Here is a 41627-nt window from a genome sequence, read left to right as displayed (position 1 = left end):
TGCTTAATACAAAAAAGCCAGATACTCAGGGTATCTGGCTTAGCAAAAACTATCAATCTATTTTAGGACGAGACAAACATAATACTTAAATAAGTATGAGTTATTTATTAATCATCCCATTCTGGCGAATAATCTGGATGCTTAATTTTACGCCCGTCGCTACGCGCTAAGCTGCCGATTTTCTCAAGTTCATCCGCACTCAACTCTACTTTGATGGCATCTAAGTTGCCTTGTAAGTGCTCAGGATTAGACGTTTTTGGAATCGCAATATGGTGCTTATCGGATAGAATCCAAGCCAGCGACACTTGTGCGGCGGTGATACCGTGTTTATCAGCGATGTCTTTAATGATTTTATTATCAAAAACATCTCCGCGGGCAAGCGGCGAATACGCTTCCAATAAAATATGGTGATTGTTTAAAAAGGTCTGCAACGTTTTTTGCTTAATAAAGGGGTGAAATTCAACCTGATTGACCGCAATCGGCACGTCAGCATATCTCTTGGCTTCAATGATGTTAGCAATATTAAAATTAGATACACCGATATTGCGAGTCAGCCCTTGTTTTTGTAGCTCACAAAGCGCGGGGATGGTCTCAGATAAGGGCACACGATCATCAGGCCAATGTAGCAGCAGTAAATCAACGTAATCGGTATCTAGATTTTCCAATGAGCGCTTAGCAGCGGCAACGAGTTTTTCTGGCTCAAACTTCATGTCATCAGGGAATATTTTGGTCGTTAAAAAGAACTTATCGCGAGCGACACCTGATTGCTTAATACCTTTACCAACCTCGACTTCATTGCCATATGCTTGGGCCGTATCAATGTGTTCATAGCCCATTTTTAGACCTTGGCTGACGACATCGATACAGTCTTGACCGGTTGATTGCCAAGTACCCAGTCCGAGTACCGGAATGTTTGCTTGTCCAGCGGTGCGAATATTATAAGTTTTAGCACGCATATTATTGTCCTTATCTTTTTTGTGATCTACTAATAGCTTTTATAGTTATTAATAAAGTATTTGATCAGAAATATAATGTTCTCAATCTCTAATAAGCTTAACCACTATAGAAAGAAATTGCGGTAAGTGAAAGGGCAGGTGACGCTTTCCTACAAACGACAAACAGGCTGTAACGTCATTTAAATTATTTTTTGTTTATCATTACTAAAATACAGATCAAAAAAAGCCCATTATTTATCAATAATGGGCTTTTTGTTATTACTTAAAACGGAATCATTTGAATAGATGAGTCGTATTAAATCTATTAACTATTCATGACTGTTTTCACTATTTAGCAGCTTCTACAGGTGCGGTACTTGTAGTGTCAGCACCCCAAATCTTTGGATATTTATAGCCAGGGAAGCTGTCGTGAGCATATTTTTTAAAGGCATCTGAGTTATAAGCGTTAGTAACGTCTTTTACCCATTTCTTGTCTTTATCCGCAGTTTTGATAGCAGACCAGTTTACATAAGCAAAGCTTGGCTCTTGGAATAGCGCCTCAGTCAGCTTGATACCTGAATCGGTCGCGTAGTTACCGTTAATAATGGCAAAGTCTACTTCGTCACGCGCACGAGGCAACTGCGCCGCTTCTAGCTCAACGATTTTTATGTCGTATTTGCTATTATCAGCGATATCAGTTTTTGAGGCAGTCAATGGATCGATATTGTCTTTTAGCGTAATCCAGCCAAGCTCATTCATCATGACTAATGCGCGAGCAAAGTTACTCGGGTCATTAGGCGCAGAAACGCTCATACCTTTATAAACGTCTTCGATTTTGGTTTTTTTACCAGCGTAAATACCTAATGGGGCAGTAGGAACTTGGAATACTTCTGCCAAATCAAGGTTATTTTCTTTTTTGAAGGTATCTAGATAAGGCTTATGTTGAAAGATGTTGATGTCTAAATCGCCATCTGCTAACGCAACGTTTGGACGGACATAATCAGTAAAGGTTACCAGTTCAACTTCATAGCCTTGTGCTTCTAATGAACCTTTTACTTGGTTACGAACCATATCTGCAAAGTCACCTTCGGTCGTACCGATGACGATTTTGCTATGTTCAGGATCAATATCACTGGTAGCAGTGGTTTCTGTATTGGTAGTTTCGGTTGCGCCTTCAGTAACTGGCTCTTTGGTGGCTTCTGGTGCTGATGAATTATTGCAACCGACCAACACTAGGCCTGATACGCCAACAGCAGCAAATGCAGTCGCTACTTGACGGCTGATATCTGTTAATTTCATGGAACTTCCTTAATAAGGGTAGGAGTCAAAGGATAAAATACTGAGATTAAAAATAGAATTAAAAAACCACATTAAAAAAGCAACATTATGAATAGTAATGCTGCTAAGTTAACGAGTGTTAAGATAGTATCAAAATTAAAGGGAATCAGTTACAAAGTCAAGCATTTGCTTAGGATGAATCAGCATTAGACCCTGTAAACTATTCATATCAAGTATCACTCAGTCATTAATATCTAATTTTAATGAGCCAAGTGATTACAGGTTTTTAACGTTTATCTAATCGAGTCGCAACCCAATTTCCTAAGGCTTGAATACCGATGACCATGATTGACAGCATAATGACGATGAATACCATCACCTCAGTCTGATAACGGTAGTAACCATATCGAATTGCCAAATCACCCAAACCGCCGCCGCCAATCATACCAGCCGCTGCTGAAAAAGAGAGCAAGCTAATACAAAGGATGGTCACAGACAAGACCAAGCCAGAGCGTGCTTCATTAAGCAGTACTTTGATGATGGTAAAGGGACGGGCGCCCATCGATTCAGTTGCTTCAATAATACCGCGCGGCACTTCACGTAAGTTTTGCTCAACCAAGCGCGCAAAGTAAAATGAGCCAGCAATCGCAAGCACCAATGATGCGGCGATAGGACCAATACCAGTGCCGACGATAGCTTTGGTAAAGGGACTCATGGCAATCATCAAAATGACGAATGGAAAAGCACGCATAAAGTTTGTGATGCCACCAAGTACAGCATAGAGCGTTTTATTTTGTAAAAACTGCCGATCACTAGATAAAAATAAGAAGACGCCAAACAGACCACCGATAAGAATGGCAACTGTCGTTGAGATACCAAGCATAATAAAAGTATCTAAAAATGCCTGCCAAATCTCTTTACGCAGGGCGAGTAGCTTGTCTATCGAGGCGGATAATTCTGCACCGGTTATCATGTTTATTTCTCCTGCCTCATTAGTCTTCGTGGACTAAGCCTTTGCCAATTGGGGTGGTGGCCTGAATGAGACCATCGCGGATGTCTGCTACTTCGAGCAATTGTCCTTGATGTAACAAGGCTGCACGGTCACATAGTCTACGAATGACGCTCATCTCATGAGTTACAATGACGATAGTGACGCCAAGCTGCTCATTGATATCACGCAAGCAAGTCAACAAACTGCGCGTAGTGGCAGGGTCGAGCGCACTGGTTGGCTCATCAGCAAGGAGTACTTTTGGGCTTGGCGCAATCGCACGGGCGATACCAACACGCTGTTTTTGTCCGCCTGACAACTGCGCAGGATAGTGACTAGCGCGGTCGGTTAAATCAACAATTTCTAGACAATCCATGACACGCTTATGAATATCAGCGCGAGGGTAGCCTGCAACCGTTAAGTTAAAAGCAACATTGTCAAAGACGGTGCGATTAGACATCAGATTAAATTGCTGAAAAATCATACCGATATTGTGACGGGCGATACGCAAGTCACTGGCAGATAAAGAAGTCAGGTCTGTACCATCGATAATCACTTGACCAGAATCAGGACGTTCAAGCAAATTAATCAGGCGTAAAAGTGTTGATTTACCCGCACCTGAATAGCCCATCAAGCCAAAAATCTCACCTTGCTGGACGGTTAGTGACGTCGGCTCGACAGCAGTAAACCAATGCGGCTTGCCGTTTTTATCTTTTATAGACCGGTCACTCAAAAAACTCTTGGTCACATCGTTTAAGACAATCATGTCACTCATGGAAGGCTCAAAATTCAATAAATGTTTTAGTGGTTATGAAGTGGTCGTCGTCTCTCTGACTGCTGAGCAGTTGAGTTAAAACCACATTCGATAACCCCATAATAAGGGGCGCTAATATAGCATATTATGCAAGGTTTTTGATACAGGCATCGATGATTGACTTTGAACTTAGCTTAGTCAATATCAAGATATATAGAATGAAATAGGTAGGATGTCATTATGGTATGTTTTTCTGACTTATTGATCGCTATGCACGCTAAAGGCTTGCATTTCTTCTTCTATAGCACTTCTGAGAGTTTGTTTATGATATGAATGAATAAAATCAGTCACGATTGTCATGATGATGGTAATGCGGATCGAGTTTAACAGGCAATACCACCAAAAATCGCGTGTGACCATTGATAGTGTCAGTAGTGATTCTTCCTTGATGGGCGGTGACAATTTGTGATACTAAGGACAACCCAAGACCTGAGCCTTTATTTTTTTGCTGCAAACGCACAAAGGGGCTAAAAACTTCTTCACGTTTATTTTCAGGGATGCCATCACCCTCATCAATCACTGCCAATACCACATACTTCGGAAGCGGACGTGTTGGCTCTGGTTTAGATTTTTTGAGATGTTTGCTAAATAGGCTTTCTTTACGGGTGGTATTTGACGTTTCAGGACTTTCTTTATCAATTGCTTTATCACTTTCTTTTATAGCCACATCACTATTTTTATTCACTTTATTGGTATCTTCTTTATTGCTATTGATAGCATTTTTACCAGAGATGTCATCAATAGCATGGTCAGGATCTTCAGAAGACCGTTGCTTCTCAGGCACGGCACGCCACATCACTTTCTTTAGCTTATCGGTCAAATCTGATGTAAAACTATGATAATTATCAAACAATGAAGAATTACCAACCTTTTCAAGTGTCTCGCTCGTATTAGTAGGCTCTACTTGCTCTAAATTGGCGCTATCACTCTCTTGATTCACAATATTATCAGATTCATTGTCAGTACTAATATGAGCATCATTCACCAAATTTTCACCATTCTGATAAATAGGCGGTGCTGGTAATATAACTACAGACTCACTATTTGCTACTTTTGGCTTTGGAAGCGCTGCGCTACTAGAATTATTCAGCTCTGATACGGTATCTTGTTGATGAGCAAGCGGATTTGTACTATGAGATGACTCATCAGAATAAAAGTCTGAGCTGTTATAGTCTATAAAGCTACTGCACAATACTGTCTGCAATAAAAAATCAGGGATATTTTCAGCTTCTTCAAGGGTTTGCACCCCATACAGCAGCACAGTGACTGGTGGTTTTCCATGCAGCATGGCATTGGTTAATAGATTGCGAATTAAATGGGTGAGCATTGATGATTGACCGTCAATTACAATGTGCTCACCAATTAACGTGGCTTCAGGATAGTGTTGGCGTTCTTGATTCACCAAATCATATAAATCTAAATTTTCAACTTGCTGTAAGGCATGACCAGCATCCAAACGGCTCACTAATAGAATACTTTCAACCAAATCATTGAGACCTGAGAGGTCGCGATTAATGGCTTGAGCGCGCTTATCAAACTTGGCTTTGTTGTCACTTGGCAATGGACCTGTCAGCATGTCCATCATCTCAATCTGTAGGCGAATACGTGTTATGGGCGTACGCAGCTCATGAGAGGCATGTGCAAGTAATAAATTATTGGCATCAATAAGGTGTTCAATCTTTTGTGCTGCTTGATTAAATCCACGTGCCAGTGAGGCGATTTCATCATTGCCGCGTGCATTTACCCGTACCGTAAAGTCACCATCGCCAAGCTGAGCCATCTGTAGACTCATCTGATTAATACGCCAAGTAATGGTCCGGGCAATCCACCAAAGGACGCCTGCCATAATGAGTAGCAATAAGAGCGTGCCAGTAAATAAGTTAAGCGCTGCAGAGAGAACCGGCTTTTTGGGTGGCAAGCGTGACTCATATAATAGCGTATAGCCAGTACTACTATAAACTTGAGCTTGCTTGGTTGGTGACGTTTCTGCAAAAGAGGGGAAAACACGTGAGAATAAAGACGGCGTAGCAGGAAGCTCTAGCGGCAAATCGCTATTATCTGTTTGCATCAGCAGATGACCTTCGCTGTCATATAAACCCATTTTTGCCTGCAATGACTCATCAAAGATATCGAAGCTTTTTTTGACTACGGCTAGCATAAAACGCGATTGTAGGCGATTTTCCTTACTAACTGCGATATTTAGCTCATGCAAAAAAGGATCGATCTGTCCTAAAATTTGCGTGGCCAATACCTCTGAGCGAATGCCCGCATCTTTATCATGTACCAGCTGTGTCAATAATACCATCGCAACAGCAAACAAGATAAGCGCCAGCATGACACTGGCAAATAGCTTGGCAAACACGGAACGAAAACCCAATTGCTGCATTAAATAATCTCTATTATCAAAAACTTATGCCACTTTGTATGGTCAAACATAAAAGGGGTTATCATGCATATGATACCCCTTTTAATGAACTATTTTAAAGCTGTTTGACTGTTTATTTACCAACAGTTTACTACTGACTACACTTGGTCAGTGGCAAACTGATAACCGACGCCGCGCACTGTAATAATACGCTTTGGTTGACGTGGATTGTCTTCAATCAACGCACGAAGACGCGAGATATGTACGTCAATGGCGCGATCAATATTGTCTGAGCTGTCATCATTTGGCATAGCTTGCCACAATTGCTCTCGGTTTAGTACTTTGCCTGAATGAGTGGCAAAATAATGCAGCAATTGAAACTGATGCGTTGTCAAGCGTACAGGTAAATCATCGATAGTCACTTCATGACTGTCAGGGAACACGCTCAAACGACCAAAAGTTAAGCTATCTGACTGACTGTCCGCTTGGTTTGGCTGCTCATGGCGGCGAATAACCGCACGAATACGGGCTAGCAGTTCACGCGGCTCAAACGGTTTGGCAATATAGTCATCAGCGCCCATCTCAAGACCCAATACGCGGTCTGTGGTATCACCTTTTGCCGTCAACATAATGATCGGCACTTTATTGGTCATATTGTTTTTATTGCCACGGATTTTTTGGCAAACTTGCATACCATCCATGTCGGGTAGCATGAGGTCAAGTACTACCAAGTCAATATCACGCTCTTTGGTATCTAATAAATCCAGACCTTCTTGACCAAGACCTGCATGATGCACATCATAATAATTCATGGTCAGATAATCACTGATTAATTCTGCTAAATCTGGATCATCTTCAATTAACAAAATCTGCTTACTCATAATGTTTCCTCTAGTTGTTGTTATAATTTGTCTTAATGCACTTTTACAATTTATAAAAGTGGCGTCTGCCCTTAGTTTTCAATTATCCCAAATGCTCATATGATAAATATGTAAATCAAAAGTAGCTATCCATACAAGAGATACAAGCCATGCTTTAATGCTATGCAATAAAAGTATGTAATCCGTACTATCCATAATACGCTATATTGCCTAAACAGGATGTTATTAAACAAGGCGTGCTTTGTTAATGTTTCTACACAATGTAACTGCATGGCTCTGTGCTTAAGAAACCACCACTTTTTTGCCTTTAGATTCAATGGGTAAGTTCGCCAAACAAATCAAACTGTCACTACTGATACCTGCGATTAAATATTGTTTGGTCAGTGGATCGTACTCAATTACTTCAATAGGCTGGCGGGTTAAGCGCTGGTCTTGTCCTATAATCCAGATATTGGCAGTCAAAGAACGCAGCGGTTTGTAAGGCGGCACCTGTATTTGTGTCAAGTCAACATTATGTAAGGCAATTTTAGGCACAATAGTACCCACTTCTATCTGCCCGTAGTCAACTCTGCCAGTAACTTGCATATCAGGCACTAGCTGATTGCGACTGACTTCATTGTTGATCACATTTACATAAACCAAAAGCTGCATCGGTTGTTTTACCACCTGCACTTTACTGACCTGACCGGTAAATTTATCCACTCTATCTTCGGCAGTAAAGTTGACGGTTTGACCGACAGAAATTTGCGATTCAGCTTCAATCGGCAGCGTTGAGATAAAATGCAATTCCGTTTCGTCACTGAGCTTCAATAACACTGTTTGAGCTTCTATCTTTTGTCCAGCTTGCACCGACAGATTCTCTATGCGTCCTGAAAAGCGGGCACGCAATGTGATTAAATCAGAGGACTGCTTTGCCGTTGTTCTGTCTTTGCTATTACTAGCAGTTGTATTTAATTCTGCTTCTATATTGGTTTCAGTATCATCAAAGCCTATTACTTTGTTTAAAATTTCCTGACGTCGAACTGTGAGTAGTGGCGTGCCTTTTTTCACCCATTGGTTGTCACTGACTAATACTTGCTCTACCGTCAGCGGCTGTGCCGCCATAAGGTTGATTTGCTTGATAGGTTCGATACGACCTTGTAAGCCAAGGCTCGGCTGATAACGGGTAGGTTTGATACTTAAAATATGATCAGGTGTGATGGTGACACTATCGGCACTAATAAGCGGCATATCAACCGCCTCATTATTTTCGCTAGTCAACGCTTCAGTAGGAGATGTTGGCTGGCAGGCGATAAGAAATAGGGCGCTCAATATATAAACGCTCTTTTTTAACGGCGCAGTCTGTAAGCATATAAAACGCATGTAATGCAGCGAGCGCATAAAAAATGTCATACCAATCACCATCATAAACGTCTTTTTATTATATAGGGAATTACAAGTATGGGAAATGGTTCTACCATATTGTATTTAACTGGTTTTTTTAATCGCTAGATGAGACCCTGTAAAATGCCGTTTTTATATAGAGAATAGTCGTTAAGTGGCTAAATTTAGAACATAATTTCACTAATTACTGGATAATGGCTGGTAACTGTGCTAAAACGAACATATCAAAATATATTGATACATTTTTATCACAAAGGTAAATTATTCAGTAAGATGAATGCTGGTTCTATATAATGGCTACGATTGGAAAGACGACATTTAACAACGAAGCTATTCACTTGCAACTTGGTTGATTTTTTCGGTTTTCAATATAGTAGATTTTTGATGAGACTAGATATTCAACTGTTTTTATAGCAAGCAATATTGAATAAGAGATACTCGTTTATTGACAGAGGATTCGATTCCATTATTCATTAAATTTGCCTGCGATAATTAATGGTTGCAGAGTATGAGTAATCATTGAATTTATGGCTATAATAACGCTGTAAGAAATTTAGCATAACGCCCAACATACTAAGATAATTCATTGTGAGTAAACAGTACTACGCGTGAGTAGTACTGTGAACATATCGCATAATGAATAAACAGTCGTTAATAGGACAATAAGAATGGAAAATAATTTTGATGGTTTAAAAGTAATGGTTATTGATGACTCAAAAACCATTCGCCGTACCGCAGAAACCTTGCTGCAAAAAGCGGGCTGTGAAGTTGTCACTGCCATTGATGGATTTGATGCCTTGGCTAAGATTGTCGATCATAATCCAGATATTATTTTTGTGGATATCATGATGCCACGTTTGGACGGTTATCAAACTTGTGCCTTGATTAAAAATAACCCTGACTATGCCAGTAAACCTGTGATTATGTTGTCATCTAAAGATGGTTTATTTGATAAAGCCCGTGGACGTATTGTAGGTTCTGATGAATATCTGACCAAACCGTTTAGTAAGGATGAGCTTTTTGAGGCAATTAATCAGTATCGTTAATCTGTAACATGATCATCAAAAGTGGTCAAGGCTTTTTCATATAACGATAAAATATTGTTGTCATAATCAGTAATATGCATTCAGTTCAGCATGAAATATTACTTCAATCGGTTTGTTTTAACACTATATATCTAACAGATATCATCGAAAATAAAGGAAATAACTATGACTACTGTATTAGTCATTGACGATTCACCATCTGAGATGGCGAAATTTCGCGACATGCTTTCTAAAAATAACTATCAAGTATTGGAAGCGACCAATGGTGAACAAGGCTGCCAGATGGCCATTGCTCATCTACCAGACGTCATTTTGATGGATGTGGTTATGCCTGAAATGAATGGTTTTCAGGCAACTCGTAAAATCACTCGTGACAAGGCAACAGCACATATTCCTATCATCATGATCAGTACCAAAAATCAAGAAACCGATCGTGTATGGGGCAAGCGTCAAGGCGCAAAAGAGTATCTTACCAAGCCTATTGATGAAAGCGGTCTGGTCCAGATCATTCGTAAAGTAATGGAGTAGCTTGTGGCATCGAGAGGATTTATTGAGCTTCTGCGTATAGCAGATATGGCACGTTCGCGTAAAAGCGGACGCCGCGGCGGACAAGAATTTGACTGGCAAGGGGTAGTATTTGAGATTGGCGGTCAACGTTTGGTTGCGCCAATGGGTCAAGTAGCAGAAGTATTATCCATGCCAGAATATACCAGCGTGCCCTTAGTAAAGCCTTGGATGCTTGGTATTGCTAATATTCGTGGGCGTTTACTGCCGTTGACCGATTTGTCTCGATTTTTACAAGTGCCCAGTCGGTTAGCGCAAATGAGTCAGCGTAAAGTCATGGTCATCGACCATGATAATGTGTTTTCAGGGTTACTTGTTGACCAAGTGATCGGTATCGAACAGTTTACTCAAGACCAATATCGTCCAGAAGCCATTGAACCGAATTCGCCATTTGCACCTTATAACCATGGCAAATTTTTCAAAGATGAACAAGATTGGTATGTGTTTATGCCAAGCTTACTGACACAGGATCTACAGTATACCGATGCTGCAATATAACTGTCTTTAATGACCCGTCAAGTTTGATCATTAGGTGTTCATTAAAACGATGGCAGAAGAATCATAGCTGACATGATCCGGTGGTGTGTCAGCATTCATACAGGCTTTGTTCATCACGGTTGTTTTGATAACACTATGATTTCAGAGTCAGTCACAATAAGACTTTGATGATTGTTTGAAAGGAATAAGTGCGATGAGTGATGCTATAAATAACCCTGTAAGCGGTGTAAATAAAGCCGCGACAAATGCAAACAGTCAATGGAAACTACTACTAGGCGGTTGTGCTCTAGTGGCTATGGGTGCTCTATTGGCGCTGATCAATGCCATATCCTCGGTCAGTGAGTATTTAACGGATTTTAATCAGGCTGTCATAATACCAGTAGTTGTCTTTGTGCTCAGTGTACTGGGTATCTTTTTCGCTTTTTATAAGTTGCTACAGCAGCGCGGTGGCTCAGAACGTCTCCTTATTGAAAAAGAGACCTTACGTCGTCGTCAAGAAGCGGAAGCCGAGTCTGAACGTGCGCGCCAAATCCAAGAAGAAAACGAGCGTAACCAGATTGCTATTTTGCGCCTACTTGATGAGTTGGGTGATTTGGCAGACGGTGATTTGACGGTCAATGCAACAGTATCAGAAGATTTCACGGGTGCAATTGCCGATTCTGTTAACTTTGCTATTGACCAACTACGCCAATTGGTACTGGTTATTAACAGTACCGCAGATCGCGTTTCGCAGTCATCAGAGCAAACACAGATGAATGCAGTCGAGCTTGCGGCAGCCTCTGAGCATCAAGCACAAGAAATCGCTGGTGTGTCTGCGGCTATTAATGAGATGACGGTGTCCATTGACCAAGTTTCGAATAACGCTGCAGAATCTGCAACGGTTGCTCAGCGTTCGGTTGCCATCTCTTACAATGGAGCAGAAGTAGTACAGCGCTCTATTGAAGGTATGAACGTTATCCGTGATCAGATTCAAGAAACCTCAAAACGTATTAAACGTCTTGGTGAGTCTTCGCAGGAAATTGGTGATATCGTTGGTTTGATTAATGATATTGCAGACCAAACTAACGTTTTGGCATTAAACGCAGCGATTCAGGCATCGATGGCAGGTGAAGCTGGACGAGGCTTTGCGGTCGTTGCTGATGAGGTTCAGCGTCTTGCTGAGCGTTCAGCCAATGCAACTAAGCAGATTGAGACGTTGGTAAAAACCATTCAAGCAGATACCAGTGAAGCGGTCATGTCGATGGAATCAACGACGTCTGAAGTCGTACGTGGTGCGCGGTTGGCAAAAGATGCGGGTGAAGCACTAGAAGAGGTGCAAACCGTTTCTAATACTTTGGCTGATCTCATTCAGAATATTTCAAATGCTGCTCTGCAACAGGCTGAGTCGGCAGGTCATATCTCTCATACTATGAACATTATTCAAGATATTACCTCTCAAACGTCTTCTGGTACGATGGCGACCGCACGTTCTATTGGTGAGCTAAGCGAAATGGCTGCAGCACTACAAGAATCAGTCACCGGCTTTAAAATATCAAATGATGATGAGCAGTTGAATCATGAAAGCATGGATCATGAATATCTCGATATGGATGAGAGAGTCTCAGCCAGTATGTAATAACTGTCGATAATAGCTATGATTTTTTCTATGGAAATGTTAACCACATTGCTGCTCTAAACAGACATTATAAAATTTGGAGCAGCAACATTAATAGCAGGTCGTATGAATCATCATATTCAAAAAGGCAGTATTCATATAATTGAAGCTACATCAATAGACAGCCTCATGCAAGATAATGTGAAAATGATACGGCATGACGAGTATTTTGATAATAGACAGTGGCAACGCTATATAGAGTGTGAGATTGGTTTTATTTTACCTAATATTCAATGTAATTGGTTGGAAAATGCGGTGATTCACACGGCATTGTTTTATGGATTGACTACCGTCCAGTTGTGGCAGCAGTTGCCGTTTAACAATGAGCTACGCCAGCATTTGCTTGATAAAGTATTGATCCATGAAAGCCGATTTTTCCGTCATCTGCCTTCTATCAATTTCGTCACAGAATGTGCAGAGCAGCATCAGCGCCGCAAGCGGATAGATGCTGATACTAGTGAGATGTTTCACATATGGAGTGTGGGCTGCGCGAGCGGACAAGAGACTTGGTCTCTGGCAATGAGTTTGGCTGCAAAGCAATTGAGCAATTACACGATCTTGGGTACAGATGTCAGTCAACAAGTACTAGCAAAGGCGCGATTGGGTCAATATGACGCTAAACAGCAATCATTAATCCCACCATATTGTCAGCAGTTTGTGCAGCCATTATTACCAGCAATCATGGCTGACGAAGCGAGTGTTGGTAACGCTTATCTAAATAAAACCACGGCAAGTAGTAGCTATGGCTACTGGCAGGTCGCAGCAACGTTAAAATCGCAGGTCCGTTTTGCTTTACACAATATTATGGATGAAAAACCGCCTACCGCACATCTACAACAGGTGATTGTTTGTCAAAATATGCTGCTATATTTTCGCAAGTTTGATCAGCGTGATATTTTAGCTCGATTATCAAAACAATGCGCCTTAGGTGGTTATATTATATTGGCTCCAGGTGAGGCGCTATTTTGGCGTCCTTCAAATATGCGCCGTATTGCGCACCCACATCTCAATGCGTGGCAAAAAATCAGTACCTAAATTAGCGCCTAAAAGAGTCAGGATGAATCTATGAAAAACCAGCCCAATGACATGGTAACGCTTGAGTGGTTATTGCCACTGTTTAATCAGCAATTAACACAGGTAGCTGATGGCTGGCAATTAGAGACAGCACGTACTAATGACGAGCAAATGGCACAGTACTATCATGAAATTGCTGGTGCCCTGATCATGATTAATTTGCCTGCTCTAGCAAGTTTAGCTAATAAGCTTAGCTTATTAGCAGAAGCCACTGTTTTTGATGGTTTGGATAATGGCAGCTTAGATATAAATTTGGCTGCTGAGAAACTCAGAATAGGGCAGATTGCTCATAAAGTGTTACAGCGTGAGCTGGAACATTATGTGCGCACAGGTAGATATCATAGTGTTTTAATGAATAAAACGCTGACTGATCTAGCACAAGTCTTATCGCAGTTTGATATAGTCACAGAACCGCTTGCAGATACCTTATCCTTGACGACAGACAGTCATTTGGCTAGCTTATCGGATTATGATGATATTGACATAACCCTACCTGTGAGTAGATCAGTGTCAGATTTAGATAGTCAACAGCATCGGCAATTGCTATTAGTGTGGCGCCAACAGACGCAAAAATTGCTCGCTGCCAATATGAATAAGCCTGCTATCCTGACTGTGCTACAAAAGGTCAGCCACTATTTATGGCAAACGGCGCAAGAAGCTGATTTGCAGCGCTTGTGGTATCTGGCTGAGCTGTGGCTACAGGATCTTGGGCAAAATGAAATACCACTACCTAAGCAGTATGCAGGAATATTAAGTCAGCTGGATCAATTGATAGACAGTCATCAAGATCAGATTGAGCCACCTATAAGCGAGATTCAAAGTCTCATTAGTCATATTTATAGCGAATTAAGTAGCCTTATTCATAACAGTGATGATGCTGAATCTTTAATGAATGGCGGTGTACAGATAGACGCTGAAGTAGGTCTCTTACCTCGTATATTGAGTGAGATTGAGACGATTATTTTTGCACTTGATAAGCCTCATACTTTGCTAAAACCTTTAGCGAAAATAAATAACCAGCTTAAAAGTCGTGGCTGGACATTATTTGCCTCACAAATCGATGCTATTGCGACTAATGTAGAGCGTAGCCTCTTATCAGAGCAGGATTTTACGCAAGAACAATGGCAGATTGAACGTCAGCTACAAGAGTTGTATAGCGCTGTCTATAATACAGAACAAATGATTTCTATCAAAATGGATGATGTAGCTGCATTCACTATTTCTGCTCGCACTGATAATGACTTGCAACCAGCAAACAGTTTAGATGTTGGTTCTGTTAATGTGGATTTACGTGAGTTACGTATTGCGGCTGAAGAAGTTAAGCAAGATTTTCATAACTATATACAACGCCAACAGTTAGAATTATTGCCAGAGCAGGCAATTTTTATGAGCATGAGCCATGCTTTTAATAGTATGGAGCTGCCAGCGATTGGTGAAGTAGTCGACAAGATAGCCGATATATTTGTACAGATACATACTCATAATATTGCCATATTGAGCTGGGACGTTATTGAAGCGTTGGCAGAGAGCTTGAGTGCCATTGAGCTATTATTGGATTATCTTGCGCAACAGTTTGTTGATCAAACACTACTAGAAAAAGCAAATGCTTATATTGATACGGCAGCCAAGCTACTTAATGCATATATCGATGCGCCTGAAGCAGTCAACGATACTTTCCTCACCCAAAAACCAGCTGCCAATGATGTATTGCGCTATGACGACAGCGGTGAGATTGCGCCTGTCACTGAACCGTCTTTCGATACTGAGACTTTGACTGGCTTACTGTTAGACAATAAACAGTCTATAGAGACAGGGGCAAGCGAAGCTTTATTGAAAATGCGCCAACAGCTAAATCCTGATACCTTCGATATCGATGAAGACATTCGAGAAATATTCATTGAAGAAGTTGAAGAAGTGATTGGTGATCTAGAAGACTTTTTACCAATATGGCAGGAAGATGCGCAAGATTTAACACCATTAACGGAACTACGTCGCGGTTTCCACACCTTAAAGGGCTCGGGACGTATGGTTGGTGCTGTTAGCATCAGTGAGATGGCATGGTCTATCGAAAATCTACTCAACCGTTTATTGGATAAAACCTTATCCGTAACGGACGATGTGGTAACGTTGATAACAGAAACCACCAAACGCCTACCCGTTATGCTATTTGACTTTGCAGCACAGCAGCCACCAAGCTTTGACCCTGCTATTACTCTTTTGCAAAGTCATAACTTGATGACTCAGCAACCACTAAATGCAGGTTTACCAGTAGCTGCGCCTACGTCATTAACAGCTGATATTGAAGAATCGGACCTTGCATTAGATCATTATGTACTTGACCATAATTTACACGTGCAAGCCATACGCTCAGTCTCTGAGCCAGCTAACACTTTGGATGCATTGTCAGATTTAGAGCTCCCTTTGGTATTACAGCCATTTATTTTGGAAGCACAGTCGCTAGCGGCAGATGCAAACGATGCTGATCCTGATATTAAAGAGATATTTATAGAAGAGGCTAATGAAGTCTTAGATGAAATTCTCCCTTTATATGGACATTGGCAGCTTTCACCTACTGATTTGACTGAACTGAAAGACATACGCCGTGGCTTTCACACTCTGAAGGGCTCTGGTCGGATGGTCGGTGCTCATTACAGTGCTGAATTAGCATGGTCTATAGAAAACATGCTAAACCGCATTTTAGATAAGAGCATAACTGCCTCAGCGGATATACAGCAGCTGATTGGTGATGTATTGGCCGTATATCCTGAGTTACTAAGCACTTTCGAGCGTGAAAGCCAAGATTATCCTACTATGATGCCATTGTGGGTGGCCTGCGCTAATGCTTATAGCAAACAATTAGGTGATGAATTCAGTTACTGTGCATTATACAATCAATGGTTACAGCCTGCTAAGCATACGCCAAGTCACATTGATTTAGACAGTCGTATTCAAGATTTGGAGAATGATGAAGCAATTGATCGTACCTTGCAGACGATTTATTCGGTCAATGAAAAAATGGCAGAAGCACCAGTTATTGTGATGCCTCAAAGTGAAGAAGAACAGGCGTTTTTTGACATCTTTATTGAAGAGGCAGAAGAGTTGTTAGAAGGCGTTAATGACTTTGTACGTCATCATAAAAATGAGCCATATGTCGAGGTAAGTGACGAGATTGTGCGCGCATTCCATACTTTGAGAGCAGCTTCTGGCTCTAGTGCATTGACTGCCATTAGCGACGTGAGTGCGACGATAGAGCAAAGCTTAGAGCTTCTACAGCAGCAGGATATACCGATGAATGCAAGCCATTTAACTGCACTGGCCCAATCTGTCACGCTTATTGATGGTTATCTCCATAACTATAAACAACATGCAAACCAGCAAGATATGTCGGCAGAGCATATGCAAAGCGAGCAGGATATCGCCTCGTTACAGGCGATGCTTGAGGAGCAAGATGACGATAGTGAGGCAAGCACTGAGGATAAACCAACGATTAATGACTTGTTAGATGGCAATATTGATGAGTTATTAGATGCCGAGTGGCAATTAGATGAAGCGCTTAACAGTGCTGATATCGAGCAAATCCAAGCCTATATCGCTGAGCAAATTTTACAAATTAAATATTTAACTGACAAAGCACAAGCCTTTCCAAAATTCGTCTCTATTCTTGATGCCTTACAAGATGCTTATTATTATTTGAGCCAGTATCCAAAAGAAGCGTCAGATATTGATATCCAAGAAATCCTACTTGCAGGTCATGCGCAGTTAGTTGGTTTATTTGATGCTTTAGCAGGCAGTACGTCATTAAAAATTGATGAGCAAGTACTAGAGAAGTTAGAGAGTATCAAGCAATACAACATCGTGCAAGCTAGTATCGTGCAAGACAATATCGTGCAAGACAATATCGTGCAAGATAAGAATGAAAGTGATGAAAATATAGCCGATGAAGAACAGGCTACTGTACAAAGTATTGCCGCACCTGAGCTAGAGCTTGAAACTATCGATACGGATATTGAGCTACTAGAAATCTTCTTAGAAGAGGCGCAAGAGCTTGATGATGCGCTGGTCGATAGTTTCAGTAAGTGGCGTGCAGACATCACCCATATTAATACCTTAAAGGTACTCCAACGCCATCTGCATACCATCAAAGGTGGTGCGCGTATGGCAGGTATCCGCAGTATTGGCGACTTGACTCATGAAGCAGAAAGCGTTTATGAGGCGTTTGTAGAATCTAAATGCGAGCCAACCGCGCAGTGGCTTGAGATTATGCAAGTGGTGCAAGATACCTTATCGCTGCAGGTAGCACACATTGTACGTTATCAAAAATCTTTTTTTGCGCCTGAGCTCATGGCTCAATTACAGCAGTTTTTAAAAGCACAAGCATTGCCAGAAACGGTACAGCTTATTATTCCTATGCCAAATAACCATGTGGCAGCTGAGCCTCAAATCTTTGCCAATCAAGATACCCAACATGTAGCAAATGAGGCAGATGCGTTAAGTTTAGATAAAATCGTTCAGCAATCGTGGGCGCATGGTTTACCTGATGCTGATATTTTAGAAGTTTTCTTAGAAGAGGCAACAGCGCTCACCAATCGTAATGAATATCTACAGTTATTCTTAAATGATGCAGGTGACATGGTTGCGCTGCAAGCACTACAGCGCGACTTGCATACCTTAAAAGGTGGCGCACGTATGGTTACTGCTACTGGTATTGCTGATTTGGCTCATGAAATGGAATCAGTTTATCAAGACTTTGTTGCTCAGCGCTGCCCTGCAACCACGAAGGTGCTGGAGTTGCTGGCTGCTTGTTATGACTGGCTAGCAGATGCTGTTTTTATCCTATCGCAGCAAGTGAATCCGCCAATACCTAGTTTACTAATTGAGGCATTACAGCAATTTAGTAAAAACCCTAATAGCTTAAAGCAGGTACCAGCAGAAACCCTGCAAGCTCAGCGTGAAACGATTTTAATTGCCAAAGAAAACCAAGAAATAACCTATATCCAAGAAGATATCAGCGCCATGCCGCTGATGGTTAACGATGCGACTGAACAAGAGCAAAATGCCAATAATAGTGAGATGATTCGTATCTCAGGCAGTCTGATTGAGCATATGATTAACCTGTCAGGTGAGTCTGCGATTAACCGTGCTCGTATCGACATGGGTATCAGTAGCTTGACCAACAGTATTGAAGAGATGGGTACTACCGTACAGCGTCTAGCGGATCAGTTGCGCCGTATGGAAATTGAGCTTGAGGCACAGATTTTATCGCAGATTGATGAAGAGCTGGTCAATCATGAAGGTTTTGACCCGCTAGAGATGGATCAATACTCTTCTTTGAATCAGCTGTCAAAATCTTTGTCAGAGTCGGCATCGGATTTGGTCGAAATTAACCATACTTTATTAGAAAAAACGCGTGATAGTGAAAGTCTATTGCTCCAGTTATCTCGGACGCAGACTGAACTACAAGATGGTTTGATGAACTCACGTATGGTTCCTTTTACGCGATTAACACCAAGGCTTGAGCGTATTGTCCGCCAAACGGCTAATGAGCTGAATAAGTCGGTTGAGCTAAAAGTTATCAATGCTGATGATGAGATGGATAGAACCATTCTAGAGCGTATCACCTCACCGCTTGAGCATATGTTGCGTAACGCAGTCGATCATGGCATCGAAAATGTGGCAGCAAGGCTGGCAGCAGGTAAAGAGCGCAGCGGTCAAATCACGCTAGAAGTACTACGTGAAGGAAGTGAAATTGTCATTTTGCTCAATGACGATGGACAAGGGATTGATGTAGAAGCGGTACGTGAAAAAGCCATCTCTCAGGGTTTGATCGACGCCAAAGATAGGAATCTTAGCGATCTTGATATTATGCAATATATATTTAATGCCGGTCTTAGTACCAGCAAACAGGTCACGCAGATATCAGGGCGTGGCGTCGGTATGGACGTTGTTATTAGTGAAATTCGTCAGCTAGGTGGTGCTGTATCTGTGGTATCAGAGCTTGGCAAAGGATCAAGCTTTACCATCCGTGTACCATTAACGGTAGCTGTGTCTGATGCTTTGGTGGTTCGAGCAGCGGATCGTTACTATGCCATACCTTTGGTGCAGATTGAACGCGTTGTACGTATCAATCCAGAAAAAGTTTATGACTATTATCAATCGGGTGAGGCTACCCTTAATTTTGAAGACACTGACTATCGTGTCCGTTATTTAAATGAGATTTTATCTGGTAATAAGCTCAATGAGCTGGTCGTTAATACCAATACCAGCGTACCGCTTATTATCATCAAAAACCGCAGTGGTCAGAATATGGCCCTACAAGTCGATCAAATAGCAGGCTCACGTATTGAAGTAGTGGTAAAACCTTTGGGGCAACAGTTCTCAAATCTATCTGGTATCTCAGCGGCTACTATTATGGGTGATGGCTCAGTGATGCTCATTCTAGACTTAATAGCCTTGATGCGTAACGCAGCTTTAGTCAAAGATGTTACGCATTCTAAAGCTACTGAACAAAGAAATATGGATTCCAATACCACGATTCTGGTCGTTGATGATTCAGTCACAGTCAGAAAAGTAACATCACGATTCTTAGAGCGTCAAGGGTTCAATGTGGTACTTGCTAAAGATGGTATCGATGCGCTTGAGATACTACAAGAGATGACGCCTGACTTAATGCTGCTTGATATTGAAATGCCGCGCATGGACGGTTTTGAAGTTGCTACCCAAGTCAGACATAATGGACGCTTGCAGCATCTGCCTATTATCATGATTACCTCACGAACCGGTGAGAAGCATCGTGAACGTGCCCTTGAGATTGGGGTAAATGACTATATGGGCAAACCTTTCCAAGAAAACCAGCTGCTTGATAAAATCCAAAGTTTATTGGATGAAAAGGTCCACCTAACTCATCATGGGTAACATACGTGCCTTGGCGTTAAAAGATAAAAATGAGATTAAAGTACTGGTGGTGGCAGAAGACCATCAGCAGCGGATGGCGTTCTCTGATACAGTGCGGAGCTGTGGCTTTCATCTGGTGGATTGCGTTACACCATCGCAGTTGAAGGATAAGTTTGATGGTTATGAAAGCGCTATTGATATCTGGTTGATAGACAGTGATTACGATGAGCATCTAGCGACCATGACAGCTGCTTCCAATCCTGTAGCGATGTTGGTCGGGTTTAGTCAAGCGCCTTATCTTAATGAGGCGCAGCAGTACGCTAAATGGCAACGTAAATTCAAACGTAAGCTTGCGCAACTGCTGGATTTGCCAACTCTTATCGATAATTCTGTCTATAAGGATGATATTAGTGATTGGCGTTATGTGGTGTTCTTAGGGGCATCTATGGGTGGTCCTAGTGCGGTTAAAGCGTTCTTAGATCACCTATCGCCAACACTGCCGATAAGTATTTTACTAGCGCATCATTTTAATCAAACCATGATTAGTACCTTGCCACGTATATTAAATCGCCATAATGACTGGCACTGCCAGATGATTACTTCCTCGCAGCGCATGCGTACAGGTCAATGTCTGATCGTACCTATCGATCAACAGATTGTCTGTGACTCAACTGGTCGCATTATCTTATTAGATCAGGCTTGGGTAGGGGATTATAAACCTGCTATTGGTCAGATTCTCAAAAATACCAGCGATGTTTATGGTAGCGAGCTGATAAACATTATCTTTTCAGGTATGGGCAATGATGGCACGCAGTATTTAGATTTGATACAAGATAATGACAGTCAATTATGGGCACAAGACCCAAGTTTGAGTACTTGTCCCAGTCAGCCACAGGCTATCATTGACTCAGGATATTGCAGCTTTATCGGCAGTCCTCAAGCATTGGCAGAAAAGCTGACCAACTATATTGCTAATAAAGCGACAAACGACACTCCACATTCATTTATTGTGAGCGACTTATGAGACAGATGTTAAAACATTCATTTGAGGCAGTAAGCTTATTGACCACCACTAATGGTATGCTCGATGTGACGATCATTCCAGCGCTTGATCAGCCGGATTGGCTTGTTCCTAGTGGTTTGATTTTGAGTATAGATGAGTACAGCGAATATACGCAATTTTATGAGTGGCAACAGCAACGAATCGCTGTGTTCCATATGTTACTGAGCCATCAAACGCCAGATAAGATGGTTATATTGGAAGGAAATACATCAGCGCATCGTATTGCTTTGCAAACTTCAGGTGAGGTGCGTCAACTACAGGCGCGTATCTCTGATGTGAAAGATGTTGAGCTACCTGAGCATTTTATCAAGTCAAATAGCAATATCGATACGGTTCATGAACGTGTACAAGAAGAGGTTGTGCTATCCTATCTTTTTCAGACGATCATGATTGATAATATGCTGTATCTGGTGCCAGATTTGGATAAAATTGCGCATCAATTGGTAGATTTAGACAGCTAGTTTGCTCATTAGATAGTCACTATCTATATCTATATCTATATCTATATCTATATCTATGCCTAAGCGCTTATTAAGCAATCAGTAGCGACAGAGGTAACACAGTAAATTTATGAATACTACTCATTCCAACCCAACAAAATGGTCCTTTGCCAGTCGATTTTTTCACTGGATTAGCGCGATTTTATTGCTGATTACATGGACCATGATTTTTTTATATGACAACCTAGATAGTAATCTCTATATTGGGCTACATAAAGCCTTTGGGGTTAGCCTATTATTTTGGATGATAGCACGAGTCATTAATCGCATCTTTACCAAAGCGCCACCAGCAGTATTGATGCCGAAATGGCAAATGCTGCTTTCCCGATTGTCGCATTTTGTACTTTATGCTCTGTTGATTGCGATGCCAATAGCAGGGTTAATGATGTCTTTGTATGGTGGCCGTCCGGTTGATATATTTGGTATATTTCAGATACCTGTACTAGTAACCCCAGATAGAGGGTTGGCTCGACTCTTTAATGACTGGCATGTAGATATCATTTGGCCAATGATTATCGCCTTTACTGTGCTTCATATCGGGGCGGCTTTGTATCATCAGTTTGTGAAAAAAGACAACCTCATAGCACGTATCAAGTAATAGACTTTTAATGTCGTTACGACATATCAAAAGTGCTGCTTCTAGCACTTTTGTATTAAGAAATGGCATCTATTTCTTAGTTTCCACAGTGTAAAATATACCCGTAAAAAAGCCCTGCGTATCATACACAGGGCTTTTTTTAATGATCAAAATAAATATGGGCTAACTATAAATTTACTTTTTATGCTCAGGTAAATTAATATTCATCTCAAGCACGTCCAAGCTATCTTCAGAACGATGATTGATATTGACATCATCAATCTGTACGCCATTGACATACTTATTGACCACTTCTAATATCTCACGTTTCATTTTTTCGATACGGTCTGCGGTCAAGCGATTGTTTAAGCGATTTTCACTTGCGACAATAACCTTTAAGCGCTCAGTTGCCATATTGGCACTGCCTGCATTGCTGTCGTCAGTACCAAATAAGCTACTCCAAAATCCTTTTTTCTTACTCATTATTAACCCCCAAACCAGCGCTGTAATAGACTCTTTTTCTTCACATCAATATGACGTAATGGACGTTCTTCCCCTAGGAAGCGAGCGACAATATCATCATAACATTGACCAGCAATAGAGTCGGTATAATGAATCACGGGCTCACCGTGGTTAGAAGCTTCCAGCACGGAATGGCTCTCAGGAACCACGCCCAGTAATGGAACTTTTAAGATGTCATTTGAGATGGTTTCAATATCCATCATCTCATTGGCTGCGGCACGCTCTGCATTATAGCGTGTGATAATCAGATGCTCACGTACAGAACCTTGGTTTTCAGCCACTTTTTTGGTCTGGCTTTGCAAGATACCAATGATACGATCTGAGTCACGTACTGATGAGATCTCAGGGTTGGTAACGATGATGGCTTCATCCGCATGATACATGGCGAGCTGCGCGCCGCGCTCGATACCTGCAGGTGAGTCGCAAATAATGTAATCGAATTGCTTAGAAAGCTCTTCCATAATCTCTGCCACACCTTCATCTGTTAACGCATCTTTATCGCGCGTTTGACTGGCAGGTAGAATGTAAAGATTTTCTAATTGCTTATCTTTGACAAGCGCTTGTGATAGGCGTGCATTGCCATTGATTACATCGACAAAGTCATAAACAATTCGATTTTCGCAGCCCATAATCAAGTCTAGATTACGCAAGCCTACATCAAAATCGATAACAACTGTCTTATAGCCACGTAATGCTAAACCGGCGGCAAAAGAAGCACTGGTCGTGGTTTTACCCACACCGCCTTTACCCGAAGTGATTACAACAATCTTCGCCACAATGGCACACTCCTATAAATTGATGAATTGATGAGATATATATTATATAAAGCATTATGCTTTCTGGTCGTCCATACGCTGTATATATACTCTCTGCGAGCGTAAGCCTAGCATAAATCTAGCAGAACTTATAGCAAGTCTCTATTAAAGCATACAAACGGCTAAGATATAAAATTAAGCGATTACCTAACTGATATATAAGGACGTAGGTGTGGTAAATAGTGGCAGAGCTAAAAATTCATCATAGCGCAGTTTTGTTAAATAAACTTACTACAATATGAATTAAAAGGGTTTCTGACATATTTACTTTTTAACCTTAACAATATCTATATAAATGACTAGGGTTTGACGCCTTTATTAATCTGAGATTCATCAATGATCGTAAATACCAAACCTTGACCTTCTAAAAACCGCACTTCGACCGATTTATCAATCACATGCTCAGGCAGATTGTCGCGTAAGCAATAAGTACCGGCGACTGACACCAGAGAGGGGTTAAAAACTTGGCAAAAAATGCGTGCGTCTTTATCGCCCGTAGCACCTGCGACCAAGCGACCTTGAGCACGACCATAAACGTGCAAGTTATTATCAGTAATAGCTTCAGCGCCACTATTGACACTGTTGGTCAAAATCAAATCGCCACCGACATGATTGAGACTTTGTCCTGAGCGCAGCATTTGATCATAGATAAGACTGGTAATATGCTCAGTACTGATAAGGGTTTCTGCTGTTTCTACAGATAAATCAGCTTGCATTTCTGCGCTTGTTTGTAGCGCTTGATGAGCACTCACGTTATCCGTCTTAGACTCACTATTATCAGTAGCAGCCGTTGTAGAAGCAGCAACTTGGCTTAATTGCGTTACTGCTTTTTTACTGGGTAAAATGCGCTCAATACGCTTACCATCTGCTGGAAATATTGCCAAGCGTAGCTCACGTGCTTGCGCGTCAAGTAGCCCCGTCACGACGCCGATAGGCTGTAAACCCCAAGACCATAGCAACTCGACCAGTGCTGATAGATCTTGCTCAACCTCGCTATCAATCAACACAGGAATATGACTGCTCTTATTGCTCAACGTGCTTTGTAATTGAGCAGCAATCGCCACAAAGTCATCGGTACTAAACTGTACCCGTGAAAAGGTCAGCATTTTGCCATAAAAGGCTAAAGCAGGTGTGGCTGACGAAGTGTCGGTATAGTTGTCGGCAATGGTCATAATCTACATCCTCAAAAGGTAATCGTAATGCTATATTCGTGGTGATATTTTTCTTATCAAATCATTATTTTAAAGCTTTAAAGATTCTATAATTTAAGCAAGTCTTGATGCTTCCACTGTTGAACTTTTATTTGCGCTTCAAATTCTGTCAGACCATCATCGATAATACTAGCAATGAGATGGTCTAATGCCGGATTGTCTGTATCGATTTGAGCGATACCACTAGCGATAGCGACCATCAATGCGTCAAGGCGTTCGGCGTCAAGCAGACGCTCGTTGAGCGCATAAACCACATTTTCACCAATATTTTGCCCCACATGTTGTAGCTGTGATTCAATCAAGCTACCCGCAATAGGTATCATACGCAGATAGCGGCGCAATTCTGGCGTATTGGCAAGCCCATCTTGGATCGCATTGCCCACTTCACTAGCGATGATAGCGCCGCCACCTGCTGACTCAGTTAGAGCTTGTAGTTTTGGTGTCATCTCTTTACGCAGTAGTGACAGTATAGCGGCTTCAATCTCATCACGATTGCGCGAGATGGTAGAGTCGATAAACGATTTTTGCCTCTTCGGATCAGTAAGCTCCTGCCGAAAGGTCTGAATGGTCGTTAAAATAACTCGGTCAGACAACTCCTCTAATACTACATCGATATAGAAGTTGATTCTATTGATCCATGGCTGGGGCAATACTTGATAGCCTAGTTGATATAGGCGTCGTCCGATAATAACAACGCGAAATAATCGCAGCGCACGCAATTGCGGAAAACAGCCTAATACCTCGTACCAATGCACAAAAGGAAAAAAGAACCAGCGGTAATAGATTTTTTCTTTGATGGCAATCGCCCAGCGTAATAGCAGCTCTGCAATCAAAAACAAGGTAAAAAAGCCGCCTACGGTACGTAATGAGTCATGGATATTACTTTGATACCAGATTAATTGATTGGAAATTCCAAGCCAGTTTGCCGCGTCACTACTAAAACTACTCATCAAAATAGCATCAGTACTGATAACCAATAAATCAATACTGATGGCGATAATCATCACGATATCATAAGTAAGCTTTAAACGATTTGGTTTAGGACGATTTGGTCTTGAAGGCGGAGTCTCTGGTGACCCTGTTGGTGGCTCCGACCCTGCTAAGGACTGATTGAGCGTGGACGTTGACTCTATGGGCGGGCGAGTAGTGGAAGAGGCGGGCACAGTCAGTCCTTATAAGTAATAAATGGCAGCAGTCATGAGAAGTATTACACCAATCACAACAAAATCAACACAGCGTTCTAACGGTCATTCACATTATCAATGAATAACGCCAAAAAACAACCCATCGACCATTATAATTTGGTATTTTGCCATTTATATTCTTTCAAACAATCCTGTCATTTTAACTGCTCGAATTATCAACCTTAGAATTGGTTTCAAACTCAGCCAACATAGTGGTGATACGCTGATTTTTTTGTTGCCAAACATGCTCTACCCAATCAAACATTTGTGCTTTTATATCCTCATCGTTTTCATAGCCACCTTCTTTAATTCCAGAAAATAAATCATCAGGTATTTCAAGATAGCGCACATCAACGCCTAAGCGCTTGATATTGCCTTTCCACAAATCCCCGTAAGTTGGTACCCCATCAGGATAGACAATGGTCATATCTAAGATACCATCGATGTGTTCACCTAAAGCACTAATCGCCAGCGATAAACCGCCAGCTCTTGGTTTTAGCAGATGGGTATAAGGCGAGTTTTGCTTATCATGCTTTTCTTTGGTAAAGCGTGTACCTTCTAAATAGTTCAGCAAGGTAAAAGGTTTGTCTTTTAATAACGCGCAAGCACGCTTTGCTTCTTCTATATCTTTACCTTTTAAAGCAGGGTTTTTGGCAACCGCTTCTTTAGAGTGACGACGCATCATCGGAAAATCTAAGAAATAAAAAGCCTGACCGACAATCGGGATATAAATCAGCTCAAATTTCGTAAAAAATCGCGTGAGGGGTAAGCGTTTTTCGCTAATGTACTGCACAATACTGGTATCAACCCAAGACTGATGGTTGCTGACGAGCAAATATTTGCCATGCACATGTACATCATCAGGTAGCGTGATACGCCAATCTTTTATTGGTAAGAGGTTTTTTATTAAAGCATTGTTACTACTAATCCAGTGATTGGTAATTTTAATCACTGTTTGATCTGCAATAGGGGCGCCAGTGATAATTTTGCCCATACCCATTAACCACAAGGGAATACTACCACCAAAGCTATTGGCAGCAATGACACCCGTTGCCGTTGCTAGCGAAACCGCTTTGCCCAATTTAGGGGCACGCTGATGGAGTTTTTGCATGGTGGCGTTTAAGCGCATGACCCATTCCTCTCTGTTAATTTTACAAATATATCAATAGTATGTTTTAAGTATTTCTAACACTACATAGCCTCGAAGACTTAGCTTGCAGCTAATAGGACAACATATAATAAGTCTTATTTTTACCCATTTTGACTTTGCTAGACTCTTGATAGTGTAGTCATATTCACTTAGCCTACAGATATTGCTAATATTAATAGTTAACGGCAGCCTTTTATAGATAAGGCTTTAAGTAAAGAGTCTTCTATGTAGAGTGATTTCATATTTAGATTTTCGCACTGGCTGTTAATAAAAGAGCGTTTAAGTGATAAGACCCTTACTTTTATTCTTGTAATGTTGCTGAGTAATTTTAGCAGAAAAAAATAGAGTGTACGGCTGTAAACGTGACTTGCGATAGCAAATTATGCATTTAACAAAATCGTATTTATCAACACTTATGCACTTCTCATACATAGATGTGACAAAATATTACACAGAATTAGAATGAGATTGCCATAATACTTTTAGTGTCGATAAACACCCAAACAATATAGTTAATGGCTAATTTGTCGTTAGCGTCTTTTATAAAAGTACGATTATTTTTTCAACTTAAGAGGACATATTATGCGTAATACATTAATGGTTGCAGCAATCGCTTCAGGTTTGGCTCTTACTGGCTGTGTCACTGATCCTAACACTGGACAACAACGTCTTAACAAGTCTGCTATCGGCGCTCTAGCTGGTGCTGCAGGTGGTGCGACTATCTCAAAAGCGACTGGTGGTGATAAAACTGGTCGTGATGCTGCTATTGGTGCTGCATTAGGTGCTGGCGTTGGTTACTATATGGAGCGTCAAGCTCGTCAGCTTGAGCAACAAATGGCTGGTACTGGCGTAACGGTTAAGCCAAACGCTAACGGTAACATTGATCTGGTTATGCCAGGTAGCATCACTTTCTCGTTTGATGATGCGACTTTGAACAACTCATTTAAGCCAACGCTTGATAAACTAGCATCAACTATGAATGAGTATAATCAAAACACCATCACTATTGCTGGTCATACAGACAGCAAAGGTACTGATGCTTATAACATGAAGTTATCACGTGACCGTGCTTATGCAGTAGCGAACTACTTAAGTGCGCGTGGCGTAGCATCTAACCGTATCAATGTTGTTGCTTATGGTGAGTCACGTCCTGTTGCTGATAACAATAGCGAATTTGGTCGTCAACAGAACCGCCGTGTTGAGCTGACAGTTAACGCACCACAAAGCGTTCGTTAATTTTAAATGATTAGCTAATAATTAATATCGAAAAAAGGTCAGCATAAAGCTGGCCTTTTTTTTGGCTTGAATTTTGTCTTTCATTAAGAAATTATATTTGATAATAGTTATCAATAACATTATAATTCCCATGCATTTATTTTGCGGATAGCTATTTTTTCAGTTTTTAATATCAAACTGATCATTGCTATTATCTATAATCAAGCTGTTTCAATGCCCGATACAGTGCTGGTTTCGCCTATTTTCATTACTAGTATCGATGTGAAAGATTTATCTTATCTCTTCTTTATTTTGTAGCCCATCAAGGACATCTATGAATATCACGACAGTGACAAGCCGTAAAATCTTACCGACTACTTTAGCTGCTGCACTGACAGGGATATTGATGGTATCAGGTTGTAGCAAACAATCTGATGAAAAAGCGACCACAGATGCACCAGTTGAAACCGCAGAGAAGACAGCTAGCAAAACTTCATCAGCTGCTGATAAAGCTCATATGGATCGCTTGCTTATCAGTTATGCGGATATGGCACATGCTGCATACAAAGATTCGTTAGAGATGGCAAAGCTTTTACAGAGCGCCGTCGATGCTTATGTAGAAACCCCAACGCAAGCAAATTTGGATGCTGCAAAAGCCGCTTATAAAGCCGCGCGCCAGCCATACTCACAGACTGAAGTATTTAGATTCGATGAAGGTTTTGTGACTGCCAACGACAATCGTAATATTGGTAGTACGGACAGCTGGGAGGGGCAGGTGAATGCTTGGCCTTTAGATGAAGCATTGATTGACTACGTAAGCGCTGACTATGAAGGCGAGTACAATAGTAAAGACAACATCATTAATAGCGATAGCATTAGCGTTGGTAGCCTCAAGCAAGATACCAGTACCATCACGCCTGAGCTACTCGCAGAGATGAATGAGATTGGCGGTAGTGAATCCAATGTGACCACAGGCTACCATGCTATTGAGTTTATGCTATGGGGTCAAGATACCAATGGCGTCGCTGAAGGTGCTGGCAACCGCCCGTTCAGTGATTATCTAACGACTGATGGTCAATGCACTAGCGGCGAGAATGTCAATCCTGACGCTAGTATCTGTGAGCGCCGCGGACAGTATCTAAAAGCAGCAACTCAACTACTGGTTGATGATTTGACCGCGATGGAAGCGCAGTGGCAACCTGACAGTGAAAACACCTTGCGTAGCGATATGATGGCACGTAGGGATAGCAATAGTTTACGCCAAATTATGTATCAAATGGGCAGCTTAGCACTTGGGGAGCTTGCCTCTCAGCGCATCCAAGTAGCGTTCGTCACTGGCTCTACTGAAGATGAGCATGAGTGTTTTAGTGACTTGACACACTTAAGCTATGCCAATAACGCTCGCGGTATCCAAAATGTCTTTAATGGTAGCTACAAAACAGTCGCGGGCAAAACCGTAGGTGGTTATGGACTGAAAAACTATCTTGTCGATACTGGCAATACCGAAGCTGCTGATAAATTGGCTGCTGATTTTGCAAAAGTAGAAGCGGCCTTTAATGTCATTGTTGAAAAAGGCGAGAAGGAAAATATCAAGATTGATCAAATGATTGCCACTGTAGGACAGGCGAGTAAACATGGTGTTTCTGCTGAAGAGCAAAACAAGCGTCGCGGTTGGATTGAAACCAGTATCACAAGTCTGCAAGAGCTGACAGCTGGAATTGAAAATGCCGCAAAAGCCGTCGGTATTGACAATTTAGATGCAGATGCAGGTTCGCAGTTTTAATTGCTCACTAATCTACTGTCTTAACAGCAAGCATAGCATTGATCGATAATGCCTAATGAGTCGCTAACAGTGAATGAGACTTATTTTCATAAGAAAACAATATAGGTATAATGAACACGTTGTCAATTTTGCTTGGCAACGTGTTTTTTCATAGCGTATTAAAATAGCCAGATAAATCAGCGTGCCGCTGCCACTTATCGACTAGCAATAAAAAATTTTATAGCATGCGATTTTAATGGTTCTATACCAGAACTAAGGTACTCTATGCACATCAAAAAAGGTGTTATCAGCAAACCACGCCCCATACTCCACTCTTCTCTTATATCTCAGTTTAAAACTGCCTCTGTCGGCATGTCTGCGCCATTTACCTTATCACTGGCATTAGTGGGTGTCTTATCACTCAGTGCTTGTCAGCCAGTCAAAGATGCTAATGATAACGCAGCCAACAAAGACCAGCTAAATACGGAAGGCGTTGAATTGCTGGGCTCTGAGCGTATTCAGACGATTGAGGCGCTGGCTGGCGTACCTATGCAGCAGCTTGCAAGCTTTGATCCGCAAGAAATCAAGCAAGGCGGTGATACTGGGATTGCTATTAGCAGTAGTGAGAGCTACTCTAAACCTTCATCGAACATTACCGCATCTCGCAAAGGCTCGTTCTTTATTGGTAATGCGTTTTTCCGTCAGCCGTGGGTAATTGCGCCTGCCAGTACGGATAGCCGTGATGGTCTTGGTGCGTTATTTAACGTCGCTGCCTGCCAGTCATGCCATGTCAAAGACGGTCGTGGTCATGCTCCTATGACTGCTGAGGACGATGCCGATAGTTTCCTGATTCGTTTGGCGATGCCAGCGACCACGGATAAACAGCGTCAGCAGTTAAAAGATTCACTTATTGAGAAAGTTGCTCATCCTATGTATGGTGGTCAATTGCAAGATCGCGGTATTCAAGGCGTGCCAGCAGAAGCAAGAATTGCCGTGCAGTGGACAGATAAAACGGTTACCTTTGCCGATGGACATATCGAAACCTTGCGCGCACCAACCTTTAACTTGACCAATCCAGGGTATGGTGCGTTTGATGATGAGATGATGGTATCGCCACGTGTTGCTTTACCTATGATTGGGCTTGGGCTACTCGAACAAATACCCGATGCGGATATTAAAAAACAAGCGGCTAGCAATCATAAAAACAGCAATGATATTAAGGGTAAATTTAACTGGGTCATGGATCCACAAACGGGTAAAGTTGCCTTAGGTCGCTTTGGCTGGAAAGCAGGGCAAACCAAGCTGATTACTCAAAATCAAAGCGCCTTTAATGAAGACATGGGTTTAACTTCAAATATCCGCCCACATGAATCCTGCACGCCAGCGCAAACCGCTTGTAAGAATGCGATAACGGGCGCAGATGAGCAAGGCAATGGTAAGCCTGCGGTTGAAGTCAATGATGAGGTGGCAAAATTTGTAGAATTTTATACGCGCAATTTGGCAGTACCGCACCGCCGTAATGCAGAGGATAAATTGGTATTAGCAGGTAAAAAACGCTTTTACGATATGGGCTGTCAAAGCTGTCATACGCCAAGATATCAGCTACCAAAAACCGCTGATGATCATCTTGAGCAGCATGGACAAGTGATTTATCCTTATACAGATCTGCTGTTACATGACATGGGTGATGAGCTTGCGGATCGCACTATCGCTGGCAAACTGCCGCCAAAAAATTGGCAAGTTGAGTTTTTAGCCAATTCTTATGAGTGGCGTACGCCGGCTTTATGGGGAATTGGACTTGCCCATACCGTTGATCCGCAAGCGACGTTTTTACATGATGGACGTGCCCGCACGCTGATGGAAGCGGTATTATGGCATGGCGGCGAAGCAAAAAAACAGCAGCAAAAAGTGCTGATGCTTGATAAACAAGGACGTACTGAATTGAGTGCGTTTTTACAGTCATTATAAGCATCTGACTGTGTATTTTTTAATCTTTGAATGACAGATAGATAAGGTTATCCGCCTGACGGCTATATCACTGTGATACTGATACTCGACGATAACGATTGATAATATTACTGAGAAATCTATGAAAATAAATCATGCGCTAGCAATGGCGCTCTCGGCATTAAGTGCGGGTATACTTATTAGCTGCGTCAAACCTGCTGATGACAATAAAGCGGCTGAAGTAGATAGCCAAGTTGCACAAGATAGTGCTGAGCTGAAAACTGGCGAAAATGCTGCGGTTGATGGCAATACAGATAAGAATGTTGAAAAAATAGTCGCTGTCGATATCAGTGCTGAGACTGAAAAAACCTATTTAACCCATGTAGCTAATGAGATTGTCATACCTGCTTATGCTGACGCGGCGAAACAAAGTGATTTGTTGCATGATTTGGCACAAAAACATTGTCAACAAGCGCCAGTCAGCGGTGATGAATTGCAAGCGCTACGTGACCAGTGGCTAGTATTGGCACAAGCATGGGCAAGTGCTGAAATGGTCAACTTCGGTCCTGCTACCGCCAGTATGAGTAATCTTTATATCAATTATTACCCTGACGAGCGCGGCTTGGTACATAGCGGAGTGGCGGATCTTATCGCTGCCAATCCAAAACTGACCGCCGAACAACTTGCTAACGAAAGTGCCGTTGTCCAAGGTGTGCCCGGTTTAGAAGAGGTGCTTTATGCCAATGACAGCTTGGACGCTGGTCAGTGTGCGTATGTTATAAGCGCGAGTAGTGCGCTGAGCACACGCTTAAAAGCTATTGAGAAAAACTGGCAACAAAATGCGACTAAGCTATTAGCAATTGATAAAACTGCTGAAAGCGACCAAGGATTGAACCAATGGATTAATTCCCTACTGTCGTTGGTTGAGACGATGAAATCTAACGCTGTTGATCAGCCATTAGGCTTGAGCGGTAAAGCCAAAGGTCATCTACCTGCTGCGACCGCAGAGCAAAGCCGCGCGATTATCAATGCAAAATTAGCGACTTTAAATAAAGCCATGACCGATCCGGTACTGACTGCTATCTTGGGCAGCAATAGTGAAAATAACGTGGCTGACAATCTATCGACTGCGCTCGCTGATACCACTACGTTATTGGCACAAATGCCAGAAGATTTAGCCACTGCTGATAAAGCCACGCAGCAAGAGCTGTATGATCATCTTACTAGCGTTACGCGCTTAATTAAGCGTCAATTGATTCCGGCACTTGGTCTCCGTGTCGGCTTTAACAGTAACGACGGTGATTAAATAATGGCTATTATCAAAGCGAGTCAAAAGGTCTCAGTGAATAAAAATCATAGGCAGTGGTATGCGCTAAAAGCAAAACCGTTTAGCCATGAGCTGCTGACAACCTCATTATTGACAGCGCTTGGTACGGCAACATTCGTCGGTATTCATCATCGTTATCGTAAGCAACGCCTAGCTGACGCTCGCCTGCAAGATTATGTGAGCGGTATTTATGCTCAATTGAATGCTGTGCAATCAGCTGCTACTGGTTCCAAGTCAATGCTTAGACGTTTGCGCTACGCCTGCAAGCAGGCAGCGTCAACGTGGCAACAAGCGTATCGTCTACCAATGAATGATAACCAGCCTAGTAGCCGTGATTTGTCTGCGAATGATTTTAGGTCAATGCATACCACTACTATGCTGACTCGCCCTGTATACTGGGTCAGTGGCGTGGCTTCTATGCCAAAAGACATCTCACTGCTAAGTGAGAGTGATGAAAATGATTTTGGTGTGGTTGGTATCGATCCTGATAGACAAATCGTTTGGCAAACGACCATGCCTGAACGTGTCCATGATATCGTCGTCCAACCTGCCTTTGATTCTCAAAACACCTTTGTTAATCATAACAAAAATCGTGACGTTGTGGTCATGGGTCGTCGTCCTAGTGAAAAATTCTGGGTGCTTGATACTGCGACAGGACAAGTAAAATTTGTGATCAACGCTGCAAACAACCGTCATTTTTATGGTCATGCTTGCTATAGTTCAGATGGCTCAAAGTTATACGTGACTGAAAATGATACGCTAATTCTAGACGGCAAAATCGGTGTTTATGATGTTAAAAATGGTTATCAAAAAATAGCAGAATTTGAATCGTATGGTATCGGTCCACATGAGCTTATTATGCATCCAGACGGTAAAACGTTGGTAGTTGCTAATGGCGGTATCAAGACCGAGAGAGCATCGCGTGAAGAGCTTAATCTCGATACTATGCACCCATCATTGGTGTACCTAAACTGCCATAATGGCGATTTACTTGAACAAATTATGCCTGAGCATAATCAAATGAGTGTGCGTCATCTAGCCATGCACGATGATGGCACAGTGATGATAGGCATTCAGTTCCAAGGTGAAAAGCATATCAATGTGCCATTAGTATTGACACACAAGCGCGGTGATATTGGCTTTAAACCCCTTATGATGCCAAATAACCAATGGCAACGCTTCCACCAATATATCGCTAGCATCGCGGTTGATAGTAAACGCAATTTACTATGTGTAACCACGCCAATGGGTGGCTGTGCGGCAATATTTGATTTAACGACTCGAGCTCTAATCAACTCTATCAGTTTGCCAGATTGTGCAGGTGCTTCCGTTTATAGCCGTAATATATGCAGTGGTAACGATGTTGTTAAGGCTAATATAGAGCAACAATCTGGCTTTATCGTTAGTGATGGGCAAGGTCAATTAACCAGATTAACGGTCAATGATTTAACAATATTAGACTCAGAACTAAAATCAGACGCTATCGCCAAAAATGACAATATCGGCATAGATAGTAGACGCCATACAATGTCTTTTGATAACCATTTGCAAGCACTATGATATGAATGTGACACCTGAGTACCATAGTCCTTTGTTGCAAAACACTATTCAATGTTTGTCAGAGGAAGGCATTGAATTACAAATAAGCAAAAAGCGGGTTAAAAATATTAATTTTCGCTTAAAGCCACATAAGCTAATGGTGTCTGTGCCATCGTTTATTAGCTCAGCACAAGTCGCACAGGCTATAGCAAGGCGCGTGCCATGGGCGATAGAAAACCACCCACAAGTCTTAGAACAATATAAGCGCCAACAATTTCCTTCAAAGGAATCTTCAACGGCTGACAGCACCTTGCTATTGTGGGGGATAAAGCAACCATTCACCTTAAACCACGATAAAAAAATTGCCTATTATCGGCAACATCTTTCTGAAGCAATGCCTGCATTATTTGCAAAGTGGCAACCGATTGTCGGTGCGACAGCCAATGAGATACGCCTAAAAAAAATGCATACGCGCTGGGGCAGCTGTAACACGCGTGCGCGCCGAATTTGGTTATCTGTGTATCTGCCTGCTTATCCTATTGAGTGCACAGAATACGTCATCGTCCATGAGCTGTGTCATTTACATCATGCCAATCATAGTAGCGCGTTCTGGCAAACCGTAGCGACTGCGATGCCTGACTATCAGCATTGGCACGATATGCTGGCAGGTAAAGGTGGTCAGCTCGATTAGAAATAATACTTAGGTGGTTTCAGTAATGTCGATAAGCCTGATATGATAAGACATAACGGTACGAATCGTGTCGTTTAAATAATAGATTTATCTACAGGGATGTCATATGGAAAACGTCAATCAAGCGCAGTTTTGGCAGCAGCGTTATGAAGAGGATAGTATCGGCTGGGATATGGGACAGGTGTCACCACCGCTCAAAGCCTATATTGACCAATTGCCTGAATCTGCTAAAAGTCAGGCTGTCTTAGTGCCGGGAGCAGGTAACGCTTACGAGGTCGGTTATCTGCATGAGCAAGGTTTTACCAATGTTACCTTGGTTGATTTTGCTCCTGCGCCGATTGCAGCGTTTGCTGAGCGTTATCCTGACTTTCCAGCTAAGCATCTAATCTGTGCCGACTTTTTTGAGTTATCGCCTGAGCAATATCAGTTTGATTGGGTGCTTGAGCAGACGTTTTTTTGTGCGATAAATCCATCACGCCGTGACGAGTATGTGCAGCAGATGGCAGCATTACTGAAACCGAATGGTAAGCTGATTGGGTTGCTATTTGACAAAGATTTTGGGCGAGATGAGCCACCGTTTGGCGGTACAACAGATGAATATCAGCAGCGTTTTGCGACTCATTTTGACATTGATATTATGGAGCCGAGTTACAATTCACACCCAGCACGGCAAGGCAGTGAGCTTTTTATCAAGATGCACGTAAAAGAGTGATTTCACGCTTGATATTGTCTCGAGCTTGCACTTCGAAGTGGTTATGATAATACGCTGTCAAATAAAGTACTGGGTGTGCGAGTAATTTCTGCAAGACCGCAATACGCCCAGTACGATAATCCTCGTTTGCTATATGGCGATACTCTTGACGCACCGCTTGTGCGTAGACCTGATATTCAGACCAAGGCGTACCCAAAATACTTAAATCCATATCTAAGAAATAAGCGGCGTCACTGACAGTATCTTTATCTAGACACTCATGCAGCTCATGAGATGCAGTCATCATAATCAGCGTATAGATAGTGGTACATTGCTCATCACTCAGATAGCATCTTAATGCCTCTACCATATACTCTGCACTTTTTAGTTCATTATCTGAGCGCCTTGGATCATAAATGACATCGTGATAATAGAGCGCCAAAGCGATGATATGCGGCTCATGCAGCTGATGCTTAATCTGTTCGAACTGCGAAAATAATTGCTGAATATGCTGCAAGCTATGATAAGCACGCTGGGTTGCGTTATAGCGCACGGCGATATCTTGCCAAAGCGCTTTAACTTTCGCGAGCTTGATAGCATTATTAATAGCTGTTAAATGCCACTCAAAAACCTTACCAAGCTCAGTCTCTATTTGTGACAATCCGTCCATATTCAACCTTCGTTTAATGATTGTCTATCATTTAGAAATTGTTACTTACTTCTTATTGGTAGTGTCTTCAAATGCCTGCTTAAACACTTTACCAAGCAAATTGACATCATCGACACGGGCATAATTTAGACGTGTGACAAAGGCAATATGACGATGAGGGCCTTGCTCAGCTAGTGGTATCGCGACTGCATTTTGGTTCTGTAGATGCAGCTGGTCTAACGCCATTTCTGGCACTAACGTCGTACCCATATTAGCAAGTGCCATTTGAATAAGTGTGTTTAAGCTGGCATCTGAAAAGCTGGATTTCATCTGCGCACGGTCAAAATGGCAGACAGATAGCGTTTGGTCAGTCAAGCAATGCCCTTCGCCAAGTAACATGAGATTTGCCGTTGCCAGCTCATCAGCGTTGATCGTTTTGAGCTTGGCATGTACATCATTTTTTGGAAAGACGGCAAAGAAGTCTTCGCTCCAAAACTCAAAACTATGTAAACCATCTACCGCATAAGGTAGGGCAATAATAGCGGTATCAATATGTCCATAACGCACTTGCTCAAGCAAGCGTTCTGTTTGTTGCTCAACGATAGTCATACGAAATTCTGGATAGTGCTCACGCAGCGCAGGCAACACTTTTGGTAGCAGATAAGGCGCAATCGTTGGAATAATACCAACGGTCATAGGGTAGGCAAGGGGCGATTGATGGCTATGCGCACGGGTGGTCAAGTCGTTGACTTCAGAAAACACCCGCTGCGCCCGCACCAAGATATCTTCACCGATAGGGGTGATCAAGACTTGTTTATTATTTCGCTCAAAAATCTGTGTATCAAGCTGTTTTTCCAACTCAGCGATACCCAAGCTCAGCGCTGATTGCGAGATATTACAATCTTCTGCTGCACGTTTAAAATGACGGTGTTTGGCGACGGCTAAGGCGAACTCAAGTTGACGTAAAGTAATCATAAAACCTCTCTATCAATGGGTTTGTAAGGCGATTTGTTTTACTTATTTATCTTGTGTACACTATCAATGTTCACTGATGTATAGATATAAAAAGTAGAGAGAATAGTTTAACAAGTTTAATAAAACAAAACATCACATTAAAAACTTTTAACTGGATTAACCATAGAATTCGCGTATAGTTTGTCAGGTAGCCCCGATAGTGTAAGGGTTAATAGATGCAAATCTATAAATAAATTTAAATTAACGAAACTTTAATCAATCAAAAAAAGGAGCCACCCATGGCGTCTATTATCAATCAAGAAATCCCAGAATTTTCAGCAGATGCGTTCGTAAATGGTGAATTTAAAACCATTACTTCAGAAGACGTAAAAGGCAGCTGGGCAATTTTCCTATTTTACCCAGCCGATTTTACCTTTGTTTGCCCAACTGAACTTGAAGACATGGCAGGTCATTACGACGAGTTAAAAGGTTTAGGCGTAGAAGTGTACTCAGTATCAACGGATACACACTTCACCCATAAAGCATGGCATGATTCTTCAGAAGCAATCGGTAAAGTAACTTACCCAATGATCGGTGATCCTACTGGCCGTATCACTCGTGGCTTTAACGTCATGATCGAAGAAGCTGGTCTAGCTGAGCGCGGTACATTCTTAGTAGATCCAGACGGCTTAATTCAAGTTGCTGAGATCCATGCAGGCGGCATTGGCCGTAGTGCAAAAGATATGCTACGTAAAGTAAAAGCGGCACAATATGTTCGTGAAAACGACGGCGAAGTTTGCCCAGCCGCTTGGGAAGCTGGTCAAGAGACTTTAAAACCAAGTCTTGATCTGGTTGGTAAAATCTAAGCAACTATTGCTTGGATAGTGTGAAAGAAGGCAGTATCTGCTTATTCATCATACTAAATAAAGTATAAAAAACCCCATTAACTTATGCTAATGGGGTTTTTTCTTATCTAAATTTTATCACTTTTCATGAGAGCTAATAGTCTAAATAGCTGTTAGTTAGGCATGAGATCCTAATTTATTTTTATCGATTATTTTATAAATCTCATCTTTTAGATGCAGCTTGCGACGCTTCATCTGCTCGATTTCTTCTTCACGGCTAGCGTGCGTGACCACATCTTTATCAAGCTGATTGATTTGCTGGTCTAGCTGGGTATGCTCATCAAAGATAGTCGCAAAGTGACTGTCTTTTTGTTTAAGCTCAGCAATAATATCTTTGTTATCTTGCCATGTATCTGTCTTTCTCATCTTGTCATCCTTGTTATGAAGCGCAAGCTTGTATAAGCATCCGCGCATGGTCTTAAGATTGTTTTGATGAATTACTATAATTATGAGACTTAGATTTTATGGAACCGAACCGTTATTTAACTGAATAACGATGAGGCTTAATGCCAGCGAATCTACTTTTAAAAAGTATGTTTGATAAACAGATTTATCGCATACTTATAAAAGTAAATCTGCCATAACACGCATAGAATTCTTCTATCCGCTTCACTCGATTGTAGCGAAAAAAATACTTAGATACTATAGTTAGTATTGATTATCATTTAGAAGTAATTTTGAAATTAAATAAAAATATTGATTTATGATAGGTTTTATAAAACATAAGGTTTGAGTTTATCCGCTTGCTCAAAACTCTCAAACCTTTGATAATAGACGTATCAAAGGTTATATGCCGCATATAAATAGAAGTATTGGCATATGACTCTTACTCATTTAAACGCGCAGCACTGATGCTGACGTTACATATTCGATAATAACAAGGAACAATTATGATAGACCAAAGCTTATTAGATGCCGTAAAGAGCTATAGTGTAAATATGACCCGCCCAATCAGCTTTGTCTTAGGTAGTGGCGAGCATAGCAAACGTGCTGAGTTGATTGATTTTTTGAGCAAAATCGCTGGTACGACAGATAAGATTCATTTTGACGCACAAGCTAACGATGACAGTTTGCCAAGCCCAATCAGTTTTAAAGTAATCAGTCACATTGATGGTGCTTTGACGGATACAGGTATTGTCTTTAGTGGTATTCCTGGTGGTCATGAATTTACTTCATTGATATTGGCGATTTTGCAAGCGGGTGGTCATACGTTAAAACTCGATGAAGGCATTCAAAAGCTGATTAAACGCTTTAATAAGCCACTACAGTTTCAAACTTACGTGTCGCTTTCTTGCCACAGCTGCCCAGAAGTTGTGCAAGCGCTAAACCAATTCGCGCTGCTAAACGATGACATCAGTAATGAGATGATCGATGGTGCACTATTCCAAGAGCAAGTAGAAGCGAATAATATCCAAGGCGTACCAGCAGTATTCTTAAACGGCAAGCCGTTTGCTAATGGTCTGATTGACACGGCTAAATTGATTGAGAAGTTACAAGAGCAATTTCCTGATTTGTTAGCAGAAGCTGAAGATGATGCTGAACAGTTAGAGCAACAAGATGTGACGATTATTGGTGCGGGTCCTGCAGGGGTCGCTGCTGCGATTTATACCGCGCGTAAAGGCTTAAAAGTCACCATGGTGGCTGACCGTATCGGTGGGCAAGTAAAAGATACGCAAGATATTGAAAACTTAATCTCAGTACCTTTAACCACAGGTGGTGAGCTATCGGTGAACTTCGAAAAGCATTTGCGCGAATATAATATTACGCTTAAAGAGCACGTCAGCGTCAAAGAGATTAGTGAAACGGCTGATGAAAATTATCGCATTCATCTAAATACCGGTGAGACCTTTGAGACACGCAGCATTATCTTGGCGACTGGTGCTCAGTGGCGTAAGCTTGGGGTCGCTGGCGAAGAAGAAAACATCGGTAAAGGCGTGGCTTTCTGTGCGCACTGTGATGGTCCATTCTTCAAAGGTAAAGATATTGCCGTCGTCGGTGGTGGTAACTCTGGTATCGAAGCGGCATTAGACCTTGCTGGTATCGTGAAGCATGTGACCGTGCTTGAGTTTGCTGATGATTTGAAAGCGGATCAGGTATTGATTAATAAAGCCAAAGAAAAGGCAAATATCGATATCATTACCAGTGCAGCGACCCAAGAAATTAAAGCGACTGAGGGTAAAGTATCGTCTATCGTCTATCAAGATCGCAATAGCAGCGAGAATAAAGAGCTTGATGTTGCAGGGGTGTTTGTACAGATTGGCTTGATACCAAATACTGGGTTCGTTAAAGGCTTCGTCGATTTAAACCGCTTTGGCGAGATTGAAATTGATGAGCGCTGCCGTACAGATCGCAAAGGTATCTTTGCTTGTGGTGATGTTACGACTGTACCCTTTAAGCAGATTAATATTGCGATGGGTGAAGGTTCAAAAGCGGCATTATCAGCGTTTGAATATTTGGTTATGCAGTAAAAATTTGCTCTATAGTTAGTCTTAAAAGCCATCTCAAATGAGGTGGCTTTTTTAAATAATTTCAAATTATTTTATATTACTTATTT

General features: G+C 41.7%; 32 protein-coding genes and 1 pseudogene. 18 read left to right on the top strand and 15 right to left on the bottom strand.

The window, feature by feature from the left end:
• Nucleotides 1-107: 107 nt before the first annotated feature.
• The 7 genes from JMX89_RS07345 to JMX89_RS07315 form a co-directional block, all read right to left on the bottom strand.
• The gene (locus JMX89_RS07345) at nucleotides 108-956 is read right to left on the bottom strand and encodes an aldo/keto reductase (RefSeq protein WP_201531168.1); all 849 of its coding nucleotides are present in this window, start codon (nucleotides 954-956) and stop codon (nucleotides 108-110) included.
• Nucleotides 957-1283: 327 nt separating this feature from the next.
• Nucleotides 1284-2234, bottom strand: a complete 951-nt coding sequence (locus tag JMX89_RS07340) for a MetQ/NlpA family ABC transporter substrate-binding protein (protein ID WP_201531167.1) — start codon at nucleotides 2232-2234, stop codon at nucleotides 1284-1286.
• A 265-nt stretch (nucleotides 2235-2499) separates the two neighbouring features.
• Nucleotides 2500-3186, bottom strand: a complete 687-nt coding sequence (locus tag JMX89_RS07335; protein ID WP_011514421.1) for a methionine ABC transporter permease — start codon at nucleotides 3184-3186, stop codon at nucleotides 2500-2502.
• A 19-nt stretch (nucleotides 3187-3205) separates the two neighbouring features.
• Nucleotides 3206-3976 (bottom strand): methionine ABC transporter ATP-binding protein, encoded by a 771-nt coding sequence (locus JMX89_RS07330; RefSeq protein ID WP_020444255.1) that lies wholly within the window; start codon nucleotides 3974-3976, stop codon nucleotides 3206-3208.
• Between the two features lie 322 nt (nucleotides 3977-4298).
• Complete coding sequence (locus tag JMX89_RS07325) at nucleotides 4299-6401, bottom strand: sensor histidine kinase (RefSeq protein WP_201531166.1); 2103 nt, start codon at nucleotides 6399-6401, stop codon at nucleotides 4299-4301.
• A 137-nt stretch (nucleotides 6402-6538) separates the two neighbouring features.
• Nucleotides 6539-7261, bottom strand: a complete 723-nt coding sequence (locus JMX89_RS07320) for a response regulator transcription factor (protein WP_011514418.1) — start codon at nucleotides 7259-7261, stop codon at nucleotides 6539-6541.
• Nucleotides 7262-7543: 282 nt separating this feature from the next.
• Nucleotides 7544-8653, bottom strand: a complete 1110-nt coding sequence (locus JMX89_RS07315; RefSeq protein WP_201531165.1) for an efflux RND transporter periplasmic adaptor subunit — start codon at nucleotides 8651-8653, stop codon at nucleotides 7544-7546.
• Between the two features lie 659 nt (nucleotides 8654-9312).
• Between JMX89_RS07315 and pilG the strand changes: the two genes are divergently transcribed.
• From pilG to JMX89_RS07270, 9 genes and pseudogenes are all read left to right on the top strand, one after another.
• Nucleotides 9313-9690 (top strand): twitching motility response regulator PilG, encoded by a 378-nt coding sequence (pilG, locus tag JMX89_RS07310; RefSeq protein WP_011514416.1) that lies wholly within the window; start codon nucleotides 9313-9315, stop codon nucleotides 9688-9690.
• A 165-nt stretch (nucleotides 9691-9855) separates the two neighbouring features.
• Entirely contained in the window at nucleotides 9856-10218 is a 363-nt protein-coding gene (locus tag JMX89_RS07305) for a response regulator (protein WP_011514415.1), read from the top strand.
• Between the two features lie 3 nt (nucleotides 10219-10221).
• A complete protein-coding gene (locus JMX89_RS07300; RefSeq protein ID WP_020444252.1) occupies nucleotides 10222-10752 on the top strand; it encodes a chemotaxis protein CheW in 531 nt (176 codons plus the stop codon).
• A gap of 526 nt (nucleotides 10753-11278) precedes the next feature.
• Nucleotides 11279-12283, top strand: a pseudogene (locus tag JMX89_RS07295) (methyl-accepting chemotaxis protein); the annotation flags it as partial.
• A 189-nt stretch (nucleotides 12284-12472) separates the two neighbouring features.
• Nucleotides 12473-13441 carry a CheR family methyltransferase gene (locus tag JMX89_RS07290; protein WP_201551271.1) on the top strand — a complete coding sequence of 323 codons (969 nt, stop codon included), beginning with the start codon at nucleotides 12473-12475 and terminating at the stop codon, nucleotides 13439-13441.
• 30 nt (nucleotides 13442-13471) lie between these two features.
• Nucleotides 13472-20392, top strand: coding sequence for an Hpt domain-containing protein (locus tag JMX89_RS07285; RefSeq protein ID WP_201551269.1), 6921 nt, complete (start codon nucleotides 13472-13474; stop codon nucleotides 20390-20392).
• Nucleotides 20385-21395, top strand: a complete 1011-nt coding sequence (locus JMX89_RS07280; protein ID WP_201551267.1) for a chemotaxis protein CheB — start codon at nucleotides 20385-20387, stop codon at nucleotides 21393-21395. The genes JMX89_RS07285 and JMX89_RS07280 overlap by 8 nt, the downstream gene beginning before the upstream one ends.
• A gap of 5 nt (nucleotides 21396-21400) precedes the next feature.
• Nucleotides 21401-21895, top strand: a complete 495-nt coding sequence (locus JMX89_RS07275) for a hypothetical protein (RefSeq protein ID WP_227673041.1) — start codon at nucleotides 21401-21403, stop codon at nucleotides 21893-21895.
• Between the two features lie 109 nt (nucleotides 21896-22004).
• Nucleotides 22005-22532: a cytochrome b gene (locus JMX89_RS07270; RefSeq protein WP_201551263.1), complete on the top strand. Its 528-nt coding sequence runs from the start codon at nucleotides 22005-22007 to the stop codon at nucleotides 22530-22532.
• Nucleotides 22533-22706: 174 nt separating this feature from the next.
• Here the strand turns inward: JMX89_RS07270 and minE are convergent, their stop codons facing one another.
• The 5 genes from minE to JMX89_RS07245 all read right to left on the bottom strand — a co-directional run bounded on the left by minE (nucleotide 22707) and on the right by JMX89_RS07245 (nucleotide 27372).
• Nucleotides 22707-22994: a cell division topological specificity factor MinE gene (gene minE / locus JMX89_RS07265; protein WP_011514407.1), complete on the bottom strand. Its 288-nt coding sequence runs from the start codon at nucleotides 22992-22994 to the stop codon at nucleotides 22707-22709.
• A 2-nt stretch (nucleotides 22995-22996) separates the two neighbouring features.
• Nucleotides 22997-23809 (bottom strand): septum site-determining protein MinD, encoded by an 813-nt coding sequence (gene minD / locus JMX89_RS07260; RefSeq protein ID WP_011281068.1) that lies wholly within the window; start codon nucleotides 23807-23809, stop codon nucleotides 22997-22999.
• Between the two features lie 338 nt (nucleotides 23810-24147).
• Entirely contained in the window at nucleotides 24148-25020 is an 873-nt protein-coding gene (gene minC, locus JMX89_RS07255) for a septum site-determining protein MinC (RefSeq protein WP_020444245.1), read from the bottom strand.
• Nucleotides 25021-25106: 86 nt separating this feature from the next.
• Nucleotides 25107-26222, bottom strand: coding sequence for a hypothetical protein (locus JMX89_RS07250; RefSeq protein WP_201531158.1), 1116 nt, complete (start codon nucleotides 26220-26222; stop codon nucleotides 25107-25109).
• Between the two features lie 181 nt (nucleotides 26223-26403).
• Nucleotides 26404-27372, bottom strand: a complete 969-nt coding sequence (locus tag JMX89_RS07245) for an acyltransferase (protein WP_201531157.1) — start codon at nucleotides 27370-27372, stop codon at nucleotides 26404-26406.
• A 603-nt stretch (nucleotides 27373-27975) separates the two neighbouring features.
• Here JMX89_RS07245 and JMX89_RS12945 point away from each other — a divergent pair.
• The 7 genes from JMX89_RS12945 to JMX89_RS07210 all read left to right on the top strand — a co-directional run bounded on the left by JMX89_RS12945 (nucleotide 27976) and on the right by JMX89_RS07210 (nucleotide 36586).
• Nucleotides 27976-28629, top strand: a complete 654-nt coding sequence (locus tag JMX89_RS12945) for an OmpA family protein (protein ID WP_020444242.1) — start codon at nucleotides 27976-27978, stop codon at nucleotides 28627-28629.
• 313 nt (nucleotides 28630-28942) lie between these two features.
• Nucleotides 28943-30391 carry an imelysin family protein gene (locus JMX89_RS07235; protein WP_201531156.1) on the top strand — a complete coding sequence of 483 codons (1449 nt, stop codon included), beginning with the start codon at nucleotides 28943-28945 and terminating at the stop codon, nucleotides 30389-30391.
• A 264-nt stretch (nucleotides 30392-30655) separates the two neighbouring features.
• The gene (locus tag JMX89_RS07230; RefSeq protein WP_201531155.1) at nucleotides 30656-32338 is read left to right on the top strand and encodes a di-heme oxidoredictase family protein; all 1683 of its coding nucleotides are present in this window, start codon (nucleotides 30656-30658) and stop codon (nucleotides 32336-32338) included.
• Nucleotides 32339-32459: 121 nt separating this feature from the next.
• A complete protein-coding gene (locus tag JMX89_RS07225; protein ID WP_201531153.1) occupies nucleotides 32460-33623 on the top strand; it encodes an imelysin family protein in 1164 nt (387 codons plus the stop codon).
• 3 nt (nucleotides 33624-33626) lie between these two features.
• The gene (locus tag JMX89_RS07220) at nucleotides 33627-35204 is read left to right on the top strand and encodes a DUF1513 domain-containing protein (RefSeq protein WP_201531151.1); all 1578 of its coding nucleotides are present in this window, start codon (nucleotides 33627-33629) and stop codon (nucleotides 35202-35204) included.
• Between the two features lies 1 nt (nucleotide 35205).
• Nucleotides 35206-35874, top strand: coding sequence for a M48 family metallopeptidase (locus JMX89_RS07215; RefSeq protein WP_201551261.1), 669 nt, complete (start codon nucleotides 35206-35208; stop codon nucleotides 35872-35874).
• A gap of 106 nt (nucleotides 35875-35980) precedes the next feature.
• Entirely contained in the window at nucleotides 35981-36586 is a 606-nt protein-coding gene (locus JMX89_RS07210) for a methyltransferase domain-containing protein (protein WP_201531148.1), read from the top strand.
• On the opposite strand, the gene JMX89_RS07205 is transcribed toward JMX89_RS07210, so the two are convergent.
• Both JMX89_RS07205 and JMX89_RS07200 read right to left on the bottom strand, forming a co-directional pair.
• The gene (locus JMX89_RS07205) at nucleotides 36564-37235 is read right to left on the bottom strand and encodes a hypothetical protein (protein ID WP_201531146.1); all 672 of its coding nucleotides are present in this window, start codon (nucleotides 37233-37235) and stop codon (nucleotides 36564-36566) included. The two genes, JMX89_RS07210 and JMX89_RS07205, sit on opposite strands and share 23 nt — an antisense overlap.
• A 45-nt stretch (nucleotides 37236-37280) precedes the next feature.
• Nucleotides 37281-38189, bottom strand: coding sequence for a hydrogen peroxide-inducible genes activator (locus tag JMX89_RS07200; RefSeq protein WP_201531144.1), 909 nt, complete (start codon nucleotides 38187-38189; stop codon nucleotides 37281-37283).
• 278 nt (nucleotides 38190-38467) lie between these two features.
• Between JMX89_RS07200 and ahpC the strand changes: the two genes are divergently transcribed.
• Nucleotides 38468-39034 carry an alkyl hydroperoxide reductase subunit C gene (ahpC, locus tag JMX89_RS07195; protein WP_011514393.1) on the top strand — a complete coding sequence of 189 codons (567 nt, stop codon included), beginning with the start codon at nucleotides 38468-38470 and terminating at the stop codon, nucleotides 39032-39034.
• Nucleotides 39035-39190: 156 nt separating this feature from the next.
• Here ahpC and JMX89_RS07190 read toward each other — a convergent pair whose 3' ends face one another.
• Complete coding sequence (locus JMX89_RS07190; RefSeq protein WP_201531142.1) at nucleotides 39191-39439, bottom strand: YdcH family protein; 249 nt, start codon at nucleotides 39437-39439, stop codon at nucleotides 39191-39193.
• 524 nt (nucleotides 39440-39963) lie between these two features.
• Between JMX89_RS07190 and ahpF the strand changes: the two genes are divergently transcribed.
• Complete coding sequence (gene ahpF / locus JMX89_RS07185; RefSeq protein ID WP_201551259.1) at nucleotides 39964-41541, top strand: alkyl hydroperoxide reductase subunit F; 1578 nt, start codon at nucleotides 39964-39966, stop codon at nucleotides 41539-41541.
• The last annotated feature ends 86 nt before the right edge of the window (nucleotides 41542-41627 follow it).

The sequence above is a fragment of the Psychrobacter sp. DD43 genome (assembly GCF_904846555.1).
Taxonomy (GTDB): Bacteria; Pseudomonadota; Gammaproteobacteria; order Pseudomonadales; family Moraxellaceae; genus Psychrobacter; species Psychrobacter cryohalolentis.
Note: the sequence above shows the minus strand (reverse complement) of the source record. Positions and strands in the feature narration are given on the sequence as shown.

Bases quoted from the DNA above. Each gene is read 5' to 3' on its own strand.
- JMX89_RS07345 (WP_201531168.1), bottom strand. From the start codon at position 956: ATGCGTGCTAAAACTTATAATATTCGCACCGCTGGACAAGCAAACATT.
- JMX89_RS07340 (WP_201531167.1), bottom strand. From the start codon at position 2,234: ATGAAATTAACAGATATCAGCCGTCAAGTAGCGACTGCATTTGCTGCT.
- JMX89_RS07335 (WP_011514421.1), bottom strand. From the start codon at position 3,186: ATGATAACCGGTGCAGAATTATCCGCCTCGATAGACAAGCTACTCGCC.
- JMX89_RS07330 (WP_020444255.1), bottom strand. From the start codon at position 3,976: ATGAGTGACATGATTGTCTTAAACGATGTGACCAAGAGTTTTTTGAGT.
- JMX89_RS07325 (WP_201531166.1), bottom strand. From the start codon at position 6,401: ATGCAGCAATTGGGTTTTCGTTCCGTGTTTGCCAAGCTATTTGCCAGT.
- JMX89_RS07320 (WP_011514418.1), bottom strand. From the start codon at position 7,261: ATGAGTAAGCAGATTTTGTTAATTGAAGATGATCCAGATTTAGCAGAA.
- JMX89_RS07315 (WP_201531165.1), bottom strand. From the start codon at position 8,653: ATGACATTTTTTATGCGCTCGCTGCATTACATGCGTTTTATATGCTTA.
- pilG (WP_011514416.1), top strand. From the start codon at position 9,313: ATGGAAAATAATTTTGATGGTTTAAAAGTAATGGTTATTGATGACTCA.
- JMX89_RS07305 (WP_011514415.1), top strand. From the start codon at position 9,856: ATGACTACTGTATTAGTCATTGACGATTCACCATCTGAGATGGCGAAA.
- JMX89_RS07290 (WP_201551271.1), top strand. From the start codon at position 12,473: ATGAATCATCATATTCAAAAAGGCAGTATTCATATAATTGAAGCTACA.
- JMX89_RS07285 (WP_201551269.1), top strand. From the start codon at position 13,472: ATGAAAAACCAGCCCAATGACATGGTAACGCTTGAGTGGTTATTGCCA.
- JMX89_RS07280 (WP_201551267.1), top strand. From the start codon at position 20,385: ATGGGTAACATACGTGCCTTGGCGTTAAAAGATAAAAATGAGATTAAA.
- JMX89_RS07275 (WP_227673041.1), top strand. From the start codon at position 21,401: ATGTTAAAACATTCATTTGAGGCAGTAAGCTTATTGACCACCACTAAT.
- JMX89_RS07270 (WP_201551263.1), top strand. From the start codon at position 22,005: ATGAATACTACTCATTCCAACCCAACAAAATGGTCCTTTGCCAGTCGA.
- minE (WP_011514407.1), bottom strand. From the start codon at position 22,994: ATGAGTAAGAAAAAAGGATTTTGGAGTAGCTTATTTGGTACTGACGAC.
- minC (WP_020444245.1), bottom strand. From the start codon at position 25,020: ATGACCATTGCCGACAACTATACCGACACTTCGTCAGCCACACCTGCT.
- JMX89_RS07245 (WP_201531157.1), bottom strand. From the start codon at position 27,372: ATGCGCTTAAACGCCACCATGCAAAAACTCCATCAGCGTGCCCCTAAA.
- JMX89_RS12945 (WP_020444242.1), top strand. From the start codon at position 27,976: ATGCGTAATACATTAATGGTTGCAGCAATCGCTTCAGGTTTGGCTCTT.
- JMX89_RS07235 (WP_201531156.1), top strand. From the start codon at position 28,943: ATGAATATCACGACAGTGACAAGCCGTAAAATCTTACCGACTACTTTA.
- JMX89_RS07230 (WP_201531155.1), top strand. From the start codon at position 30,656: ATGCACATCAAAAAAGGTGTTATCAGCAAACCACGCCCCATACTCCAC.
- JMX89_RS07225 (WP_201531153.1), top strand. From the start codon at position 32,460: ATGAAAATAAATCATGCGCTAGCAATGGCGCTCTCGGCATTAAGTGCG.
- JMX89_RS07220 (WP_201531151.1), top strand. From the start codon at position 33,627: ATGGCTATTATCAAAGCGAGTCAAAAGGTCTCAGTGAATAAAAATCAT.
- JMX89_RS07215 (WP_201551261.1), top strand. From the start codon at position 35,206: ATGAATGTGACACCTGAGTACCATAGTCCTTTGTTGCAAAACACTATT.
- JMX89_RS07210 (WP_201531148.1), top strand. From the start codon at position 35,981: ATGGAAAACGTCAATCAAGCGCAGTTTTGGCAGCAGCGTTATGAAGAG.
- JMX89_RS07205 (WP_201531146.1), bottom strand. From the start codon at position 37,235: ATGGACGGATTGTCACAAATAGAGACTGAGCTTGGTAAGGTTTTTGAG.
- JMX89_RS07200 (WP_201531144.1), bottom strand. From the start codon at position 38,189: ATGATTACTTTACGTCAACTTGAGTTCGCCTTAGCCGTCGCCAAACAC.
- ahpC (WP_011514393.1), top strand. From the start codon at position 38,468: ATGGCGTCTATTATCAATCAAGAAATCCCAGAATTTTCAGCAGATGCG.
- JMX89_RS07190 (WP_201531142.1), bottom strand. From the start codon at position 39,439: ATGAGAAAGACAGATACATGGCAAGATAACAAAGATATTATTGCTGAG.
- ahpF (WP_201551259.1), top strand. From the start codon at position 39,964: ATGATAGACCAAAGCTTATTAGATGCCGTAAAGAGCTATAGTGTAAAT.